At 70.5% G+C, this 57001-nt stretch carries 52 protein-coding genes and 1 pseudogene (1 of these 53 cut by a window edge); 33 read left to right on the top strand and 20 right to left on the bottom strand.

Annotation, left to right across the window (positions count from 1 at the left end):
* Both ACH5AF_RS30575 and ACH5AF_RS30570 read left to right on the top strand, forming a co-directional pair.
* Window positions 1-62, top strand: partial view of an LLM class F420-dependent oxidoreductase gene (locus ACH5AF_RS30575; protein WP_398906137.1) — the 3' end only. The gene continues 988 nt to the left of window position 1, outside the view; 62 of the gene's 1050 nt are visible here — the last part of the coding sequence; the start codon falls outside the window, past its left edge; its stop codon occupies window positions 60-62.
* 211 nt (window positions 63-273) lie between these two features.
* On the top strand, window positions 274-1059 hold the full coding sequence (locus tag ACH5AF_RS30570) for a ferritin-like domain-containing protein (RefSeq protein WP_398906135.1): 786 nt from the start codon (window positions 274-276) through the stop codon (window positions 1057-1059).
* 84 nt (window positions 1060-1143) lie between these two features.
* On the opposite strand, the gene corA is transcribed toward ACH5AF_RS30570, so the two are convergent.
* Window positions 1144-2136: a magnesium/cobalt transporter CorA gene (gene corA / locus ACH5AF_RS30565; RefSeq protein ID WP_398906133.1), complete on the bottom strand. Its 993-nt coding sequence runs from the start codon at window positions 2134-2136 to the stop codon at window positions 1144-1146.
* 63 nt (window positions 2137-2199) lie between these two features.
* Here corA and ACH5AF_RS30560 point away from each other — a divergent pair, with 63 nt between their 5' ends.
* From ACH5AF_RS30560 to mshC, 4 genes are all read left to right on the top strand, one after another.
* Complete coding sequence (locus ACH5AF_RS30560; RefSeq protein ID WP_398906131.1) at window positions 2200-2901, top strand: histidine phosphatase family protein; 702 nt, start codon at window positions 2200-2202, stop codon at window positions 2899-2901.
* Between the two features lie 68 nt (window positions 2902-2969).
* Window positions 2970-3560 carry a DUF3090 domain-containing protein gene (locus ACH5AF_RS30555; RefSeq protein ID WP_215186751.1) on the top strand — a complete coding sequence of 197 codons (591 nt, stop codon included), beginning with the start codon at window positions 2970-2972 and terminating at the stop codon, window positions 3558-3560.
* Entirely contained in the window at window positions 3524-4351 is an 828-nt protein-coding gene (locus ACH5AF_RS30550) for an SCO1664 family protein (protein ID WP_398906129.1), read from the top strand. The genes ACH5AF_RS30555 and ACH5AF_RS30550 overlap by 37 nt, the downstream gene beginning before the upstream one ends.
* 104 nt (window positions 4352-4455) lie before the next feature.
* Window positions 4456-5685, top strand: a complete 1230-nt coding sequence (mshC, locus tag ACH5AF_RS30545) for a cysteine--1-D-myo-inosityl 2-amino-2-deoxy-alpha-D-glucopyranoside ligase (RefSeq protein ID WP_398906127.1) — start codon at window positions 4456-4458, stop codon at window positions 5683-5685.
* Window positions 5686-5825: 140 nt separating this feature from the next.
* On the opposite strand, the gene ACH5AF_RS30540 is transcribed toward mshC, so the two are convergent.
* A complete protein-coding gene (locus ACH5AF_RS30540) occupies window positions 5826-6860 on the bottom strand; it encodes a PAC2 family protein (RefSeq protein ID WP_398906125.1) in 1035 nt (344 codons plus the stop codon).
* Between the two features lie 245 nt (window positions 6861-7105).
* On the opposite strand from ACH5AF_RS30540, the pseudogene ACH5AF_RS30535 reads away from it, so the two are divergent.
* A pseudogene (locus ACH5AF_RS30535) lies at window positions 7106-7292 on the top strand (enolase C-terminal domain-like protein); the annotation flags it as partial.
* A gap of 33 nt (window positions 7293-7325) precedes the next feature.
* On the opposite strand, the gene ACH5AF_RS30530 reads toward ACH5AF_RS30535, so the two are convergent.
* On the bottom strand, window positions 7326-7997 hold the full coding sequence (locus tag ACH5AF_RS30530) for a FadR/GntR family transcriptional regulator (protein WP_398906235.1): 672 nt from the start codon (window positions 7995-7997) through the stop codon (window positions 7326-7328).
* A 165-nt stretch (window positions 7998-8162) separates the two neighbouring features.
* Here ACH5AF_RS30530 and ACH5AF_RS30525 point away from each other — a divergent pair, with 165 nt between their 5' ends.
* Window positions 8163-9533 carry an MFS transporter gene (locus tag ACH5AF_RS30525; protein WP_398906123.1) on the top strand — a complete coding sequence of 457 codons (1371 nt, stop codon included), beginning with the start codon at window positions 8163-8165 and terminating at the stop codon, window positions 9531-9533.
* 210 nt (window positions 9534-9743) lie between these two features.
* Here the strand turns inward: ACH5AF_RS30525 and ACH5AF_RS30520 are convergent, their stop codons facing one another.
* The 4 genes from ACH5AF_RS30520 to ACH5AF_RS30505 all read right to left on the bottom strand — a co-directional run bounded on the left by ACH5AF_RS30520 (window position 9744) and on the right by ACH5AF_RS30505 (window position 14752).
* On the bottom strand, window positions 9744-11369 hold the full coding sequence (locus tag ACH5AF_RS30520) for an FAD-dependent oxidoreductase (RefSeq protein WP_398906233.1): 1626 nt from the start codon (window positions 11367-11369) through the stop codon (window positions 9744-9746).
* 12 nt (window positions 11370-11381) lie between these two features.
* Window positions 11382-12908 (bottom strand): glycerol kinase GlpK, encoded by a 1527-nt coding sequence (glpK, locus tag ACH5AF_RS30515; protein ID WP_398906121.1) that lies wholly within the window; start codon window positions 12906-12908, stop codon window positions 11382-11384.
* 52 nt (window positions 12909-12960) lie between these two features.
* Window positions 12961-13752, bottom strand: coding sequence for an MIP/aquaporin family protein (locus ACH5AF_RS30510; protein ID WP_398906119.1), 792 nt, complete (start codon window positions 13750-13752; stop codon window positions 12961-12963).
* A 232-nt stretch (window positions 13753-13984) separates the two neighbouring features.
* Window positions 13985-14752: an IclR family transcriptional regulator gene (locus tag ACH5AF_RS30505; protein WP_398906117.1), complete on the bottom strand. Its 768-nt coding sequence runs from the start codon at window positions 14750-14752 to the stop codon at window positions 13985-13987.
* Between the two features lie 268 nt (window positions 14753-15020).
* Here ACH5AF_RS30505 and metH point away from each other — a divergent pair, with 268 nt between their 5' ends.
* The 3 genes from metH (at window position 15021) to ACH5AF_RS30490 (ending at window position 21451) form a co-directional block, all read left to right on the top strand.
* The gene (metH, locus tag ACH5AF_RS30500) at window positions 15021-18533 is read left to right on the top strand and encodes a methionine synthase (RefSeq protein ID WP_398906114.1); all 3513 of its coding nucleotides are present in this window, start codon (window positions 15021-15023) and stop codon (window positions 18531-18533) included.
* A 108-nt stretch (window positions 18534-18641) separates the two neighbouring features.
* On the top strand, window positions 18642-19343 hold the full coding sequence (locus ACH5AF_RS30495) for an HAD family hydrolase (RefSeq protein ID WP_398906112.1): 702 nt from the start codon (window positions 18642-18644) through the stop codon (window positions 19341-19343).
* A 506-nt stretch (window positions 19344-19849) separates the two neighbouring features.
* Window positions 19850-21451: an ABC transporter substrate-binding protein gene (locus ACH5AF_RS30490; protein ID WP_398906110.1), complete on the top strand. Its 1602-nt coding sequence runs from the start codon at window positions 19850-19852 to the stop codon at window positions 21449-21451.
* Window positions 21452-21547: 96 nt separating this feature from the next.
* Here the strand turns inward: ACH5AF_RS30490 and ACH5AF_RS30485 are convergent, their stop codons facing one another.
* Window positions 21548-22219 (bottom strand): response regulator, encoded by a 672-nt coding sequence (locus ACH5AF_RS30485; RefSeq protein WP_398906108.1) that lies wholly within the window; start codon window positions 22217-22219, stop codon window positions 21548-21550.
* A gap of 13 nt (window positions 22220-22232) precedes the next feature.
* A complete protein-coding gene (locus tag ACH5AF_RS30480) occupies window positions 22233-23201 on the bottom strand; it encodes a RecB family exonuclease (RefSeq protein ID WP_398906106.1) in 969 nt (322 codons plus the stop codon).
* 120 nt (window positions 23202-23321) lie between these two features.
* Here ACH5AF_RS30480 and ACH5AF_RS30475 point away from each other — a divergent pair, with 120 nt between their 5' ends.
* The 3 genes from ACH5AF_RS30475 to ACH5AF_RS30465 all read left to right on the top strand — a co-directional run bounded on the left by ACH5AF_RS30475 (window position 23322) and on the right by ACH5AF_RS30465 (window position 26742).
* Window positions 23322-24572 carry a site-2 protease family protein gene (locus ACH5AF_RS30475; RefSeq protein ID WP_398906104.1) on the top strand — a complete coding sequence of 417 codons (1251 nt, stop codon included), beginning with the start codon at window positions 23322-23324 and terminating at the stop codon, window positions 24570-24572.
* 461 nt (window positions 24573-25033) lie between these two features.
* A complete protein-coding gene (locus ACH5AF_RS30470; RefSeq protein WP_215182866.1) occupies window positions 25034-25921 on the top strand; it encodes a tRNA (adenine-N1)-methyltransferase in 888 nt (295 codons plus the stop codon).
* Between the two features lie 239 nt (window positions 25922-26160).
* A complete protein-coding gene (locus tag ACH5AF_RS30465) occupies window positions 26161-26742 on the top strand; it encodes a hypothetical protein (protein ID WP_398906102.1) in 582 nt (193 codons plus the stop codon).
* A 33-nt stretch (window positions 26743-26775) separates the two neighbouring features.
* On the opposite strand, the gene ACH5AF_RS30460 is transcribed toward ACH5AF_RS30465, so the two are convergent.
* Window positions 26776-27087: a ferredoxin gene (locus ACH5AF_RS30460; RefSeq protein WP_398906100.1), complete on the bottom strand. Its 312-nt coding sequence runs from the start codon at window positions 27085-27087 to the stop codon at window positions 26776-26778.
* Between the two features lie 263 nt (window positions 27088-27350).
* Here ACH5AF_RS30460 and arc point away from each other — a divergent pair, with 263 nt between their 5' ends.
* From arc to prcA, 5 genes are all read left to right on the top strand, one after another.
* Window positions 27351-29117, top strand: a complete 1767-nt coding sequence (arc, locus tag ACH5AF_RS30455) for a proteasome ATPase (protein WP_398906098.1) — start codon at window positions 27351-27353, stop codon at window positions 29115-29117.
* Between the two features lie 258 nt (window positions 29118-29375).
* A complete protein-coding gene (dop, locus tag ACH5AF_RS30450; protein ID WP_398906097.1) occupies window positions 29376-30887 on the top strand; it encodes a depupylase/deamidase Dop in 1512 nt (503 codons plus the stop codon).
* Between the two features lie 149 nt (window positions 30888-31036).
* The gene (locus tag ACH5AF_RS30445) at window positions 31037-31255 is read left to right on the top strand and encodes a ubiquitin-like protein Pup (RefSeq protein ID WP_100106333.1); all 219 of its coding nucleotides are present in this window, start codon (window positions 31037-31039) and stop codon (window positions 31253-31255) included.
* 146 nt (window positions 31256-31401) lie between these two features.
* Window positions 31402-32247 carry a proteasome subunit beta gene (gene prcB / locus ACH5AF_RS30440; RefSeq protein WP_398906095.1) on the top strand — a complete coding sequence of 282 codons (846 nt, stop codon included), beginning with the start codon at window positions 31402-31404 and terminating at the stop codon, window positions 32245-32247.
* A 39-nt stretch (window positions 32248-32286) separates the two neighbouring features.
* Complete coding sequence (gene prcA, locus ACH5AF_RS30435; protein ID WP_215182876.1) at window positions 32287-33051, top strand: proteasome subunit alpha; 765 nt, start codon at window positions 32287-32289, stop codon at window positions 33049-33051.
* Between the two features lie 86 nt (window positions 33052-33137).
* On the opposite strand, the gene ACH5AF_RS30430 is transcribed toward prcA, so the two are convergent.
* Genes ACH5AF_RS30430 through ACH5AF_RS30420 form a run of 3 tightly spaced genes read right to left on the bottom strand, consistent with a single transcriptional unit; the run spans window position 33138 to window position 35358 of the window.
* Window positions 33138-33815, bottom strand: a complete 678-nt coding sequence (locus ACH5AF_RS30430) for a hypothetical protein (protein WP_398906093.1) — start codon at window positions 33813-33815, stop codon at window positions 33138-33140.
* Between the two features lie 22 nt (window positions 33816-33837).
* On the bottom strand, window positions 33838-34191 hold the full coding sequence (locus tag ACH5AF_RS30425; RefSeq protein WP_398906091.1) for a hypothetical protein: 354 nt from the start codon (window positions 34189-34191) through the stop codon (window positions 33838-33840).
* Window positions 34192-34248: 57 nt separating this feature from the next.
* Window positions 34249-35358 carry a LacI family DNA-binding transcriptional regulator gene (locus tag ACH5AF_RS30420; RefSeq protein ID WP_398906089.1) on the bottom strand — a complete coding sequence of 370 codons (1110 nt, stop codon included), beginning with the start codon at window positions 35356-35358 and terminating at the stop codon, window positions 34249-34251.
* Window positions 35359-35503: 145 nt separating this feature from the next.
* Between ACH5AF_RS30420 and ACH5AF_RS30415 the strand changes: the two genes are divergently transcribed.
* From ACH5AF_RS30415 to ACH5AF_RS30365, 11 genes are all read left to right on the top strand, one after another.
* Entirely contained in the window at window positions 35504-36775 is a 1272-nt protein-coding gene (locus ACH5AF_RS30415; protein ID WP_398906087.1) for an MFS transporter, read from the top strand.
* A 9-nt stretch (window positions 36776-36784) separates the two neighbouring features.
* Window positions 36785-38146, top strand: coding sequence for a Pup--protein ligase (gene pafA, locus ACH5AF_RS30410; protein ID WP_215182884.1), 1362 nt, complete (start codon window positions 36785-36787; stop codon window positions 38144-38146).
* Window positions 38147-38263: 117 nt separating this feature from the next.
* Window positions 38264-39223: an FKBP-type peptidyl-prolyl cis-trans isomerase gene (locus tag ACH5AF_RS30405; protein ID WP_398906084.1), complete on the top strand. Its 960-nt coding sequence runs from the start codon at window positions 38264-38266 to the stop codon at window positions 39221-39223.
* A gap of 46 nt (window positions 39224-39269) precedes the next feature.
* Complete coding sequence (locus ACH5AF_RS30400) at window positions 39270-39644, top strand: FKBP-type peptidyl-prolyl cis-trans isomerase (protein WP_215182888.1); 375 nt, start codon at window positions 39270-39272, stop codon at window positions 39642-39644.
* 160 nt (window positions 39645-39804) lie between these two features.
* Window positions 39805-40761, top strand: a complete 957-nt coding sequence (locus ACH5AF_RS30395) for a helix-turn-helix transcriptional regulator (RefSeq protein WP_398906082.1) — start codon at window positions 39805-39807, stop codon at window positions 40759-40761.
* Window positions 40762-40775: 14 nt separating this feature from the next.
* On the top strand, window positions 40776-41774 hold the full coding sequence (locus tag ACH5AF_RS30390; RefSeq protein ID WP_398906080.1) for a helix-turn-helix transcriptional regulator: 999 nt from the start codon (window positions 40776-40778) through the stop codon (window positions 41772-41774).
* Entirely contained in the window at window positions 41771-42025 is a 255-nt protein-coding gene (locus ACH5AF_RS30385) for a hypothetical protein (RefSeq protein ID WP_398906079.1), read from the top strand. Before ACH5AF_RS30390 ends, ACH5AF_RS30385 begins: the two co-directional genes overlap by 4 nt.
* Window positions 42026-42034: 9 nt before the next feature.
* A complete protein-coding gene (locus ACH5AF_RS30380) occupies window positions 42035-42232 on the top strand; it encodes a hypothetical protein (RefSeq protein ID WP_398906077.1) in 198 nt (65 codons plus the stop codon).
* A 337-nt stretch (window positions 42233-42569) separates the two neighbouring features.
* Entirely contained in the window at window positions 42570-42857 is a 288-nt protein-coding gene (tatA, locus tag ACH5AF_RS30375) for a Sec-independent protein translocase subunit TatA (RefSeq protein WP_215182897.1), read from the top strand.
* A gap of 48 nt (window positions 42858-42905) precedes the next feature.
* Window positions 42906-43859 (top strand): twin-arginine translocase subunit TatC, encoded by a 954-nt coding sequence (gene tatC, locus ACH5AF_RS30370; RefSeq protein ID WP_398906075.1) that lies wholly within the window; start codon window positions 42906-42908, stop codon window positions 43857-43859.
* Window positions 43860-44018: 159 nt separating this feature from the next.
* Window positions 44019-46850: a DEAD/DEAH box helicase gene (locus tag ACH5AF_RS30365; protein ID WP_398906231.1), complete on the top strand. Its 2832-nt coding sequence runs from the start codon at window positions 44019-44021 to the stop codon at window positions 46848-46850.
* A gap of 105 nt (window positions 46851-46955) precedes the next feature.
* Here ACH5AF_RS30365 and ACH5AF_RS30360 read toward each other — a convergent pair whose 3' ends face one another.
* The 4 genes from ACH5AF_RS30360 to ACH5AF_RS30345 form a co-directional block, all read right to left on the bottom strand.
* Window positions 46956-47351 (bottom strand): nuclear transport factor 2 family protein, encoded by a 396-nt coding sequence (locus ACH5AF_RS30360; protein ID WP_398906073.1) that lies wholly within the window; start codon window positions 47349-47351, stop codon window positions 46956-46958.
* A 90-nt stretch (window positions 47352-47441) separates the two neighbouring features.
* Window positions 47442-48404 carry an ADP-ribosylglycohydrolase family protein gene (locus ACH5AF_RS30355; protein WP_398906071.1) on the bottom strand — a complete coding sequence of 321 codons (963 nt, stop codon included), beginning with the start codon at window positions 48402-48404 and terminating at the stop codon, window positions 47442-47444.
* Between the two features lie 205 nt (window positions 48405-48609).
* Window positions 48610-49452, bottom strand: coding sequence for a siderophore-interacting protein (locus tag ACH5AF_RS30350; protein ID WP_398906070.1), 843 nt, complete (start codon window positions 49450-49452; stop codon window positions 48610-48612).
* 94 nt (window positions 49453-49546) lie between these two features.
* Window positions 49547-50452 carry a 5'-3' exonuclease H3TH domain-containing protein gene (locus tag ACH5AF_RS30345; RefSeq protein ID WP_398906229.1) on the bottom strand — a complete coding sequence of 302 codons (906 nt, stop codon included), beginning with the start codon at window positions 50450-50452 and terminating at the stop codon, window positions 49547-49549.
* A gap of 284 nt (window positions 50453-50736) precedes the next feature.
* Here ACH5AF_RS30345 and ACH5AF_RS30340 point away from each other — a divergent pair, with 284 nt between their 5' ends.
* Complete coding sequence (locus ACH5AF_RS30340; protein WP_398906068.1) at window positions 50737-51330, top strand: helix-turn-helix domain-containing protein; 594 nt, start codon at window positions 50737-50739, stop codon at window positions 51328-51330.
* 4 nt (window positions 51331-51334) lie between these two features.
* Window positions 51335-52069, top strand: a complete 735-nt coding sequence (locus tag ACH5AF_RS30335) for a helical backbone metal receptor (protein WP_398906066.1) — start codon at window positions 51335-51337, stop codon at window positions 52067-52069.
* Here the strand turns inward: ACH5AF_RS30335 and ACH5AF_RS30330 are convergent.
* A complete protein-coding gene (locus ACH5AF_RS30330) occupies window positions 52020-53150 on the bottom strand; it encodes a TDT family transporter (protein ID WP_398906065.1) in 1131 nt (376 codons plus the stop codon). The two genes, ACH5AF_RS30335 and ACH5AF_RS30330, sit on opposite strands and share 50 nt — an antisense overlap.
* A 70-nt stretch (window positions 53151-53220) precedes the next feature.
* Between ACH5AF_RS30330 and ACH5AF_RS30325 the strand changes: the two genes are divergently transcribed.
* Complete coding sequence (locus ACH5AF_RS30325) at window positions 53221-54147, top strand: LysR family transcriptional regulator (protein ID WP_398906064.1); 927 nt, start codon at window positions 53221-53223, stop codon at window positions 54145-54147.
* A gap of 246 nt (window positions 54148-54393) precedes the next feature.
* On the opposite strand, the gene ACH5AF_RS30320 is transcribed toward ACH5AF_RS30325, so the two are convergent.
* Window positions 54394-55089 (bottom strand): gamma-glutamyl-gamma-aminobutyrate hydrolase family protein, encoded by a 696-nt coding sequence (locus ACH5AF_RS30320; RefSeq protein ID WP_398906227.1) that lies wholly within the window; start codon window positions 55087-55089, stop codon window positions 54394-54396.
* A gap of 5 nt (window positions 55090-55094) precedes the next feature.
* Window positions 55095-56561: an ethanolamine permease gene (gene eat, locus ACH5AF_RS30315; RefSeq protein WP_398906062.1), complete on the bottom strand. Its 1467-nt coding sequence runs from the start codon at window positions 56559-56561 to the stop codon at window positions 55095-55097.
* Between the last annotated feature and the right edge of the window lie 440 nt (window positions 56562-57001).

Genomic DNA, 57001 nt, shown 5'->3' with positions numbered 1-57001 from the left:
ACGAGCGGATCGCCGCGTTGCGCGCCGGCACTGAGGCCCTGGAGCTGTCCGGCGCCGCCTGACGAGGAGGTCTGCGGCCGTGGTGGGGGCTCGGGGGTCTTCCCCGCCACGGCCGTCACGCGGTACAACGCGCGACCCGCGCGGCGGTTACTCCCTTGGGGCCTCGTGCCGTGTCGTCCGTTCGGACCAGTCGGGTGCGCCACCTGTTGCCACCTCCGGCGTCCCGTCTTTGACTCGTTCTTTGCGGATGCCTGTCACGGAGGTGGCACAGACATGCTCTCGGCCCGGAGTATTTTTCAGGAAATCATCGACAGCGATGACGCCTACCGGCTGTTCTGCTCCATCGCGGCCAGCGGCGAGACCCAGGGCGGCTGGGAGAACGCCCGCATCGCCGCCCTCGTCCCGGAGAGCATGCGCCACCTGACGCCCAAGATCACCCGGCACGGCGCGGACGAGGACAAGCACGGCCGCATCTTCCACGCGCTGCTCAAGAAGCGGCAGCTCGAGCCCGTCCCGGTCCCGCCCGAGACGGACTACACCATGCGCCTGGAGAAGCAGGGCATCGGCCTCGCCCACGACAAGCTGCGTCGCGACGAGCCGCTCACCGATGAGGACATCATCGTCTACCTCTCGCACAGCAGGGTCACCGAGCAGCGAGCCTCCGACCAGATGATCATGCTCCTCAAGCACTTCGCCGACCACCCCGAGGTCGGCAAGGCCATCAGGATGATCTCCGCCGACGAGAACAATCATCTGGCCTACTGCCACGAGGAGTTGCTCCGCCTTGCCGCGGCAGGACACGGACGCCTGATCCAGCGCGTGCTGCGGGAGAGCTCACTCCGTGAGATCAAGGTCTACCGCGACGTCAGCCTGGCGGTGATGCGCCACATGGGCCGGCTCCTGGGGTGGCCGAAGGCCAAGTCCGCGGCGCTCGCCGCAGGCATCCAGGGGATGTACGCCTACGAGCGGCTCGGCGGCTGGCGCCGCATGGTCTCGCTCACGATGCCGGAGCGGCGCGGCGTACTCGACGGTCCGCCCACCCCCGCGCCTGCGATCTGAGGCCCGCCCACCCCCGCGCCTGCCGGGTGAGGACTGAGGTGGGGCGCCCCGCCCGCACCGTCCGACAGGCCGCCGCGCCCGGTCCTACAACCAGCCCCGGTGCTTGAACAGCCGGTGCAGCCCGATGACCGCGGCCGCCATCAGCAGCACGACCGCCGGGTACCCCCACACCCAGTGGAGCTCCGGCATGTGGTCGAAGTTCATTCCGTAGATCCCCGCGACCATCGTCGGGACCGCCGCCATCGCCGCCCACGCGGAGATCTTGCGCATGTCGTCGTTCTGCCGCACTCCCATCTGCGCGAGGTGGGCGGACAGGATGTCCGACAGCAGCCGATCCAACCCCTCCACCTGCTCGTTCGCCCGGGTGAGATGGTCGCTGACGTCCCGGAAGAACGGCTGCGCCTGCTCATGGACGAAGGGCACACCGGCTCCCGCCAGCCGGGCCATCGGTGCCGCCAGCGGACCGGCCGCCCTGCGGAACTCCAGCACCTGGCGCTTGAAGGTGTAGATCCGCGCCGCCGTGTTCTTGGCGTCCTTGCCGCCGGGCGCGAAGACCTCCGCCTCCATCTCCTCCAGGTCCACCTGCAACTCGGCGGCCACGTCGATGTAGTGGTCGACGACCGCGTCGCTGATCGCGTAGAGCACCGCGGTCGGTCCGTGCCGCAGGACGGCGGGCTCCGCCTCCAGCCGTTCGCGTACGGTGCGCAGCGGGGCGCCCTCACCGTGGCGGACCGTGACCACGAACGAGTCCCCTATGAACACCATCAGTTCACCGGTGCTGACGGCATCGCTCTCCGGCTCGTAGACCACCGGCTTCAGCACCACGAACAGTGAGTCGTCGTACACCTCCAGCTTCGGCCGCTGATGTGCTTTGAGCGCGTCCTCCACGGCCAGCGGATGCAGCGAGAACTCGTCGGCGACATGGCCGAACTCGTCCGCGGTCGGCTCGTGCAGACCGATCCACAAAAAGGCGTCGCCGGTGGCCCGCGCCTCGTCCAGGGCGTCGGAGAAGTCCGCCGGACCCTCGGTGCGGCGTCCGTCACGGTAAATGGCGCAGTCCACAATCACGGCGCGCATTCTTCCCTGCCCACGCCCCGGGCACACCCCGGTACGGCGCGGGACGGCCGTAGTCTTGCCGACATGGCCACGCTCATCCTCGTACGCCACGGACGTTCCACCGCCAACACCGCCGGGGTGCTCGCCGGCCGGACGCCCGGCGTCCACCTCGACGAACGCGGCTTCGCCCAGGCCGCCCAGCTGCCGGCCCGCCTCGCCGGGGTACCGCTCGCCGCCGCCGTCTCCAGCCCGCTGGAGCGCTGCCGCGAGACGCTGCAGCCACTGCTCGCCGCGCGGCCCACGCTGACACTGGAGACCGACCCCCGGATCGGCGAGTGCGACTACGGCGACTGGTCCGGCCGCAAACTCGCCGAACTCACCGACGAGCCACTGATGGAGGTCGTGCAGCAGCACCCGTCCGCCGCGGCCTTCCCCGGCGGTGAGTCCATGCGCGCCATGCAGGCCCGCGCTGTCGACGCCGTCCGCGAGTGGAACGCACGCATCGAGCAGGAGCACGGCGAAAGCGCCGTCTACGCGATGTGCTCGCACGGGGACATCATCAAGTCCCTGGTCGCCGACGCCCTCGGCATGCATCTCGACCTCTTCCAGCGGATCCATGTGGAGCCGTGCTCGCTCACCGCGATCCGCTACACCCGAACCCGTCCTTTCCTGCTGCGCCTCGGCGACACAGGGGACTTCGGCTCCCTCGTGCCGCGGGCGAGCGGGGAGGAGGAGAGCGAGGAGAGCGGGCGCGCGGTCGTCGGGGGCGGCGCGGGCGCACCGTGATCGCGTGGAGCAGTAGGGTGGACGGGCCGAAAGACCGATCCGAAGACCGATCCCAAGGGAGACAGGACGTGTCCCGTCAGGTGTTCCTCTACGACCCGCCGGAGCGTTTCGTGGCCGGCACGGTCGGGCTGCCTGGACGCCGTACGTTCTTCCTGCAGGCTTCCGCCGCAGGGCGCGTCACCAGCGTCGCTCTGGAGAAGACCCAGGTCGCCGCGCTGGCCGAGCGGATCGACGAGCTCCTGGACGAGGTGGTGCGCCGCACCGGGGGAAACGCGCCCGTGCCGGCCATGGCCCCTGCGGACGTCGCCGACACCGCGCCGCTCGACATCCCGGTCGAGGAGGAGTTCCGCGTCGGCACGATGGCGCTGGCGTGGGACGGCGAGGAACAGCGCATGATCGTTGAGGCGCAGGCGCTGGTCGAGCTGGACGCGGACTCCGAGGAGGACCTCGCGGAGGCCGAGGAGCGGCTGCTCCAGGACGAGGAGAACGGCCCCCCGATGCTGCGCGTCCGGCTCACCGGTGCCCAGGCCAGGGCGTTCGCCAAGCGTGCGCTGGACGTGGTGAACGCAGGCCGCCCGCCGTGCCCGCTGTGCAGTCTGCCGCTCGATCCGGAAGGACACGTATGCCCGCGCCAGAACGGATACCGACGGGGCGCGTGAGCGCGGGCGACATGCTCACGCTCCTGACGAAGGGTGAGCTCACCATCCGCGGCCAGGTGCGCGAGGCGTCCAACGCGGTGCTCTTCTGCTCCGTGGCGTACGAGGGCGACGAGATCCACTGCGTCTACAAGCCGATCGCCGGCGAGCGCCCGCTGTGGGACTTCCCCGACGGCACCCTCGCCCAGCGCGAAGTGGCGGCGTACGAGCTCTCCGAAGCCACCGGCTGGGGGCTGGTGCCGCCCACCGTGCTCCGTGACGGGCCCTACGGCCAGGGCATGGTCCAGCTGTGGATCGAGGCCGACCCCGAGGCAGCGCTGCTCGCGCTCGTCGAGGACGAGGAGCCGGGCGAGGGCTGGAAGGCGGTCGGCTTCGCCGACGTCGGCGAAGGGCGCACGGCCCTGCTCGTCCACGCCGACGACGAGCGGCTGCGCCGTCTTGCCGTGCTCGACGCGGTGATCAACAACGGTGACCGCAAGGGCGGCCATCTGCTGCCCACGGCCGACGGGGCGCTGTACGCCATCGACCACGGTGTCACGTTCAACGCCGAGGACAAGCTGCGGACGCTCCTGTGGGGCTGGGCGGGGGAGCCGCTGCCCGAGGAGGCGACCCGGGCGCTCGCGTCGGTGGCCGCCGCGCTCGTGGACGGTGCGGCGCTCGCTGCTCGTCTGGCCGAATTGCTCACTCCCGACGAGGTCGCCGCCGTACGGGACCGTGTGGCGGCCCTGCTGACCTCCGGGACCCATCCCGTGCCGTCGGGCGAGTGGCCTGCGATTCCCTGGCCGCCGGTGTAGAAGCCCCGGCAGGCATACCTCGCGTTCGATCGCAAGAGTGCCCAACCGGTCAAGAGCAGTGATCCGGTTCGTATGCGGAACATGCGTCCGGTTAGGCTCGTGGCATGCATGCCTGGCCCGCTTCTGAGGTCCCCGCCCTGCCCGGCAAGGGCCGCGACCTCCGGATCCACGACACCGCGACCGACGGTCTGGTGACCCTTGACCCCGGTCCCGTCGCCCGTATCTACGTCTGCGGCATCACGCCGTACGACGCGACCCACCTGGGTCACGCGGCGACCTACAACGCGTTCGACCTTGTGCAGCGCGTGTGGCTCGACACCAAGCGGCAGGTTCACTACGTCCAGAACGTGACGGACGTCGACGATCCGCTGCTCGAGCGCGCGATCCGCGACGGGCACGACTGGACCGAGCTCGCCGAGCGCGAAACGGCGCTGTTCCGCGAGGACATGACCGCGCTGCGGATGCTCCCCCCGCAGCACTACATCGGTGCCGTCGAGGCGATACCGGGCATCGTTCCGCTGGTGGAACGGCTCAGGGACGCCGGCGCCGCCTATGAACTCGAAGGCGACATCTACTTCTCCGTGGAGGCGGACCCGCACTTCGGCGAGGTCTCCCGCCTCGACGCCGAGGCGATGCGCCTGCTGTCCGCGGAGCGCGGTGGCGACCCGGACCGCCCGGGCAAGAAGAACCCCCTCGACCCGATGCTGTGGATGGCCGCCCGCGAGGGCGAGCCCAGCTGGGACGGCGCCAGTCTCGGTCTCGGCAGGCCCGGCTGGCACATCGAGTGCGTGGCCATCGCCCTGGACCACCTCGGCATGGGCTTCGACGTGCAGGGCGGCGGCTCCGACCTCGCCTTCCCGCACCACGAGATGGGCGCCTCACACGCGCAGGTGCTCACCGGCGAGCACCCCTTCGCCAAGGCCTACGTCCATGCGGGCATGGTCGCCCTCCACGGCGAGAAGATGTCCAAATCCAAGGGCAACCTCGTCTTCGTCTCCGCGCTGCGCCGTGACGGCGTCGATCCCGCCGCGATCCGGCTCGCCCTGCTCTCGCGCCACTACCGGGCCGACTGGGAGTGGACGGACAGCGTGCTGCGGGACGCGGTCGAGCGGCTCGGGCGCTGGCGCGCGGCCGTCTCGCGGCCCGACGGCCCGTCCGCGGACACCCTGGTCGAGGAGATCCGCGAGGCGCTCGCGAACGACCTCGACGCCCCCGCCGCGCTGGCCGCGGTGGACCGCTGGGCCGCACGCCAGCAGTCCGAGGGCGGCACGGACGAAGGCGCTCCCGGGCTGGCGTCCCGCGCTGTCGACGCTCTGCTGGGCGTCGCGCTGTAGGGCCCCTCGGCCGGGCGGCCCGGCTCCACCGGCTAACGGTGGACGACACCGAAGTACGACGGCTGTCGACCGGGCCGAGCGGCGCAACGCACGGCGGGGTGGCACCGGCCCGGTGCCACCCCGCCGTGCGTGTCCCTCGCTCAGTCCTCGGACGACCCCGTCGCCTCGCCGCCGTCGTCCTCACGGTCCGCCTCCGGCGGCTCGGCACCGGGCTCCGCAGGGCCCGGCTCCGAGCGGGGCGGCGCCGGTGGGCGGGTACGCCCGCTGGAGGTGTCGCGCAGGTACGAGCTGCCCTCGCCCCCGTCGGTGGCGTGGCCGGAGCCGGAGCCAGGGCCGCCGTCGCGCCGCCGGAGATAGCGCTCGAACTCACGGGCGATGGCCTCGCCGGACGCCTCGGGCAGCTCGGCGGTGTCCCGCGCCTCCTCCAGCGTCTGCACGTACTCGGCCACCTCGCTGTCCTCGGCGGCCAGTTGGTCCACGCCCAACTGCCAGGCCCGTGCGTCCTCGGGGAGTTCGCCCAGGGGGATGCGCAGGTCGATCAGGTCCTCCAGGCGGTTCAGCAGCGCCAGCGTGGCCTTGGGATTGGGCGGCTGGGACACGTAGTGCGGGACCGCGGCCCACAGGCTCACCGCCGGGACCCCGGCGTGGGTGCACGCCTCCTGGAGGATGCCCACGATGCCGGTCGGACCTTCGTAGCGCGTCTCCTCCAGGTCCATCGTCCGCGCCAGCTCCGGGTCGGAAGTGATGCCGCTGACAGGGACCGGCCGCGTGTGCGGGGTGTCACCGAGCAGCGCGCCGAGGATCACGACCATCTCGACGCCGAGCTCGTGGGCGAAGCCCAGGATCTCGTTGCAGAACGAACGCCAGCGCATGGACGGTTCGATGCCCCGGACCAGGACCAGGTCGCGCGGCTTGTCGCCACCGATGCGGACCACGGAGAGCCGGGTGGTGGGCCAGGTGATCTTCCGTACACCGCTGTCCAGCCACACCGTGGGCCGGTTGACCTGGAAGTCGTAGTAGTCCTCGGCGTCGAGCGCCGCGAACACCTCGCCCTTCCATTCCCGGTCCAGGTGAGCGACCGCGGTGGAGGCGGCGTCGCCGGCGTCGTTCCAGCCCTCGAACGCGGCCACCATGACCGGGTCGATCAGCTCGGGTACCCCCTCGAGCTCGATCACCCAGGCCTCCTTCCGAAGTTCCCTTTAGTACGTCCCAACCTTACGGCTTACCGGGTGCCCGGCCGCAGCCCCCTTGCACGCCCGGGTGAACTTCTCGGCAAGGGGCACATGCCAAGCATGCGAACGGCTGGACCGCTCATTCATCCGAGCTGTACGCGGAAAATCCTGCACCGACGTCGGGCTGTGTCGTCATGGCGGCGCCATGCATCCGATGTCCAGGAGAGGTCCGATGTTCTCGCATGGGGCACCGGATCAAGGAGCCGACCAGCCCGGACGACGAGCTCGGCCACGCCGCCGTACGCGGGCCGGCCCGGCAAGGTCGCCACCGGCGAACACGTCCCCAGCCGTGTCGTCTTCGATCAGCTCGTGCAGGCCGGGGCCGTCGACCCCGTGCAGGTCGACGCGGCCCGCGTCGCGGGCGTCAACGAGAACACAGGGGGGCCGGCCCCCGGCCGGAGAAGCGCGCTACAGCGTCGACCGCAGCCGCTGCTCCACGCTCGCCACATGCACCGTCGCCCACGACCGCGCCGCCTCCGCGTCGCGGTCCCGCAGGGCCGACAGGATCGCCCGGTGTTCGTGGAGCGTGCGGCTCACCGCGTCCTTCTGGGTCAGGCCGCGCCAGATGCGGGCAAGGGTCGCGGGGCCGGCCAGGCCGTCCAGCAGGGAGTACAGCACCGAGTTCCCCGAGGACTTGGCGATGCCGCGGTGGAACTCCAGGTCCGCCGCGGCCAGTTCCTCCACCGGCGGTTGCGGCCCCAGCGCGTCCAACTGATCGACCAGGGCGCCCAGTTCGGCCTCGCCGATCCGCGCCGCCGCCATCGCCGTGGCCGCCGGCTCCAGAATGCGCCGCACCGCGAGGAACTCCAGCACCGTGTCGTCCTGGTGGAAGTCGGCGACGAAGGTCAGTGGCTCCAGGAGCAGTTGCGGGTCGAGGCTCGTCACATAGGTGCCATCGCCCTGTCGCACGTCGAGGATGCGGAGCAGGGAGAGCGCCCGCACCGCCTCGCGCAGTGAGTTCCGCGACAGGCCCAGCTCCGCGGCCAGCTCGCTCTCCTTGGGGAGCCGGTCGCCCGGGCGCAGCGCACCGGAGACGATCATCCCCTTGATCTTCTGGATGGCCTCGTCGGTGACCGCCACGGCGACCTCCATACATCCGATGCATAGACCGATCATGCCGCCTGCAACCATCCTTGGACACGGTCTTCTCCCGCCCGGTCCGCCGGTCGGCAGGGCCGTTGCCAGAAGCTGACGAAGTCCACTGCCTCCCTGCCCCGCGCCTCACCCTCGGGGGAAGGAAACCTCATGACGACTGTGGCCGCCGCGCCTGCCCCCTCCTCCTCGACAGCCGCGCGGCTGGAGCGACTTCCTCACTCGCGCTGGCACGTCAAAGTCCGGTTCCTGATCGGAGCCGTCACGTTCTTCGAGGCGTTCGACCAACTGCTGGCCGCCTCCGCCCTCCCCGCCCTGAGGAGCGAGTGGCACCTGACGACGGGGCAGGCCACCGTCGCGCTGACCGCGTCCTCGGTCGGCATGCTCCTCGGCGCGCTCGTGGCCGGCTGGCTCGGCGACCGGATCGGGCGGGTGCGCACGGTCGCCCTCGGAGTCGCCGTGACGGGTCTCGCCTCACTGGCCGTCGCCTTCACCGGCGGCGTCGAGACCTTCTCGCTGTTCCGCTTCGTCCAGGGCATCGGCATCGGCGGCGTCGTCCCCGTGGCCGCCACGTACATCAACGAGATCGCACGCTCCGACAGGCGCGGCCGGTTCGTGCTCCTGTACGAGGTCGTCTTCCCGGCCGGCCTGGCGACGGCCACCCTCGTCGCCGTGTGGGTGGTGCCCCATCTCGGCTGGCGCGCGATGTTCGTCATCGGCACCATGCCCGTCCTGTTCGCCGCACTGCTGCCGCGGTACGTGGCCGAGTCCCCGCGCTGGCTGCTCGCCCGGGGCCGTGTGGAGGAGGCGGAGGAGGCCATGGCTCGCATCGAGGCCGAGGTCGTTCAGGCCACGCGGGAGCCGCTGCCCGCCCCGGTGCTCGCCGTGCGGGCCGAGGAGACCTCGCAGGGGCGCCTTCGTGAACTCTTCGCGGGCCGCTACCTGCGCCGGACGGCGGTCGTCTCCGTGCTCTGGTTCGTCGCGTACTACGTCAACCACGGCATCTCCACCTGGCTGCCGTCCCTCTACACCCAGAAATTCGGCCTCGATCTGTCCACCGCGCTCGGCTACACCCTGCTGAGCAACGTCACCGGACTGCTCGGCACGCTCCTCGTCGCGCTGGTGGTCGACCGGACGGGGCGCAGACCGGCCCTCGTCGCCGGGCTGGGCGGCAGCATGGTCGTCCTCGGGAGGCTGGCCCTGGCCGGCGGCGGCTCCGGCTCCCAGGTCGCGCTCTTCGCGTCGGGCACGACCTTCTTCCTGTACGCGGTCAACACCGGGCTCTACCTGTACTCGCCCGAGCTCTACCCGACCCGCAACCGTGCCAAGGGCGCCGCGTTCGGCGGTCTGTGGAACCGCCTCGGGGTCATCCTCGGCCCGGTCACCGTGGGAGCGGTCCTTGCCGCGGGCGGCAGCCTGAGCCTGATCTTCGGGCACTTCGCCGCTGTTGCGGCGGTGGGGGCGGTCGTCGCCCTGCTCGCCGTCGAGACCAAGGGCAGAACGCTGGAGGAACTCAACTCCTGACAGCGGCAGGGGCGGGGGCCCGGCCGTGGGGGCCCCCCACAAATTGCCGGGGGGGGAAGATTTGGCCGAACCGGCGCGCGCCGTCCGCCGCGGGCGGGGGGCCCCCGGGCCCCCGGGCCACCCCCGGGCCACACGGGTGTCTAAAAAAACCGCGCCCCGGGGGGGGGGGGGCCCCCCCCGGGGGCCCCCCCCCCCACATGTGCCGTGTGGCTACTTCTTGCCGAGCACGTCCTCGACCCTTCCGCGGATCTCGTCCGTCGCGAGTCCCCGGATCGTCAGCGTCGTACGGCGGCGCAGCACGTCGTCCGCCGTCTCGGCCCACTCGTGGTCGCGCGCGTACACGACCTGCGCCCAGATCTCCGGGGCGTCCGGGTGGATGCGCTCGGCCAGCGCCGGGTCCTCGCTCGCCATACGGGCTATGTCGAACGACAGCGAGCCGTAGTGCGTGGCGAGGTGGCGGGCGGTGTCGGCCGCCATGCGCGGGCCGGGCGTACCGCCGTCCACCAGGAGACGGTGCGCCACGGCGTTCGGGTTGGCGATACCGGGCAGCGGCAGCTTCTTCGGCAGCTGTGCGATCGGCTCCATGTCCTCCGCGAGCGGCCGTCCCGGCAGCTCGGCCAGCTTGTTCATCACCGTGCGGCCGATGTGGCGGAAGGTCGTCCACTTGCCGCCGGCCACCGACAGCATGCCGCCGCTGCCCTCGGTGACGACGGTCTCCCGCTTGGCCTTGGAGGTGTCGCCGGGACCGCCGGGCAGGACGCGCAGACCGGCGAAGGAGTACGTGATCAGATCGCGCGACAGCTGCTGGTCGCGGATCGAGAACGCGGCCTCGTCCAGGATCTGGGTGATGTCCTTCTCGTTGACCGCGACGTCCGCCGGGTCGCCCTCGAACTCCTCGTCCGTCGTACCGAGCAGCAGCATGTCCTCCCAGGGCAGGGCGAACGTGATGCGGTACTTGTCGATCGGAGTGGCGAGCGCGGCCTTCCACGGGGAGGTGCGCTTGAGAACCAGGTGCGCGCCCTTCGACAGACGGATGGAGGGAGCCGCGTTCGGGTCCTCCATCCGGCGCAGGTGGTCGACCCACGGACCGGTCGCGTTGAGTACCAGGCGGGCGTCGACGCCGAACTCGGTGCCGTTGGTACGGTCCTTGAGCTCCGCGCCGGTGACCCGGCCGCGGGTGAAGCGCAGCCCGGTGACCTCGGCGTGGTTGATGACGGTCGCCCCGGCCTCGACGGCCGCACGGACCGTCATCAGCGCCATGCGCGCGTCGTTCATCTGGTCGTCGCCGTAGACCGCGACGGCCTTGAGATTGTCGGTGCGCAGCTCGGGCACGTCGGCCGCGGCCTTCGCCGGGCTGAGCAGGTGGCCGACGCCGTCACCGAACGCGGAGAGCGCGGAGTAGGCGAAGACGCCGGCCCCGAGCTTGGCGGCACCGTGCGGGCCGCCCTTGTAGACGGGCAGGTAGAAGGTGAGCGGGTTCGCCAGGTGCGGCGCCACCTGGCGGGAGACCGCACGCCGCTCGAAGTGGTTCTCCGCGACCAGCTTCACCGCGCCGGTCTGCAGGTAGCGCAGACCGCCGTGGAGCAGCTTGGACGAGGCGGAGGAGGTGGCGCCGGCGAAGTCGCCGGCGTCCACCAGAGCCACCCGCAGCCCGGACTGCGCCGCATGCCAGGCGGTGGAGATGCCCAGGATGCCGCCGCCGATCACCAGGAGGTCGTACGTCGCCGTGGAGAGCTGCTCCCGGGTCTCGGCGCGGCTCGCTGCCTTGAAGGAGGACACCGTCGAGCCGGAGGCCGGGTGCGTCCCGTGGTCAGGGACGCTCTGCAGGGTGGTCATCATTGCTCCTCGTCAGTTTTCCTCGTCGAGCCAGCCCATGGTCCGCTCCACGGCCTTGAGCCAGCTCTTGTACTCGCTGTCACGCTTGTCAGCGTCCATGCGGGGGGTCCACTCGGCGGCCCTGCGCCAGTTGGCGCGCAGCGCGTCGGTGTCCGGCCAGAAGCCGACGGCCAGGCCGGCGGCGTAGGCGGCGCCGAGGCAGGTCGTCTCGGCGACCATCGGGCGCACCACGGGGGCGTCCAGGAAGTCCGAGAGGGTCTGCATCAGCAGGTTGTTGGAGGTCATGCCGCCGTCGACCTTGAGCGCGGTGAGCTCGACGCCGGAGTCCTTCGTCATGGCGTCGGTGATCTCACGGGTCTGCCAGGCGGTGGCCTCGAGAACGGCGCGCGCGATGTGCGCCTTGGTGACGTACCGGGTCAGGCCGGCGATCACACCGCGGGCGTCGGAGCGCCAGTACGGGGCGAACAGACCGGAGAAGGCCGGCACGAAGTAGGCGCCGCCGTTGTCCTCGACCGAGGAGGCGAGGGTCTCGATCTCGGCGGCGGAGTTGATCAGGCCCATCTGGTCGCGCATCCACTGCACCAGCGAACCGGTGACGGCGATCGAACCCTCCAGGGCGTACACCGCCTCCTGGTCGCCGATGCGGTATCCGACGGTGGTCAGCAGGCCGTTGTAGGAGTTGACGGGCTCGTTACCGGTGTTCATCAGCATGAAGGTGCCGGTGCCGTACGTGGACTTGGCCTCGCCCTGCGAGAAGCAGGTCTGGCCGAACAGGGCCGCCTGCTGGTCGCCCAGCGCGGAGGCGACCGGGATGCCGTCCAGTGCGCCGCCCTTGGCGAGGCCGTAGACCTCGGCGGAGGAGCGGATCTCCGGCAGGATCGCCGCCGGCACCTCCATGGACTGAAGGATCTTCTCGTCCCACTCCATGGTGTGCAGGTTCATCAGCATGGTGCGGGAGGCGTTGGTGACGTCGGTGACGTGCACACCGCCGTCGACTCCACCCGTCAGGTTCCAGATGACCCAGGAGTCCATGGTGCCGAAGAGGATCTCGCCGCGCTCGGCGCGCTCCCGCAGCCCCTCGACGTTGTCGAGCAGCCAGCGGGCTTTCGGTCCGGCGAAGTACGAGGCCAGCGGCAGGCCGGTCTCACGGCGGAAGCGGTCCTGGCCCACGTTGCGGCCGAGGTCCTTGCACAGGGCGTCGGTGCGGGTGTCCTGCCAGACGATGGCGTTGTGGACGGGCTCGCCGGTGTTCTTGTCCCACAGCAGCGTCGTCTCGCGCTGGTTGGTGATGCCGATGGCCTTGACGTCGGCGGAGGTGATGCCGGCCTTGTCGATGGCTCCGGCCACGACCTCCTGGACGTTGGCCCAGATCTCGGCGGCGTCGTGCTCCACCCAGCCCGGCTTCGGGAAGATCTGCTCGTGCTCCTTCTGGTCGACGGAGACGATGCGCCCGTCCTTGTCGAAGACGATGCAGCGGCTGGAGGTGGTGCCCTGGTCGATGGCCGCGATGAACGGGCCGGTGGTGTGTGCGTCGGTCACGGTGTGCTCCTGCTCAGGTCTCGGGGAATACGGCTCGTGCTGCTGATCCGGCTCACGCGAACGCGATGTTGTAGATACCCGCGGCGATTGCCGCACCGATCAGGGGACCGGCGACGGGGATCCAGGCGTAGCCCCAGTCGGAGCCGCCCTTGTTCGGGAGCGGGAGCAGGGCGTGCACGATGCGCGGGCCCAGGTCGCGGGCGGGGTTGATGGCGTAGCCGGTGGGGCCGCCGAGCGAGAGACCGATACCGACGACCGCGAGGGCGACGATCAGTCCGCCGATCGGGCCGAGGCCCTCGCCGCTGTTGTTGAGGCCCTGGGTGAGCACGGCCAGGACCAGCACGACCGTGCCGATGATCTCGGTGGCGAGGTTCTGCCAGACGCTGCGGACCTCGGGGCCGGTGGAGAAGACGCCGAGGACCGGGCCGGCCTTGGCGGCGCTCCCGTCGTGCGGCCCCTCGATGGCCTTCTCGGCCGGGTCGCCCACGATCTCGGGGTCGGTCAGGTGCGCCTGGAACTGGCCGTAGTAGGCGATCCAGACCAGCGCGGCACCGATCATGGCGCCGAGCAGTTGTCCGGCTATGTAGACCGGGACGTTGCCCCAGTCGTTGTCCTTGATCGCGATGCCGAGGGTGACGGCCGGGTTGAGGTGGGCGCCGGACAGGGCACCCGTCATGTAGACCGCGGTCATGACCGCGAATCCCCACCCGAAGGTGATGGCCAGCCAGCCGGCGTTCTGCGCCTTCGAGCGCTTGAGTACGACGGCGGCGACAACGCCGCCACCGAGCAGGATGAGTACGGCGGTACCGATGATCTCGCCGATGAAGATGTCGGAGTTGGACACCCGCGACTCCTTTGTCCTTCGTCCAGGGGAAGGCGAACCCCGGGTCCCTCCGGTGGTCCGCGCCCTCAGGTGAGGGCGTTTTCCGGCCTGGCGTTGTCACACTCTAGCGTTTATTGCCGTTTGGTGTTCGACAATGCCGACCGGTGAACGGCAGTTTTGTCCCCCGTTAACACGACGTCAAGAGCTGGGTTGGCCGAAAACCGGATCGTTATCCGATGATGTGCGCAGGCGCTCAGAAGCGTCCGGCGCCGAGGTCGCGCGAAACGGCGCGGGCGCACTCCCGCACCGCGGCCACCAGCTCGGACCGCAGCTCCCCGGGGCCGTCGCAGACCCGCTCCACGGCGCCCGTGATGGCCACCGCGCCGACGGGGATGCGCCGCCGGTCGTGGATGGGGGCGGCCACCGCGGCCACGCCCTCCCACGTCTCCTCCACGTCGGCCGCCCAGCCGCGGGCCCTGGTGTGATCCAGTACGGTCTCGAAGGCGTCGAGCGCGGTCACCGTCTGGGGGGTGAACGCCTTGCGCTCGACCTCGATCGCCTCGGTGTGCGCCACGGGGTCGTAGGCCGCGAGCACCTTGCCCAGAGCCGTGGAGTGCAGCGGCTGCATGGCCCCGACCTCCAGTACCTGGCGGCTGTCGTCGGGCCGGAAGACATGGTGGACGATGAGGACGCCGTGCTTGTGCAGTACGCCAAGATGCACGCTCTCGCCGCTGGAGCGCGCGAGGTCGTCGGTCCAGACGAGGGCGCGGGCCCGTAGTTCGTGCACGTCCAGGTAGCTGTTGCCGAGCCGCAGCAGCTCCGCCCCCAGCTGGTAGCGGCCGGAGGCGGTGTCCTGCTCCACGAAGCCCTCGGCCTGGAGCGTGCGCAGTATCCCGTGGGCCGTCCCCTTGGCGAGGTCCAGTGAGGAAGCGATGTCCGACAGTCCCAGCCGGCGCTCGCCGCCCGCGAGCAGCCGCAGCATCGCCGCGGCGCGCTCCAGGGACTGAATGTTCTTCGCCATCGGATCGGCCCTTCTTCAACTGCGGCTCGACGAGTAGGTTCGGCAAGCGGGGTTCGACAATGCTGAACACTATCGGTCCATGCCGACCTTGGTCATCGCAGAGTGAGTATCCTCCCACCGAGCTACCGACGGAAACCCGGATGGTGCGGTTTCGTCCGCGTCGTGGGACACCTCCACGCCGGAAGGGGCGCGCGGCTACTCTGGCTGCGTGCGTCGTCCACCCGAGGACGCAAAGCCGACAGCCGTCGCATCCCAGGGAGCACAATCCATGGCCTCGTCGCCGACCCCTTCCGCTGACAGCCGGACCCGAATCGACGCACTGCGTGAAGCGCTCGCCACCCGGGTGGTGGTGGCGGACGGTGCGATGGGCACGATGCTTCAGGCGCAGGACCCGAGTCTTGAGGACTTCGAGAACCTCGAGGGCTGCAATGAGGTCCTCAACGTCACGCGGCCCGACATCGTCCGCTCGGTCCACGAGGCCTACTTCGAGGTGGGTGTCGACTGCGTCGAGACGAACACGTTCGGTGCGAACCTCGCGGCGCTGGGGGAGTACGACATTCCCGGGCGTGTCTTCGAGCTGTCGGAGGCGGGCGCCCGCCTCGCCCGTGAGGTCGCGGACGAGTTCACGGCCTCGACCGGGCAGCAGCGCTGGGTGCTGGGTTCCATGGGCCCGGGTACCAAACTGCCGACGCTGGGCCACGCCCCTTATACGGCGCTGCGCGACGCGTACCAGCAGAACGCCGAGGGCATGATCGCCGGCGGTGCCGACGCCCTGCTCGTCGAGACGACCCAGGACCTGCTCCAGACCAAGGCCGCGATCCTCGGTGCCCGCCGCGCGCTGGACGCCACCGGCACCAGCCTGCCTCTGATCTGCTCCGTGACGGTCGAGACGACCGGCACGATGCTGCTCGGCTCGGAGATCGGCGCGGCGCTGACCGCGCTGGAGCCGCTGGGCATCGACATGATCGGTCTGAACTGTGCGACCGGTCCGGCCGAGATGAGCGAGCACCTGCGCTACCTCGCCCGCCACTCCCGCGTCCCGCTGTCCTGCATGCCGAACGCCGGCCTGCCGGTCCTCGGCAAGGACGGGGCCCATTACCCGTTGACCGCGCCCGAGCTCGCCGACGCCCAGGAGACGTTCGTCCGCGAGTACGGCCTGTCGCTGGTCGGCGGCTGCTGCGGTACGACGCCGGAGCATCTGCGCCAGGTTGTGGAGCGGGTGCGCGGCATGGAGCCCGGGGCCCGTGATCCGCGCCCGGAGCCGGGTGCCGCGTCGCTGTACCAGACGGTGCCGTTCCGGCAGGACACCGCGTACATGGCGATCGGCGAGCGGACGAACGCGAACGGCTCGAAGAAGTTCCGTGAGGCGATGCTGGAGGGCCGCTGGGACGACTGTGTGGAGATGGCCCGCGACCAGATCCGCGAGGGCGCCCACATGCTCGACCTGTGTGTCGACTACGTCGGCCGGGACGGCGTGGCGGACATGGAGGAGCTGGCGGGCCGGTTCGCCACTGCGTCGACGCTGCCGATCGTGCTGGACTCCACCGAGGTCGACGTCCTCCGGGCGGGCCTGGAGAAGCTGGGCGGGCGCGCCGTCATCAACTCGGTGAACTACGAGGACGGTGACGGTCCCGAGTCGCGTTTCGCGAAGGTGACGCGCCTGGCCCAGGAGCACGGTGCCGCGCTGATCGCGCTGACGATCGACGAGGAGGGCCAGGCCCGCAGCGTCGAGCACAAGGTGGCCGTCGCCGAGCGGATCATCGCCGACCTGACCGGCAATTGGGGCATCCATGAGTCGGACATCCTCATCGACACGCTGACCTTCACGATCTGCACGGGCCAGGAGGAGTCCCGCAAGGACGGCATCAACACCATCGGGGCCATCAGGGAACTGAAGAGGCGTCATCCCGAGGTGCAGACCACGCTCGGTCTGTCGAACATCTCCTTCGGTCTCAACCCGGCCGCCCGCATCCTGCTCAACTCCGTCTTCCTCGACGAGTGCGTGAAGGCGGGTCTGGACTCGGCGATCGTGCACGCCTCCAAGATCCTGCCGATCGCCCGCTTCGACGAGGAGCAGGTGACCACGGCGCTCGACCTGATCTACGACCGGCGCAGTGAGGGCTATGACCCGCTGCAGAAGCTGATGGCGCTGTTCGAGGGCGTCAACACCAAGTCGATGAAGGCCGGAAAGGCGGAGGAGCTGCTCGCCCTGCCGCTGGAGATGCGCCTCAAGCGGCGCATCATCGACGGTGAGAAGAACGGCCTTGAGGCGGACCTGGACGAGGCGCTGCGCGACCGGCCCGCTCTGGACATCGTCAACGACACGCTGCTGGACGGCATGAAGGTCGTCGGTGAACTCTTCGGGTCCGGCCAGATGCAGCTGCCCTTCGTGCTGCAGTCGGCCGAGGTGATGAAGACCGCGGTGGCCCACCTGGAACCGCACATGGAGAAGACCGACGACGAGGGCAAGGGCACCATCGTCCTGGCCACGGTGCGCGGCGACGTGCACGACATCGGCAAGAACCTGGTCGACATCATCCTGTCCAACAACGGCTACAACGTGGTCAATCTGGGCATCAAGCAGCCCGTCTCCGCGATCCTGGAGGCGGCGGAGGAGTACAGGGCCGATGTCATCGGCATGTCCGGCCTGCTCGTCAAGTCCACAGTGATCATGAAGGAGAACCTGGAGGAGCTCAACCAGCGCAAGATGGCCGCCGACTACCCCGTCATCCTCGGCGGTGCGGCCCTCACCCGGGCGTATGTCGAGCAGGATCTCCACGAGATCTACGAAGGCGAGGTCCGCTACGCCCGCGACGCCTTCGAGGGCCTGCGCCTGATGGACGCTCTCATCGCCGTCAAGCGCGGCGTGCCCGGCGCCGTCCTGCCTGAGCTCAAGCAGCGCCGCGTGCGTGCCACGACATCCGCGGTGGTGGAGGAGCCCGCCGCGGAAGGCGCGGTCCGCTCCGACGTGGCCACGGACAACCGGGTGCCCGAGCCGCCGTTCTGGGGCACTCGCGTCGTCAAGGGCATCCAGCTCAAGGAGTACGCCTCCTGGCTCGACGAAGGCGCACTCTTCAAGGGCCAGTGGGGCCTCAAGCAGGCCCGCACCGGCGACGGGCCCTCCTACGAGGAGCTCGTGGAGAGCGAGGGACGGCCGCGGCTGCGCGGGTGGCTGGACCAGCTGCACACGCAGAACCTGTTGGAGGCGGCCGTCGTCTACGGCTACTTCCCCTGCGTGTCCAAGGGCGACGACCTGATCCTGCTGAACGAGGACGGCTCCGAGCGGACCCGTTTCTCCTTCCCGCGCCAGCGCCGCGGCCGCAGGCTGTGCCTCGCGGACTTCTTCCGCCCGGAGGAGTCTGGCGAGACCGATGTCGTCGGCCTCCAGGTGGTCACCGTCGGCTCCCGGATCGGCGAGGAGACCGCCAAGCTCTTCGAGGCCGACTCCTACCGCGACTACCTCGAACTGCACGGGTTGTCCGTTCAGCTGGCCGAAGCCCTCGCCGAGTACTGGCACGCCCGCGTCCGCGCCGAGCTCGGTTTCGGAGGTGAGGACCCCGCGGACGTCGAGGACATGTTCGCCCTGAAGTACCGCGGCGCCCGGTTCTCCCTCGGCTACGGCGCCTGCCCCGATCTGGAGGACCGCGCCAAGATCGCGGAGCTGCTGCGGCCCGAGCGGATCGGCGTACAGCTGTCCGAAGAGTTCCAGCTGCACCCGGAGCAGTCCACGGACGCCATCGTCATTCACCACCCCGAGGCAAAGTATTTCAACGCACGCTGATCGGACGAGTCGTACACTGGTCGGTCCAGTGCAGGCCGGTCACCAGTTCTTGCGGGAGAGCCGCGGGGAGAGGTGGCCGGCCTTCTCGTCCCTTCCGGAGGTGTGCCGATGACCAGCACGGTCCCCGCGTCCATGACCCGTACGGCCGATGGGGCGGCGCTCCAGGCCGTCTTCCTCGACATGGACGGCACCCTCGTCGACACGGAGGGCTTCTGGTGGGACGCCGAGGTGGAGGTCTTCGCCGACCTCGGGCACCAGCTGGACGAGACGTGGCGCGACATCGTGGTCGGCGGGCCCATGACCCGCAGCGCCGGGTACCTGATCGAGGCCACGGGCGCCGACATCAGCCTCGCCGAACTGACCGTGCTGCTCAACGACAGGTTCGAGGACAGGATCGCCCGCGGCGTGCCGATGATGCCCGGAGCGGAGCGGCTGCTGGCCGAGCTCGCCGCGCACAACGTGCCCACGGCGCTGGTCTCCGCCTCCCACCGCCGCATCATCGACCGCATCCTCGCCTCGCTCGGCCCCCAGTACTTCGCCCTGTCGGTCGCCGGTGACGAGGTGCCGCGCACCAAGCCGCACCCCGACCCCTACCTGCTGGCCGCGCAGGGGCTCGGTGCCGACCCGATGAGATGCGCGGTCGTCGAGGACACGGCGACCGGAGTGGCCGCCGCCGAGGCGGCCGGCTGCCGGGTCGTCGCCGTGCCTTCGGTGGCGCCGATCCCGCCGGCCGCGGGCAGACTCGTCGTTCGGTCACTCGAAGAAGTCGACCTGCTTTTCCTGCGCACCCTCATCACATCACCGCACTGATACGCATACGGTCCGTGTTTCTCGAAAGGACGAAACACAGAGCAGTCGCCCGTGCTTTTTCGGTGACCATTGGTATTACCGGTCAGTAATCGACAGAGCGTTCCCCTGCGTGACGTTGGTCACTGTGCGTGCTGGTTTCCGCTGAGCCGGCCGGCGCCTGATGTCCCCTTCGACCGGGACCGGGCGCCGCGGCCTGTCCGCTTTGCCTCGGGAGGGCATGAATCTTCCGCGTCACGACCGCCTGCGCGCAGACGTTCATGATCACTCAGCGATTACACCCCAACTCGGTCCGGTTCACGCTTTGCTGGCGTCGCCGACTAATCTCGTCGCGAGAACTTCGTCGCCTCACCCTCGTGTCCCGCCGGCCACCAAGCCGTCGGAGACACCAGGACCGATCGCTCTGTATCCCCGGCCCGATCGAGCCGCCCCGACCGGGCGGAAGTGGCGGAGTGACCTCCACAGATCGCTGTATCCCAGTGCCGGATGGATGAGGGAGTACGTCCACGATGAACGTCAAGACTTTGGTGCCGCTGGCCGCGATCGGCCTGCTCGCGCCTGTGCTCGTCGCCTGCGGCAGTACGGACGGCGGGTCGGGCGGCGGTGACGCCATTGTCGTGGGCACCACGGACCAGTTCGAAGCCAACGCCGACGCTCCCGCCCCGCTCGACCCGGCCTACGCCTACGACACCGGCGCGTGGAACGTCCTGCGCCAGACCTTCCAGACGCTGATGCACCCGCCGCGCGGCGGCGGCGAGCCCGTCCCGGACGCCGCCGAGTCCTGCACCTTCACGGACAACGCGAGCGAGAGCTACCGCTGCAAGCTGCGCAGTGGCCTGCGGTTCGCCGACGGCACCCCGGTGACCGCCGAGGACGTCAAGTTCTCCATCCAGCGCGTGCTCGACATCGACGCCGACAACGGCACCGCCGCCCTTCTGTCGAACATCGACACCATCGAGACCAAGGGCGACGACGAGGTCATCTTCCACCTCGCCACGCCCGACGCCACCTTCCCGTACAAGCTCTCGACGCCGGTCGCCGCGATCGTCAGCCCCAAGCAGTACGACGGGAAGAAGCTCCGCGAGGGCTTCCAGGTCGACGGCAGCGGCCCGTACACCGCCAGGGCCGAGACGGACGGGGACCACGTCTCCAAGATCGTCTTCACCAAGAACCCCCACTACCAAGGCGACATCAAGGTCCGCAACGACAAGGTCGAACTGCGGTCGTTCGCCGACGCCGACGCCATGGGCAAGGCGCTCGAGTCCGGTGACATCGACCTGATGACACGTGCCATGTCCCCCGAGCAGATCGAGGAGCTGTCGGTCAGCCCCAAGGAGGGCATCACGCTCACCGAGGTCCCCGGCCTGGAGATCCGCTACCTCGCCTTCAACACCGAAGACCCGTCGGTGAAGAACAAGGCCGTGCGCCAGGCCATGGCGGCCGTCATCGACCGCGGCCAGATCGCCGGCAAGGTCTACGGCTCCACCGCCGAGCCGCTCTACTCGCTGATCCCGACGAGCATCGCCGCCCACACCAATTCGTTCTACAACAAGTACGGCGAGCCGAGCCGCAAGAAGGCCGCGGCCATCCTGAGCGACGCGGGCATCGAAACCCCCGTCAAGCTGGAGTTGAACTACACCACCGACAAGTACGGTGACGGCACGGCCAAGGAGTTCGAGGCACTCCGCGATCAGCTGAACGCCGGCAAGCTCTTCGATGTCACCGTCAAGGGCACCGAGTGGTCCAAGTTCCGCCCGGCGCAGAAGCGCGGCGACTACGCCGTGTACGGCCTCGGCTGGTTCCCCGACTTCCCGGACCCGGACAACTACACTGCTCCGTTCCTCGACGAGGGCAACTTCCTCAACTCTCCCTACGTGAGCGAAGAGGCGCGCAAACTCATCCCGCAGTCGCGCCGTGAGGCGGACCGCACCGCGGCCTCGCCCGCCTTCAAGCGGATCCAGGAGATCGTCGCCAACGACGTGCCGGTGCTGCCGCTGTGGCAGGGCAAGCAGTACGTCGCCGCACGGGACGACATCACGGGCGTCGAGTGGGCGCTCAACACCAGCTCCGATCTTCAGTTGTGGGAGCTGGCCCGCGGCAGCGACGTCTGATCCGGAGCACCCGCACAGACACGGACGGCCGGTGTCCGGCAGTGGCGAAAGCCTCCGCCGGACACCGGCCGTCCCCATGAAGCCGGCTGCCCGCGCTCACTGGGCGCCGGGGCGCACCAGACCGCTCTCGTACGCGTACACCGCGGCCTGGACGCGGTCGCGCAGGCCCAACTTGGTGAGCACATGGCCGACATGCGTCTTCACGGTCGTCTCGCTGACGAAGAGATCCGCGGCGATCTCCGCGTTCGACAGCCCGCGCGCGACCAGTTTGAGCACCTCGACCTCGCGATCGGTCAGGCTGTTGAGCGTGTCCGGAACGGGGTCGTCCCCGGAGGGGAGGTGATCGGCGTACTTGTCGAGGAGCCTTCGGGTGATGCTCGGCGCCAGCATCGCCTCGCCCGCCGCGACCACCCGGATCGCCTGCACCAGCTCATTGGCCGGGGCGTCCTTCAACAGGAAGCCGCTGGCCCCGGCGCGCAGCGCCTCCACCACGTACTCGTCGAGGTCGAAGGTCGTCAGCACCAGCACCTTCGCCGGGCCGTCCCGCCCCGGGCCCGTGATCTGCCGGGTCGCCTCGACACCGTCCATCCGGGGCATCCGGATGTCCATCAGCACCACATCGGGCTGCAACGCCCGCACCTGATCGAGGGCCTGGAGGCCGTCCCCGGCCTCACCCACCACCGCGATGTCCTGCTCCGCCTCGAGAATCATCCGGAAACCGGTGCGCAGCAGCGGTTGGTCGTCGACCAGTAGGACGCGGATCGCCACGGGTACTCCTTCTTTAGACCGGGCCCATTCTGCCCTGACCATCCTCGACCGACGCGGCCGGGGAAACGCTCAGTGGATAAACCGGGGGAGTGCCGCCGAACTCGGGACAGAACGCCTGGTGGTCGCACCAGCCGCACAGCTTGGTCGGCCGCGGCCGCCAGTCACCGGACCGCGTCGCCTGCCGGATCGCGTCCCACAGGGCGAGCAGTTTGCGCTCCATCCGCGCCAGGTCGTCCATCACCGGGTCGTAGGTCAGCACGTCGCCGCTGCCGAGGTACACCAGCTGGAGGCGGCGGGGGAGCACGTTCTTCAGCCGCCAGATCACCAGCGCGTAGAACTTCATCTGGAACAGCGCGCCTTCGCTGTACTCCGGGCGGGGCGCCTTGCCCGTCTTGTAGTCGACGATGCGCACCTCGCCCGTCGGTGCGATGTCCACCCGGTCGATCACCCCGCGCAGCCGCAGCCCCGACTCCAGCTCCGTCTCCACGAACATCTCCCGCTCGGCGGGCTCGAGCCGGGTCGGGTCCTCCAGCGAGAACCACCGCTCCACCAACTGCTCCGCCTCGCCGAGCCAGCGTGCCAGCCGCTCGCCGCCGGTGTCCTCGGCGAACAGCTCGCCCAACTCCGGCCTGCTCTCCAGCAGCCTGGTCCACTGGCCGGGAATCATCGCCTTGGCCCGCGGCGCCGTGCGCCGGATGGCCGGATCGTCGAAGAGCCGCTCCAGCACCGCATGCACCAGCGTGCCGCGGGTCGCCGCCTCGCTCGGCTTCTCCGGCAGTCTGTCGATCACCCGGAACCGGTACAGCAAGGGGCACTGCATGAAGTCACTTGCCCGGGAGGGCGACAGAGACATCGGCTCCGCGGCCGGTCTCGGCTCCACGGCAGCGGTCGCCACGCCGTCCGCTTCGGGTGCGGACACCGGCTCCGGGGCAGCGGCGGGAGCCCCGACGACGGGCGCGACGGGCTGCTGGCTCATACTCATGACTCAGACCCTACGGCCCGCCGCTGACAGCGAGCGGCATACCATCGACGACAGGAGCTCGCCCATGCATGATCGAGCGAGCGAGACCTCTGCGAAGAGCCTTGGCGACGAAGGGACCCCGTGAACGAGGACGACACGAGCGGCGAGCGCGAGCGGCCACGGTCGGATGCGGGCAAGGGCGGGCCGGACGGTGGCGGGAAGCGCGGCTCGGGAGGACCGGGCGGCGGGATTCTCATGGGCCGCCCCTTCGGCGTGCCCGTCTACGTCGCCCCCAGCTGGTTCGTCGTCGCGGCCCTGATCACCTGGGTCTTCGGCGGCCAACTCGACCGCGTCCTGCCCGAACTGGGCGGCGCCCGGTACCTGGTGTCGCTGTTCTTCGCCGTCGCGTTCTACGCCTCCGTCCTCGTCCACGAGCTCGCCCACACCCTCGCCGCGCTCCGGTTCAAACTGCCGGTGCGGCGCATCCAGCTCCAGTTCTTCGGCGGCGTCTCCGAGATCGAGAAGGAGACCGAGACACCCGGCCGGGAGTTCGTCCTCGCCTTCGTCGGCCCGCTGCTCTCCCTCGTCCTGGCCGGTCTGTTCTACCTGGGCATGGCGGCCGTCGAGCCCGGCACCGTGCCCGGAGTGCTGCTCGCCGGACTGATGATCTCCAACCTGATCGTCGCCGCATTCAACCTGCTGCCCGGACTGCCCCTCGACGGCGGCCGCATGCTGCGCGCCGTCGTCTGGAAGATCAGCGGCAAGCCCATGACCGGCACCATCGCCGCAGCCTGGGTCGGCCGCGCGCTCGCCGTCGCCGTCCTCATCGGCCTTCCGCTGCTCACCCACACCGGCGCCCTCGGCAACGCGACCGAGGACATCGGCGGCATGGAGACCGTCACCGACGCGCTGCTCGCGGCGATCCTCGCGGCCATCATCTGGACCGGCGCCGGCAACAGCCTGCGCATGGCCCGGCTCCGCGAGCACCTGCCCGAGCTCGCGGCCCGCGCGCTCACCCGCCGCGCCGTCCCCGTCGAGACCGACACCCCGCTCTCGGAGGCCCTGCGCCGCGCGAACGAGGCCGGGGCCCGCGCCCTCGTCGTCGTCGACGGCCACGGAGAGCCCACGGCGCTGGTCCGCGAGGCGGCCATCGTCGGCGTCGCGGAGCACCGCCGCCCCTGGGTCGCGGTGAGCGCCCTGGCGCAGGAGCTGACCGAGGACATGAAGGTCCCCGCCGAGCTCGCCGGGGAGGCCCTGCTCGACAGGCTCCGTGCCGCGCCCGCGACGGAGTACCTGGTCGTGGAGGAGACCGGCGAGATCTACGGCGTCCTGTCCACGGCTGACGTCGAACGTGCGTTCGTCGCGGCGATGGCTCGGCCGTCTTCCTCGTAAGGCTCGGTTCTCCCCCTGGCTTCGCCGTGGGAACCCCCACCGGGGCGCTTTCAGCGGGTGTCGACGGTCGATCGTGCCCGGTCCTTCGTTCCTCAGGACCTCCGCGCTCCCCCCAGCTGCCGCTGGGTGGTGCCCTCCCTCCCTTTCGACACCCGCGCGCCCCTTCGGCTCACTCGCCACGTGGTGGGCACGGTCGGTGGAGCGGCCGACGAATCCGTAGCCCCTCCTGGGCCGGGGCGTGCCCGCTGTGAAGCCGGACCCCACAGGCCGCCGACGGCGCCCGCCGTCGGCACGGCATGCCCGGATCCGGACGTCCGTCAGGGGACCCCGTCGCCCCCGCCCGCGGTCGGCACGGTCCGGGTGTGGTCGCGATGGGCCGGCGGAGCCGACGGTCCTCCTGGCCCGCCCCCACCGGCCGGAGCGTGGTCCGGGGCGTGGCCTGGGCCCGGTAGGCTGGTCACATGTCCGAACCGACCGGTGCCGCCCGCCGTCGCGGGCCCTTCAAGGTCGGGGACCAGGTCCAGCTCACCGACCCCAAGGGACGCCACTACACGTTCACGCTCGAGGCCGGGAAGAACTTCCACACCCACAAGGGTTCCTTCCCCCACGACGAGCTGATCGGCGCTCCCGAGGGCAGTGTTGTCCGTACCACGGGAAACGTCGCCTACCTCGCGCTGCGCCCCCTGCTCCCCGACTACGTCCTGTCCATGCCCCGCGGCGCCGCCGTGGTCTATCCCAAGGACGCGGGGCAGATCCTGGCCTTCGCCGACATCTTCCCCGGCGCACGCGTCGTGGAGGCCGGCGTCGGCTCGGGCTCGCTGAGCAGCTTCCTCCTGCGCGCCATCGGCGACCACGGCATGCTCCACTCCTACGAGCGCCGCGCGGACTTCGCCGAGATCGCACAGGCCAACGTGGAGCGCTACTTCGGCGGCCCGCACCCCGCCTGGCAGCTCACCGTCGGCGACCTCCAGGACAACCTGACCGACTCCGACGTCGACCGCGTCATCCTGGACATGCTCGCCCCCTGGGAGTGCCTGGAGGCCGTCTCCAAGGCGCTCGTCCCAGGCGGCATCCTGTGCTGCTACGTCGCGACGACCACCCAGCTCGCGCGCACCGTCGAGTCCATCAGGGAGATCGGCTGCTTCGCCGAGCCACAGCCCTGGGAGTCGATGATCAGGAACTGGCACGTCGAGGGACTGGCCGTGCGCCCTGACCACCGGATGATCGGACACACCGGCTTCCTCGTCACCGCCCGCCGTCTCGCCGACGGTGTGGAGCCCCCGATGCGCCGCCGCCGCCCCGCCAAGGGAGCCTACGGCGAGGACTACGAGGGGCCGAACAAGGGCTGACGCCCGCGCAGCCGCTCGCCCGAGTCCGTCCGGCCTGCCGCCCACGCAACGCACCGCCGCCGCCGCCGAGTTCCCGTGCCCCGCACGGAACTGGGCGGCGGCGCTGTCCTCCTGACCCGGCGTCGGGCCCGGCCTTTCTTTACCCGAGGCTTACGGACCCCGCTGTTCCGGTCCCGTGTGACGTATGGCACGATGCTGGCCACCCCCACCAGCACTGGCCTTCGGAGGAGACTCCCCGCGTGCAGAACTCCGCAGCCGTTCCGGACCTCGCGCACACTCACGCCCGCCCGGTGCACTGGCTGGCCACCGCGACGGCGATGGCCGCGGTCGTGGCCGCCGCCGGCTTCGTCCAGCCCGACGCCGCGACTGCGTCGCAGAAGGGTTCGGAGCCGCAAACGGCGACGGCCGCGGCGCCCGTGCCCGCACCCGACCCGGCGGACGTCCGGTTGCCACTGGAATGCGGCGCCGTCGGCAGTGTCGTCACCAAGCGGGCCACGGGCGACCTCGACGGCGACGGCAGTCCGGAAACGGTCGTCGCCGCCCGGTGCGACGCCGGGTCGGGCACCCCGCCGAGCGGCGTGTACGTCCTCGCGGCGGGCCGCGGCACCGCGGCACGCGTCGTGGCGACCCTTGTTCAGCCCGCAGAGAAACTGAGTGCCGGCGCGCTCGCCGTGCGTGACGGCGCGATCACCGCCAGCCTGCTCGGCTACTCGTCACCGCAGGTGCCCAGCTGCTGCCCCGATGAGCAGGAGAGGGTCGAATGGCGGTGGCGTGGCGGGAAGTTCGTGCGCGCTGCCCTGCCGGAAGTGCGCGGTATGTGACCGTTCATTCCGCAGCGCGCAGTAGGTGACCGCTCACTGGGCGTCGGGGCCGTAGATCTCCACCCTGTCCGAAACCCGACGTACGTGGATGCAGTCGCCCGGGCACTCCTTGGCCGAATCCACCACATCGGTCAGCAGCGGCAGCGGAACGGGCGTTGTGGCGCCCGGGGCCTGGAGCAGTTCGTCGTCCGCGGACTTCACATAGGCCAGCCCGTCGATGTCGAGCTCGAAGACCTCGGGAGCGTACTGCGCACAGATTCCGTCGCCGGTGCAGAGGTCCTGGTCGATCCAGACCTCGAGCGCATCTGCGGCACCTGCGGTGGGAACCTCGTGCTGCACGGTCATATCTCCTGCCGTTTCCTTCGTCGGGCGCAGCAAGTGAAGCAAGTCGCGCCAGCCCTGACGGGTGTTGAACGCTTCGACGATACAACCGACCGCTTTCCGATGTTGCGGGGTGGGTATCTGCTGGGTATTCCCCTGGCACGAGGGAGAGCGCAAGGGTGAAGATCGGACACACCCCTTCCGTCTTTGTGATCTAGGGGTTTCAATCACCACCCACACAGGTAGGGTCAGGAAGCGTCCAGCTCCCCTTGGAGGAGGTGAGGACCGTGGCAGCCCACGACGACGACATCAACCGCGGCATCCGGCCGGGGCGGGGGTCTGAAGACCCAGCCGGCCAGGTTGCCTATCTCGAGCAGGAAATCGCCGTCCTGCGCCGCAAGCTCGCCGACTCTCCGCGCCATACGAGGATTCTCGAAGAGCGGATCGTCGAGCTGCAGACCAACCTGGCCGGCGTGTCCGCACAGAACGAGCGGCTCGCCAACACGCTCCGTGAGGCCCGCGACCAGATCGTGGCCCTCAAGGAGGAGGTCGACCGGCTCGCGCAGCCGCCGGCCGGCTTCGGTGTCTTCCTGCAGGCGAACGAGGACGGCACGTGCGACATCTTCACCGGGGGCCGCAAGCTCCGGGTGAACGTGAGCCCCAGCGTCGAGCTCGACGAGCTCCGGCGCGGCCAGGAGGTCATGCTCAACGAGGCGCTCAATGTGGTCGAGGCCATGGAGTTCGAGCGCGCCGGGGACATCGTCACCCTCAAGGAGATCCTCGAGGACGGCGAGCGCGCCCTGGTGATCGGGCACACCGACGAGGAACGGGTGGTGCGGCTCGCGGACACGCTGCTGGACATCACCATCCGGGCAGGCGACGCGCTGCTGCTCGAGCCGCGCTCCGGCTACGTCTACGAAGTGATCCCGAAGAGCGAGGTCGAGGATCTCGTCCTCGAAGAGGTTCCGGACGTCGATTACACCAAGATCGGCGGACTGGGCAACCAGATCGAGATGATCCGCGACGCGGTTGAGCTGCCGTACCTCTACCCCGACCTCTTCAAGGAGCACGAACTGCGGCCGCCGAAGGGCATCCTGCTCTACGGCCCGCCGGGCTGCGGCAAGACGCTCATCGCCAAGGCCGTCGCCAACTCCCTTGCCAAGAAGGTCGCCGAGGTGACCGGGCAGCCTGCGGGGAAGAGCTACTTCCTCAACATCAAGGGCCCCGAGCTCCTCAACAAGTACGTGGGTGAGACCGAGCGGCACATCCGCCTCGTCTTCCAGCGTGCCCGGGAGAAGGCGAGCGAGGGCACCCCCGTCATCGTCTTCTTCGACGAGATGGAGTCCCTCTTCCGCACCCGTGGCTCGGGTGTCAGCTCGGACGTGGAGAACACCATCGTCCCGCAGCTGCTCGCCGAGATCGACGGTGTGGAGGGGCTGGAGAACGTCATCGTCATCGGCGCCTCCAACCGTGAGGACATGATCGACCCCGCGATCCTGCGGCCCGGCCGGCTCGACGTCAAGATCAAGATCGAGCGTCCGGACGCGGAGGCCGCCAAGGACATCTTCGCCAAGTACCTCACCCCCTCGCTCCCGCTGCACGCAGACGACCTCGGCGAGCACAGCGGATCGAAGGAGGCCGCGGCACACGCCATGATCCAGTCGGTCGTGGAGCAGATGTACGCGGAGTCCGAGGAGAACCGCTTCCTTGAGGTCACGTACGCCAACGGCGACAAGGAAGTCCTCTACTTCAAGGACTTCAACTCCGGCGCGATGATCCAGAACATTGTCGACCGGGCCAAGAAAATGGCCATCAAGGCCTTCCTCGACCACAACCAGAAGGGCATCCGCGTCTCCCACCTCCTCCAGGCTTGCGTGGACGAGTTCAAGGAGAACGAGGACCTGCCCAACACCACCAACCCGGACGACTGGGCCCGGATCTCCGGAAAGAAGGGCGAGCGGATCGTCTTCATCCGCACCCTTGTCACCGGAAAGCAGGGCGCCGACACCGGCCGGTCCATCGACACGGTGGCGAACACCGGTCAGTACCTGTAAGCAGGCGCACCGGCTGCGGATGCCACGGTCCCCCCGCGTCAGCAGGGGGGCGGCATCCGCAGCCCGATGCTTTCCGGACAGGTGACGCCACACCGGAGCAATGACCAAATTGATCTCCCCACCCACGCGGCGGCGTTCTAGGCTCGTCGGTACCGCCGCATTGCGGAGTGCGGGGACGGGCACCGCACGCGTACCGGAGAGCCAGCGGTATCTGAGCGCCGCTCCCAGCGGGGAGCGCCGCCGGGCAAGGAGGGCCGCATGACCGTACGGCGAGTAATGGGCATCGAGACGGAGTACGGCATCTCCGTCCCGGGCCACCCGAACGCCAATGCCATGCTCACCTCGTCCCAGATCGTCAATGCGTACGCGGCGGCGATGCACCGGGCGCGCCGCGCCCGCTGGGACTTCGAGGAGGAGAATCCGCTGCGGGACGCCCGCGGCTTCGACCTCGCCCGCGAGGCCGCCGACTCCAGCCAGCTCACCGACGAGGACATCGGTCTGGCCAACGTGATCCTCACCAACGGCGCCCGGCTCTACGTCGACCATGCTCACCCCGAGTACAGCTCGCCCGAGGTCACCAACCCGCGCGACGCCGTGCTCTGGGACAAGGCCGGTGAACGGATCATGGCCGAGGCCGCCGAGCGGGCTGCCCAGCTGCCCGGCGCGCAGCCGATCCACCTGTACAAGAACAACACCGACAACAAGGGCGCGTCCTACGGCACGCACGAGAACTACCTGATGAAGCGGGAGACCCCGTTCTCGGACATCGTGCGCCATCTGACGCCCTTCTTCGTCTCCCGGCAGGTCGTCACGGGCGCGGGCCGGGTGGGAATCGGCCAGGACGGCCGTGAGCACGGGTTCCAGATCAGCCAGCGCGCGGACTATTTCGAGGTCGAGGTCGGCCTTGAGACCACCCTCAAGCGGCCGATCATCAACACCCGCGATGAACCGCACTCCGACGCCGAGAAGTACCGCCGGCTGCATGTGATCATCGGCGACGCGAACCTGTCGGAGATCTCCACCTACCTCAAGCTGGGCACCACGGCCCTCGTCCTGTCGATGATCGAGGACGGGTTCATCGCGGTCGACCTCGCGGTCGAGCAGCCCGTGCGCACCCTGCACCAGGTCTCGCACGACCCGAGTCTCCAGCATTTGGTCACTCTGCGTAGCGGCCGGACGCTCACCGCAGTCCAATTGCAGATGGAGTACTTCGAGCTCGCCCGCAAGTACGTCGAGGAGCGCTTCGGCGCCGACGCCGACGAGCAGACCAAGGACGTCCTCACTCGCTGGGAGGACACGCTCAACCGCCTGGAGAACGACCCCATGAGCCTGTCCGGCGAGCTGGACTGGATCGCCAAGCGGGAGCTCATGGAGGGCTACCGGCGCCGTGACAGCGTGGACTGGGACGCGCCCCGCCTCCACCTCGTGGACCTGCAGTACGCGGACGTCCGTCCCGACAAGGGTCTGTACAACCGCCTGGCGGCCCGAGGGAAGATGAAGCGCCTCCTGGACGAGCAGGCGGTCCAACGGGCCGAGGCGAGCCCTCCAGAAGACACCAGGGCCTATTTCCGCGGCCGCTGCCTGGAGCAGTACGCGGACGACGTGGCCGCGGCGTCCTGGGACTCGGTCATCTTCGATCTGCCCGGTCGTGACTCTCTGCAACGAGTGCCCACGCTGGAACCTCTGCGCGGGACGCGCAACCATGTCAAGGAGCTCCTGGACCGGTGCCGCACGGCCGAAGAGCTGGTCCGCGTGCTGTCCGGGCACTGATTCGCGGCTGAAAGGCCTCCCGTCCGGGAATCATCGAGGTGGTCCCCGGACGTTGAGCGAAAGTACGGGGCCGATGTCGGACCCGGCTTGTAGGGTCTGATCTTGACCGAACGAACTCACGTCAGGGCAAACCGAGCGGGGTGAGGGACATGGCGACCAAGGACACCGGCGGCGGGCAGCAGAAGGCCACGCGTTCCACGGAGGAGGTCGAGGAGCAGGCGCAGGAAGCGCAGGCGGCCGAAGACCTCAAGGAGCGCCAGGAGAAGCTGTCGGACGACGTCGACTCCGTACTGGACGAGATCGACGACGTCCTCGAGGAGAACGCGGAGGACTTCGTGCGGTCCTTCGTGCAAAAGGGCGGCCAGTAGCTGCCGTTGTCCGTCCCGGTCCCGTCGGCGAAAGCCGAGGGGACCGGGACGGATGACCGGCCACGGCGCGGGTAAGGTCCGTGCACAGTTCGAAAGATCGGCCCGCGCGCGAAGAGGCGGGCCGCCGCCTACCCGGAAGGAAACGCGTGGAAGCCAACCCTCGTAGCACCGGGCGTCTGCCGGCAGCCTTCCTGACGCCGGGCTCCTCGTCCTTCATGGACTTCCTGGGCGAGCACTCCCCGGACCTGCTCCCCGGCAACCGCTCGCTGCCGCCCGTGCAGGGAGCCTTCGAGGCGCCGCACGGCACGACCATCGTCGCGACGACGTTCTCCGGCGGCGTCGTGCTCGCCGGTGACCGCCGCGCCACCATGGGCAACATGATCGCGCAGCGCGACATGCAGAAGGTCTTCCCGGCCGACGAGTACTCGGCCGTGGGCATCGCCGGCACCGCGGGTCTCGCCGTGGAGATGGTCAAGCTGTTCCAGCTGGAGCTGGAGCACTTCGAGAAGGTGGAGGGCGTCCAGCTCTCCCTGGAGGGCAAGGCGAACCGCCTCTCCACGATGATCCGCAGCAACCTCGGCATGGCCATGCAGGGCCTCGCCGTCGTGCCGCTCTTCGCCGGTTACGACATCGACCGCGACAGGGGCCGCATCTTCTCGTACGACGTCACGGGCGGCCGTTCCGAGGAACAGGGGTACGCGGCCACCGGCTCCGGCTCGATCTTCGCGCGCGGTGCCATGAAGAAGCTCTACCGCGAGGACCAGACCGAGCAGCAGGCCACCACGCTGGTCGTCCAGGCGCTGTACGACGCAGCCGACGACGACTCGGCGACCGGCGGCCCGGACGTGGCCCGGCGGATCTACCCCATCGTCACGGTCATCACGGACGAGGGTTTCCGCAGGCTCACCGAGGCGGAGACCTCCGAGATCGCCCGTTCGATCCTCGAAGGCCGCCTCGCCCACCCCGACGGCCCGCGCGCCGCGCTGCTCTGACCCATGTACTCGCCTTTGACAGAAAGGGACGGATAGCCGGTGTCGACGCCGTTCTACGTCTCGCCCCAGCAGGCCATGGCCGACCGTGCGGAGTACGCCCGCAAGGGCATCGCCCGTGGTCGCAGCCTCGTCGTGATGCAGTACGCCGACGGCATCGTCTTCGTCGGCGAGAACCCGTCCCGTGCGCTGCACAAGTTCAGTGAGATCTATGACCGCATCGGCTTCGCCGCGGCCGGCAAGTACAACGAGTACGAAAACCTCCGCATCGGCGGCGTCCGCTACGCGGACCTGCGCGGATACACCTACGACCGCGACGACGTGACGGCCCGCGGCCTGGCCAACGTCTACGCGCAGACGCTGGGCACCATCTTCTCCAGCGCCGGTGAGAAGCCGTACGAGGTGGAGCTGGTCGTCGCCGAGGTGGGCGCGTCCCCGGAGGGCGACCAGATCTACCGCCTTCCGCACGACGGCTCGATCGTGGACGAGCACGGCTCGGTCGCGGTCGGCGGCAACGCGGAGCAGATCAGCAGCTTCCTCGACCAGCGCCACCGCGACGGGATGTCGCTGGCCGAGGCGCTGAAGCTCGCGGTCCAGGCCCTGTCGAGCCAGGCCAACGGCACCGACCGCGAGATCCCGGCCGAGCGCCTGGAGGTCGCCGTCCTGGACCGTACGAGGCCGCAGGCGCGGAAGTTCAAGCGGATCGTCGGCCGGCAGCTGTCGCGGTTGCTGGAGGCCGAGGAGGCCGCCACGGCGCCCACGGACGCCCCTTCGGACATCGAGGAGACGGAAGAGGGCGAGGAGTAGCCCGCCCCGCCCCTGACGCCCGTGCCCCGGGCCGCCCGTGCGGTCCGGGGCACGGCCGCGCCCGGGGCCGGAGGGGCCTTATGGCGTCATGCACGGCCTGCGGAGCGCACGGTGGGCGGGAGTGCCCAGTGGTGGAGTTCGTCGCCGTGACGGGTCAGCCAGGTGCCGTCGCCGAGCGCGGTGACGGCCGTGCCGACCCGGCGGGGATAGCGCAGCCTGCCCAATGGCGCGAGGGTACGCGCGTCGCACAGCCAGTGGCGGGTGGCGGGCGGCCTGCACCGGGCGAAGATCCGGCCCGTGACCAGGACATGGGCGGCGTCGATCAGGCAGGCCGCGGTGAACTCGTCGTTCTCGGGGTCCGCGACGAGCGCGGACAGGTCGAACAGCGCGGTCTGCTCGTCGCTCGCGGCGTCGTGCGCTGCTAGCTCGTCACGGTCGTCGTTGACGGCGATGTGTTCGGCGCGCCGCAGGGTGAGGGCCCGGCTGGTGCCGGGCAGGAAGCCGACGACCTCGTGCATGCCGACCCCGCCGCGGATGTGGAGCCCGTCATGGCGGGGTTCGACCCACCAGGTCGTCCAGCTCGCCCATGCCGTCCAGCAGGACAGCGCCAGCAGGTGGCCGTCGGGGTGCCAGGCGCCGGTCATGTCGGAGGCGATCGAGCCGACGGGCCGCTCGGCGAGGACGGCGCCGGTGGCGGTGTTCAGGAGCATCAGCGTGTCCCGGACGTACACGCGCTCCTCGGTGTCCGGCTTGAGCGTCGGCACGACGGCGCAGACCAGGCGGCCGTCAGGGCTGACGACCGGAGCACCTGGTGGCCGCGGGTCGCGTGAGCCGTGGTGCCAGACGGGGTGGGGGGAGCGCCCAGCGGGTGTGCCCGTCGGAGCCGACCGCCCGGATCCTGGCGCTCTCGGCCGCGACGACCGACCCGTCGGGCAGCGGGGTGGCACGGCACGGGCAGGGCAGCGCCAGGGAGTGCAGCAGCGACGGTCCGCCCGCGAGGAACGCCGTGCGGTCGTGCAGCTCCAGCCGGTCCTCGTGCCGGACGCCGAGCCGCCCGCCGGACGCGGGGTGCACCGAGCCCAGGGTTCGTACGCCGCCGAGCAGCGTCGCGTCTATCGGGCGCTGGGCCGCACTGGTCATGATCGCGATCGTTCCACGGCCCGTCGCGGCGCCTCAAGCGCGGACGCCGCGAATCGGTCAGGCGGACGGCCGGCCGTCCGCGGCCGGTCGCGCCGCGCCGTCGGCGGACGCCGCGCCGCTGTGCGCCGGGGGCGCCGAGGAGCCGCGTACGGCCAGTTCGACCGGGAGGACGTCCTGTTCGGGCGGCCGGTCGTCCAGCACCGCGAGCAGCGCCGACATGCCCCGTTCGCCGATCCGCTCGGCCGGGAGGCGCACCGTGGTGAGTTCCGGTTCGACGGCGGTGGCCAGGGCGAGGTCGTCGAAGCCGGTGACGGAGACGTCCTCGGGGACGCGCAGCCCGAGCCGGCGCACGGCCTTGCAGGCGCCCGCGGCCAGGATGTCGTCGTCGCAGACCAGCGCGGTCGGCCGCGGGCCGGACGTGGTGAGCGCCCGCTCGGCCGCCGCACGGCCGGACGCCACGTCGAGCGGGGCGGCAACCGTGGTCAGCTCCGCGTCCGGGACGCCCGCCAGCGCGGAGTGCAACGCCCGGGCGCGTACGTCGAAGGTCCAGGAGGCGACGGCGGAGGCGAGATGGACGAAGCGGCGATGTCCCAGCCCGAGCAGATGGTCCGTCACCTGCCGCATGCCGTCGGCGATGTCCAGGTTGACGTGGGCGGCGACACCGGCGTCCGCCGGGTCGCTGTCCAGCATCACGAGCGGCAGGTCGCTGCCGCGGATCGCGGCGAGCGTCCCGGAGGCCATCGAAGAGGCGATGACGCCGTCGAGAGCGGCGCGGGCGGAGGCGAACGGATCCTTCGCCGGACCGATGCCCTCGGGGGACGGGTAGAGCACGACGCCGAAGCCGTGGCGGGCGGCGACGGTGGCCGCACCGGTGTAGACGCGGGCGAAGAACTCGTTCGTGAGAGCCGGCACCACGAGCAGGGCCGTCCTGGTGCGCCCGAGACGCAGATTGCGGGCAGCGAGGTTGGGCCGGTAGCCGATCTCCCGGGCGGCGTCGCGCACCGAAGCGGCGGTGCGCTCGGAGACACGACCGCGCCATTTGTCGCCCAGGACGAGGGAGACCGTGGCCTGCGAGACCCCGGCAACGCGGGCGACGTCCTTGCTGGTGGGGCGGGTGGAACCCGCTTCCGCCGGGACGGGACGGCCCTCGGGGGTCTGGTGTGCCATGCCGTGCCGTCCTCGGCCGCGCCTGACTGTTCGTCGACAACGCCCGGGGCGGCGGCTCGGTGGACCCGCGGACTGTCGACATGGTACGTATGGAGGACCACGTTATACGTAAAACCTCGGCAGGCCGGGGGAGAGGGGTTGCCGGATGGCCGCCGGATACGCAGACATCCTCAGAGCGCCGCATGCCGCACGGCTGCTGAGCGGCACTCTGGTGGGCCGGCTGCCCAACGCCACCGCGCACATCGCGATCGTCCTGTTCACCCGCGCGGAAGGCGGCAGCTACACCCTCGCCGGCGCCCTCGCCGCCGTGTACGGAGCCGCGACCGCCGTGGGACAGCCCCTGCTCGGCCGCGCCGTCGACCTGTACGGACAGCCGAAGGTCCAGTTCCCCTCCGCCGTCGTCTCGGGGCTCGGCATGCTGCTGCTGGCCGTCGCCGGAACGGGCTCGCTGCCTCTCGCGTACGCCGCGGTGACCGTAGCGGGCCTGTTCACCCCGCCGCTGGAAGGCGGGCTGCGTGCCCTGTGGCCGAGCGTGCTGGGCCATGAGGAGCGCGTCCACCGCGCGTACGCCATGGACGCGGTCGCACAGGAGATCATGTTCACCGTCGGACCCCTGCTGGTCACCGTCCTCGTCTCCGTCTGGTCCCCCGCCGCCGCGCTCCTCGTCATCAACGCGATAGGCGTCATCGGCGCCCTGTCCGTGGTCATGTCCCAGCCCTCCCGCGCCTGGCGCTCGGCACCCCGGGAGGCCCACTGGCTCGGCGCGCTGCGCTCCCCGGGGCTGCTCGCCCTGCTGGGCGCGTTCTTCTTCGTGGGGCTCGCGCTCGGATCCATCACCGTCGCCGGTGTCGCCTACGCGGACGACCACGGCCGCGAGGCGGTCTACGGCTGGCTGATGGCGGCCCTCGGTCTCGGCGCACTCGTCGGCGGCACCGTGTACGGCGCACGGCAGTGGGCGGGAGCGCCCGAGACCAGGCTGCGCGCCATCATCGCGCTGCTCGCCCTCGGTTATCTGCCGCTGGTGCTCACCCCCGGTGTCGTCGCGATGACAGCGCTGTCCGCGCTCGCGGGCGTCTTCCTCGCACCCGCCATCGCCTGCGCGTTCATCGTCGTCGACCGGCACGCCCCGCGCGGCACGGTCACCGAGGCGTTCTCCTGGCTGGTGACCACCTTCGGTGTCGGCGCGGCCGTCGGCACCGCCGTCGCCGGACCCGCCGTCGAGATCGGTGGCACCGCGTGGAGCTTCGCCGTGGCCGGTGCCGGGGGATTCGCCGCCCTGCTCGTTCTGACGGCCACTCAGCGCGTGCTCGCCGTCGCCGGCCGTACCGGCGATATTGCGGGCCCGGACGCGGACTCATCGGAAAATGATCGAAACGGGGCCGTCCAACCCGGTTTCAGCTCAGGCCGTGAGGCGTAATGTTCAGACATGGACCGCCGCATTTTCGGGCTGGAGAACGAGTACGGCGTCACGTGCACGTTCAGGGGACAGCGCCGACTGTCACCTGACGAAGTGGCGCGCTACCTCTTCCGCCGTGTCGTGTCATGGGGCCGCAGCAGCAATGTCTTTCTGCGGAACGGTGCCCGCCTGTACCTCGACGTGGGCTCGCATCCGGAATACGCAACGCCGGAATGCGACAACGTGACCGAACTGGTCACGCACGACAAGGCCGGCGAGCGCATTCTGGAAGGCCTGCTCGTCGACGCCGAACGCCGCCTGCACGAGGAGGGAATCGCGGGCGACGTCTATCTCTTCAAGAACAACACCGACTCGGCGGGAAACTCCTACGGCTGCCACGAGAACTATCTCGTCGCCCGGCACGGCGAGTTCTCCCGGCTCGCCGACATCCTCATTCCCTTCCTCGTGACGAGGCAGCTGCTCTGCGGCGCGGGTAAAGTGCTGCAGACGCCGCGCGGCGCGGTCTACTGCGTCAGCCAGCGCGCCGAGCACATCTGGGAGGGCGTCAGCTCCGCCACCACCCGCTCCCGCCCGATCATCAACACCCGCGACGAACCGCACGCGGACGCCGAGCGCTACCGCCGACTCCATGTCATCGTCGGCGACTCGAACATGTCCGAGACGACCATGCTCCTCAAGGTCGGCGCCACCGACCTCGTACTGCGCATGATCGAGGCGGGCACCGTCATGCGCGACCTCACCCTGGAGAACCCGATCCGGGCCATCCGCGAGGTCAGCCACGACATCACCGGCCAGCGCAAGGTGCGCCTCGCCTCAGGCCGCGAGGCCTCCGCCCTCGAGGTCCAGCGCGAGTACTACGAGAAGGCCGTCGACTTCGTCGACCGCCGGGGCATCCGCACCGGCACGGTCGCCCAGGTCCTCGAGCTGTGGGGCCGCACGCTGGACGCCATCGAGACCGAGGACCTCGACCGCATCGGCACCGAGATCGACTGGGTCATGAAGTACAAGCTGCTGGAGCGTTACCGCGCCAAGCACAACATGACCATGTCGCATCCGCGGGTCGCGCAGATAGACCTCGCGTACCACGACATCCACCGCAGGCGCGGGCTGTACTACCTCCTGGAGCGCAAGGGCCAGGCCGCCCGGATCTGCAACGACCTGAAGATCTTCGAGGGCAAATCGGTGCCCCCGCAGACCACCAGGGCGCGACTGCGCGGCGACTTCATCCGCCGTGCGCAGGAACAGCGGCGGGACTTCACCGTCGACTGGGTGCACCTCAAGCTCAACGACCAGGCGCAGCGGACCGTGCTCTGCAAGGACCCGTTCCGCTCGGTCGACGACCGCGTGGAGAAACTCATCGCCGGCATGTAGCACGCGGTAGCACGAAGAATCGGAACGTCACTCGGGCCCCGTACGTTTCTCGTACGGGGCCCTTGACACGCCCTAGAGTGTCCGCAACTACTGAGCCGTAAGAGATCTGAGGAACACGTGCGCCGACTTGCCGGCCTTCTCGTCGTGCCCCTGCTGCTGTTGTCGACAGCGGCCTGCGGCAGCGAAGACAAGGACTCCGATTCCGCTTCCGCTTCCAACTCTGCCGTCTCGATGACGAACGGGCTGCCCACGATCACCGCAGGCAAGAAGTTCGGTGAGAAGCCGACCCTGGCCAAGGGCGAGGGTGAGCCGCCCAAGGAGCTGAAGGTCAACGTCATCAGTGAGGGCGACGGTCCGGCCCTGAAGAAGGGCGACCTGGCCAAGGTCGACTACCTCGGCCAGCTGTGGGACGGCGACAAGCCGTTCGACAACAGCTTCGACCGCGGTGAGCCGTTCGCGGTCACGATCGGTGGCGGCGGTGTCATCGAGGGCTGGCAGAAGGCGCTGGACGGCCAGAAGGTCGGCAGCCGGATCGAGGTCGCCATCCCGCCGGAGCTCGGCTACGGCGCGCAGGGCCAGGGGGAGATCCCGGCCAACGCCACGCTGGCCTTCGTGATGGACGTCGTCAAGGGCACCACCCTGCCGAGCGCTGCCAAGGGCAGCGAGGTCGCCCAGGACAACATCGACCTGCCGAAGGTCGGCACCAACACCGACGGCAAGGCGCCGTCCATCACGGTGCCCAAGAAGGACGCGCCGACCAAGCTCGTGTCGAACTACATCATCGAGGGCACCGGCCCGGCGGTGAAGGCGAGCGACACGCTGGCCGTGCAGTACAAGGGCGTCCTGTGGAAGGGCGGCAAGGAGTTCGACAGCAGCTACGCCCGGGGCGGCGCGCCGGTCAACTTCCCGCTGGCACAGGTGATTCCGGGCTGGCAGAAGGGTCTGGAGGGCAAGAAGGCGGGCAGCCGTGTCCTGCTCGTCGTGCCCCCGGACCTGGCCTACGGCGACCAGGAGCAGCAGGGCATCCCCGCCAAGTCGACGCTGGTCTTCTCCGTGGACATCCTGGCTGTTCTGTAAGACTGTCCCGGTTGACTCGCACGAAAGAACGCAAGGAGCGACATCCGTGAGCATCGAGAAGCCCGAGATCGACTTCCCGGGCGGCGAGCCGCCGGCCGACCTTGAGATCAAGGACATCTGGGAGGGCGACGGCCCGGAGGCCAAGGCGGGCGACACCGTCTCCGTCCACTACGTGGGCGTGGCCTTCTCCACGGGCGAGGAGTTCGACGCCTCGTGGAACCGCGGCACCCCGCTGCAGTTCCAGCTCGGCGCCGGCCAGGTCATCCAGGGCTGGGACAAGGGCGTGCAGGGCATGAAGGTCGGTGGCCGGCGCCAGCTGACCATCCCCGCGCACCTGGCCTACGGCGACCGCGGTGCCGGTGGCGGCCGTATCGCCCCCGGCGAGACGCTGATCTTCGTCTGCGACCTGGTCTCCGCCTGACGGAGTGTCGCGGAGCGCTGCACAGCGTGACGAGGGCCCGTGCCTCCCCTGGACGCCGTCCAGGGGCTGAGAGGCACGGGCCCTCGCTTTTGTCCCGACACCCCGGGGCGGTACGGTCGACGGGCGTAAGGGACTTCGAGAAAAGAGGTGAAGGGCGTCGATGGCCATTGCCAAGGCCGAGCGGCTGATGAATCTCGCGCTGTGTCTGCTCGGGACCCGGCGCCCGCTCAGCAAGCGGGAGCTGCGCGGGTCCATCGAGGCGTACCTGGAGGCCGGCTCCGACGACTCCTTCAACCGGATGTTCGAGCGCGACAAGGACGATCTGCGTGAACTCGGCTTGGTCATCGAGACGGTGGAGTCCCTCGACGGCGACATCGGCTACCTCGCCCGCCGCGACAGCAACCGTCTCCCGCCGATCACCCTCGACGCCGAGGAGGCCGCCGCCCTGGGCCTGGCCGCCAAGGTGTGGCAGCAGGCCCGCCTCGCCGGCGCCGCCAGCGGCGCCCTGCAGAAGCTGCGCGCCGCCGGCATGCCCGAGACCGAGGACGCCTACGAGGCGCACCACAGCGCCCTCGAACCCCGCATCCCCGTCCACGAGTCCGCCTTCGAGCCGCTGATGCTGGCCTGCCGCGACCGCCGCCCCGTCGTCTTCGACTACCGCAAGGCGAACTCCGCGCACCCCGAGCAGCGGCATGTCGAGCCCTGGGCGCTGGAATGCTGGCGCGGTCACTGGTACCTGGCCGGATACGACCGCGGGCGCGGGGCGGAGCGCGTCTTCCGGCTGTCCCGTATCACCGGCAAGGTCCGCTCGCGCGCGGGCTCGTTCACGGTGCCGGTGCCCGATGTCGTCACCGTGCGGGAGACCGTGGAGAGCTGGGCGGGGGAGACCGCGACCCGCTCCGCCCTGATCCGGCTGCGCTCGGGCTGCGGCTACCCGCTGCGTTCACGGGCCACGGCCGTACGGGAACTCGTCGGCGGCTGGGACGAGTTGGATATTCCGTACGGGCACGGACTGGACGCCTGGCTCGTCGAGTTCGGCCCGGACGTCGTCGTGCTGGAGCCCGCCGACCTGCGGGCCGACGTGGTCGACCGGCTGCGTGCCGTGGCCAAGGGCTGAGGGAGATGCGGACCATGGCAGCCAACGCCATCGACCAGACCCGGCGCATGCTGTCGCTGGTGACGTATCTGCGCGAGCGCCCCGGCGCGCGTATCGCGGACGTCGCCCGCGCCTTCGGCATCACCGAGGACGAGCTCATCTCCGACCTCGACGTCCTGCCCATGTGCGGGACCAGCTTCCGCGGCGGCGACCTGCTGGACATCGACACCGACGGCGAGCGCATCTGGTGGCGCAACCCGGACGCCTCCGGCGAGTCCACTGCCGAGCCGCTGCGTCTCGCCGCCGACGAGGCGACGGCGCTGCTGGTGGCGGCCAGGGCCGTCGCGACCCTGCCCGGCCTGCGCGAGGGAGACCGGGACGCTCTGCTGCGGGCCACGGCGAAGCTGGAGGCCGCCGCGGGCGAGGCCGCCGGAGCCAGCTCCCGGCTGTCGGTGACGTTCGAGTCCGAGGGCGGTGTCTTCGCCGACGTCGACCGGGCCATCTCCGAGCGCCGCCGTCTGTGGTTGCGCTACTACTCACCCGCGCGCGACGAGCTCACCGAGCGCGAGGTCGACCCCATCCGCCTCTTCGCCGTCGGCCACACCTACATGGAGGCCTGGTGCCGGCTCTCCGAGGCGCGCCGCACCTTCCGCCTCGACCGGGTCGCGGAGATCCGGCTGCTCGACGCCCCGGCCGCCCCGCCCGAGATCGAACTGCGCGACCTCTCCGAAGGACTGGTGCAGCCCTCCGCCGGCGACCCCGAGGTGATCGTCGAGGTGGGCCCCGGCGGACGCTGGGTCGCCGAGTACTACCCGCACGACAGCGCGGAGGAGCTACCCGACGGCGGGCTGCGCATCACCCTGCGCACCCCGGCCCCCGCTTCCCTGCGCAGGCTCGCGCTGCGCCTGGGCCGCGACGGGCGCATCGTCTCGCCGCCGGAGCTCGCCACCAGCGCGCGGACGGCGGCGCAGGACGCGCTCGCCGCCTACGACGGCGAGGACGCCGGACGGGACGAAGGAGTACGCATTCCATGACGGTGATCCCCCAGATCCCCGCCCCCGTCGGGCCGGTGCTCTTCAAGGCGGCCTGCCCCGACTGCCGGGCGCGCTTCGAGCTGACCGCGGGGGCGCTGCGTCTGGCGATCGGCGGCAGCCGCCGGACCACCTTCTACTCGTTCACCTGCCCCGAGTGCGGCTCGGCCGTCCGCAAGCCGGCCGGGGAGCGCATCGTGGAGCTGCTGACCGGCGGCGGCGTGCGCACCCTGCGCCTGCACACCACCGCGTAGGCTCCTCGCATGTTCTGGCCCATGCTCGCCGTCGCCCTCGGTTTCCTCGGTATCGCCGTCCTCGGCGTCCTCGGCATCAAGGTCTTCATCGAGGCCCAGCGCCTGGGCCGCGAGGTCGCCCGCACCGCTCAGCGCATCGACCGGGCGGCCGAGGACCTGGAGCGGGCGGCGACGTCCCTGGCGCGGACCGGGAAGACGCTGCCCTGAGCGCGTCCCCGGAGCGGACCGGGAAGACGCTGCCCTGAGCGCGTCCCCGGAGCGGACCGGGAAGAAGAGGCTTCTCCGGCCCGCCGGACGGTGATCGACGGTCGCGTGAGGCGGCCGGCGGAGGTCACGACGCACCCTGCTGCGGCGCTGATCCTGGCGGTACGCTGCTGATGGCGGCACCGGAGATGAGGCGCCGACCGCTGACGGGTGTACGCACAGGGATTGCCGTGCGTTTACCCGCCCGAGTTACGATCGCTGCCGGTCGTTTCGGACGTCGGTCCGGCGCGAGCCGCAGCCTAGAGCCCCAAGCCGCCTCGGTGAGAAGGTAGACACAGTTATGTTCCGACAGATCGGCCCCACCGAGATCATCATCATCGCGCTTCTCATCCTCCTTCTGTTCGGGGCCAAGAAGCTCCCCGACATGGCGCGTTCGCTGGGCAAGTCCGCCCGCATCCTCAAGAGCGAGGCCAAGGCGATGAAGTCCGAGGGCCAGCCGACGGCGGCGCCCGCGGAGCCGAAGGACCCGGCACAGGGCCAGGCGGCGCCCCGCACCATCCAGGCCGCGCCCGGCGATGTGACCAGCGCTCGCCCTGTGACCGAGCCCACCGACACCCCCCAGCGCTGATCGAAGGCCACACCGACCGTGGCCTGCCGCACGAGATGAGGACGTGGGTTGCTCAAGTCTGCCCGCTCGAAACAGAAGGAGAAGGACCCCGAGGGGCGGATGCCACTCGCGGACCATCTGCGTGAGCTCCGAAACAGGCTCGCCAAGGCCATGCTGGCGATCGTCATCGCCTCGGCCGTCGCGGTGGTCTACAGCCAGGAGTTGATGGACTTCCTCACCTCGCCCGTGCCGGAGTGCGGGAAGGACGGCCCGAAGAAGGGCGGGGTGTGCGCCACCATCGTCTACACCGACCTGCTGTCGCCGTTCACGACGACGGTCAAGGTGGTTCTGATGGCCGGCATCGTCGCCTCGTGCCCGATCTGGCTCTACCAGCTGTGGGCCTTCGTCGCACCGGGTCTGCACAGGAGCGAGAAGAAGTACAGCTACTACTTCGCCGCCGCCGCGGCGCCGCTGTTCGCCCTGGGCGTGTACTTCGCGTACCTGATCATGCCGGTGAGCATGAAGGTCCTGCTCTCCATCACCCCGGCCCCGGCGGAGAACCTGCTGAGCGTCGACAAGATCCTGGACTTCACCGTCCGGATGGTGCTGATCTTCGGCTTCTCCTTCGAGTTGCCGCTCCTGCTGATCATGCTGAACCTGACCGGCATGGTGACCGGCCGGCGGATGCTCGGCTGGTGGCGGGGCGCCGTCATGGGCATTTTCGTCTTCGGCGCGATCGCCACCCCCTCCACCGACCCGCTCGGCATGGTGGCGCTGTCCGGGCCGATCATCCTGCTCTACTTCCTCGCCGTCGGCTTCTCGCTGCTCAACGACCGCCGCAGGCGCCGTAACGACCCGGATGCCGAGCTCGACGACGACGAGGCCTCCGAGCTCGACCTGACGCCCTCGGACCTCGGGGAGGTCGAGGCCGTCTCCGCCTTCAGGGCGCTGCCCGAGCAGGCCACCGGCGACGTCGACGGTGGCCGGTCGAACCGGCTCAACGGATACGACGACATCACCTGACGCACGGTCGCCGACACGTTTGGTGAGGGGCCGAAGAGGAATCTTCGGCCCCTTCTTCGTGTGCAAGCGCCGCCCGTCGAGGGTAAGCGCACGAGTCGGTGCGGCCGTCACATAAAGATCCGCTCACTGTCAGAGGGGGCGGGTAGGCTCATGAGCAAGATGACCGAGGATCTCTCTCCCGCCGAGCGCTATGCCGCCGCACGCGTCCGCGCTGCTGAGGAGGCCACCGCACTGGCCCCCTTCCGCGCGTTGTACGACTTCGACCTCGATCCGTTCCAGATCGAGGCATGCCAGGCTCTGGAGGCGGGCAAGGGCGTGCTCGTCGCCGCGCCCACCGGCTCGGGCAAGACCATCGTGGGCGAGTTCGCCGTCCACCTGGCCCTCGCGCAGGGCCGCAAGTGCTTCTACACCACGCCCATCAAGGCGCTGTCCAACCAGAAGTACACGGACCTGGTCAGGCGGTACGGCGCGGCGAAGGTCGGCCTCCTGACCGGGGACAACAGTGTTAACTCCGAGGCGCCCGTGGTCGTGATGACCACCGAGGTGCTGAGGAACATGCTGTACGCGGGCTCCCAGTCGCTCATAGGCCTCGGCTACGTGGTCATGGACGAGGTGCACTACCTCTCCGACCGCTTCCGTGGTGCCGTGTGGGAGGAAGTGATCATTCACCTCCCCGAGTCGGTCACGCTCGTGTCACTGTCCGCGACCGTGTCGAATGCGGAGGAGTTCGGCGACTGGCTGGACACCGTGCGCGGTGACACCGAGGTGATCGTCTCCGAGGAGCGGCCCGTCCCGCTGTGGCAGCACGTCATGGCAGGCCGCCGGATGTACGACCTCTTCGAAGAGGGCACAGACCATGGTGGTCGAGGCCGGACCCGGCGCGAGGTCAACCCCGACCTGGTGCGGCTGGCCCGCATGGAGAACCAGCGCACGTACAACCCGCGCGACCGGCGCCGGGGAAAGATGGTGCGCGAGGCCGACCGGGAGCGCGAGCGGCGCCAGCGCAGCCGTATCTGGACCCCGGGCAGGCCCGAGGTCATCGACCGGCTGGACGCCGAAGGACTGCTGCCCGCCATCACGTTCATCTTCAGCCGTGCGGCCTGTGAGGCCGCCGTGCAGCAGTGCCTCTACGCCGGCCTCAGGCTCAACGACGACGAGGCACGCGCCAAGGTGCGCGAGATCGTGGAGGAGCGCACCGCCGCCATCCCCACCGAGGACCTGCACGTCCTCGGCTACTACGAGTGGCTGGAAGGGCTGGAGCGCGGCATCGCCGCCCACCACGCGGGCATGCTGCCGACCTTCAAGGAGGTCGTGGAGGAGCTCTTCGTCCGGGGCCTGGTCAAGGCCGTGTTCGCCACCGAGACGCTGGCGCTCGGCATCAACATGCCCGCCCGCTCCGTGGTGTTGGAGAAGCTCGTCAAGTGGAACGGCGAGCAGCACGCGGACATCACCCCCGGTGAGTACACGCAGTTGACCGGCCGGGCAGGCCGCCGCGGCATCGACGTGGAGGGGCACGCCGTCGTCCTGTGGCAGCGGGCCATGGACCCGGAGGCGCTCGCCGGACTGGCCGGCACCCGCACCTATCCGCTGCGCTCCAGCTTCAAACCGTCGTACAACATGGCGGTCAATCTTGTGCACCAGTTCGGCCGGCACCGCTCGCGCGAGCTGCTGGAGACATCGTTCGCGCAGTTCCAGGCGGACCGCTCCGTCGTCGGCGTCTCGCGCCAGGTCCAGCGCAACGAGGAGGGCCTGCAGGGGTACCTGGAGGGCATGACCTGCCACCTCGGCGACTTCGAGGAGTACGCGCAGCTGCGCCGCGAGTTGAAGGACCGTGAGACGGAGCTGGCCAAGCAGGGCACCGCACAGCGCAGGGCCGCCGCGGCCGCCTCGCTGGAGAAGCTCAAGCCCGGAGACGTCATCCACGTCCCGACCGGCAAGTTCGCCGGTCTGGCACTGGTGCTGGACCCGGGGCTGCCCGCCGGCCGGACCAACGGCCACCGCGGCGGCTTCGAGTACCACGACGGACCGCGCCCGCTGGTGCTCACCGCGGAGCGCCAGGTCAAACGGCTGGCGTCCATAGATTTCCCGGTGCCCGTAGAGGCGTTGGAGCGGATGCGCATCCCGAGGTCGTTCAACGCCCGCTCCCCGCAGTCCCGGCGCGATCTGGCCTCCGCTCTGCGCACCAAGGCCGGTCACATCGTGCCCGACCGGCGCCGCAAGGAGCGGTCGCCCGCGTCGGACGACCGTCAGATAGCCCGTCTGCGCGCCGAGTTGCGCGCGCACCCCTGCCACGGCTGCGACGACCGCGAGGACCACGCCCGCTGGGCCGAGCGCTATCACCGCCTGAAGCGCGACACCCGTCAGCTGGAGCGCCGGATCGAGGGCCGCACCAACACGATCGCGCGGACCTTCGACCGGATCGTCGCCCTGCTGACCGAGATGGACTACCTGCGGGGCAACGAGGTCACGGAGCACGGCCAGCGCCTCGCCCGGCTCTACGGGGAGCTGGACCTGCTGGCGAGCGAATGCCTGCGCGACCGGGTGTGGGAAGGGCTCAACCCGGCCGAACTGGCCGCGTGCGTCTCGGCCTTGGTCTACGAGGCACGGCAGGCCGACGACGCCGTGGCGCCCAAGGTGCCCACGGGGCGTGCGAAGACCGCGCTGGCCGAAATGGTCCGCATCTGGGGTCGGCTGGACGCCCTGGAGGAGGAGTTCAAGATCAACCAGGCGGAAGGGGTCGGGCAGCGCGAGCCGGACCTCGGTTTCGCCTGGGCCGCGTACCAGTGGGCCTCGGACAAGGGGCTCGACGAGGTGCTGCGCGAGGCGGAGATGCCCGCGGGCGACTTCGTGCGCTGGTGCAAGCAGGTCATCGATGTGCTCGGCCAGATCGCGGCGGCGGCGCCCCGCGAGGACAGCACCGTCGCGAAGAACGCCCGCAAGGCGGTCGACGCGCTGCTGAGGGGCGTCGTGGCCTACAGCTCCGTCGGGTGAGACCGGACGCCGCGCCGCCTCCGCCCGGTCGGGCAGAGGCGGCGCGGTCACGTCTGCGTCCGATGTGACGCGGAACGGCCCCGGCCGGGGCGGTCGCGCCGCCGGTCAGCTCCAGAAGGAGTTCATCTCGTCGATGTCCTCGGTGCACTCGTCCATGTCGGTGACCTTGCCGCCGACGATCGTGAAGAACAGGCCTTGGCGAATCTCGATACCACGGTCGCCGCGGTCCGCCCTGGTCGTGTGGAAGGACATCACGTGCCCGCGCCCGTCGGCGAGCACGGCCTCCAGCTGAACCTGCATCGTTCCGCCGGTCTCCTCGCCCATGCGGCGGAACACGTCGAGAATGGCGTCGCGTCCCTTGTGATGGCCGGAAAGCGGGTTGTCGCCGGGCACGTGGTAGACGGCGTCGGCCGTCATGAGGGAGCTCAATGTCTCCATGTCGCCTTCGGTGAACGCTACGTAACCCCGGCGGACCAGGGCGCAATCGGGGTGCTCGGACATTCGGATACACGCCTTTCGTCCCGATGGATTCCCTTTCGTTCCATCATCCGTCGGGCCCGAAAAGCTGTCCACGGACCGTGGATCGGCAGCTCACGGCTGCGGCGAAGGGCCCGCTGCGGCCAGCGCGCACGCCAGCTCGGTGAGGTCGGCCGACCGCAGCACCCGGTCCCCGAAGCCCGGAAGCGGTACGTGCAGCGCCTGCGTCCAGCGCTCGGGCACGGCGTCGATTCCGTAGACGGCCCCGGCCAGTGCGCCGGTCACCGCCGCAACCGTGTCGGTGTCGCCGCCGAGATCGATCGCGGCGGTCAGCGATGCCTCGAACGAGGGCGTCGTGCGCAGGGCCCACAGCGCCGAGCCGAGGCATGGCCACACCGCGCCGTTGAACTCCGTTGCCTCCTGCGGGTGCCAGTGGGGGGCCAGCACCGTGGCCCATCGGGCGCGGTGACCGGGGTGCACCTGAGCGAGCGCGTCGGGCACCGCGGCCAGGGGGTCCATGCCGTCCAGGGCCACGCGGATCAACTCGTGCAGCACGGCGGTGCCCTCCCAGGCGGCACGGTCCCCGTGGGTGAGCGCCGCGAGCTCGCGTGCGGCGGCCATGGTCGCCGCACGGCCCGCGCGGGCGAAGAAGACCGCGGACGTCGAGGCCCGCATCAGCGAACCGTTGCCCGCGGCCCGCCCCGTCATCTGGAAGTGCAGCGCCGCCGCGGTGTCCCACGGGTCGCCGCTGGTGAGGACCTGCTCCGTCTGGAGCCCGATGTCCTTGGGGTCGCCCGCGGCCCAGGTCCGGAACCGTGCGAAGAGGTCCGCCCCGTCGACTCGGCCGTGCTTCAGCAGCGACTCCCCGACGAGCACGGCCATGTGTGTGTCGTCCGTCGCCTCGCCCGGGTCCCATCCGCCACCCCCGCACATCTCGCCCGGGCCCTCCCCGAAGTGCGAGCGGAAGACGCCTCGTTCACCGAACTCGAAGGGCGCGCCCAGGGCGTCGCCTACGGCCGAGCCGACGACGGCGCCGACGGCGCGGTCCACACGTGTGGGGGCGGGGGTCTGCTCCATCGCGCCAGCATAGGAGGGCAGTTCTCCAGACACGCCGCCTTGTCACCGGTCATGCCACGAGCCTCTTGCCGTGCCAGGTCACCATGGCGAGATGGCGGCGTACGTCCCCGAGGAGACCAGGACCAGCCGAAGCCGGACCGGCTCCCGCCGAGGCAGTGGGCACCCGGACGTGGCCTGGCCCGACCTGCGTCACCCACTCCCGTATCTACGCCGACGGCTCCTGCTCCCGTTCCACCTGCTCGTTCCATTCGCGCTTGATCGCGCGCCATGCCTCGTCCGACTTGCCCAGGCGCCAGTAGCCCGAGATCGACAACTGCTCGCGCGGCAGCCCGCGTTCCACGCGCAGCAGGCGGCGCAGTTCCTTCACGCAGCCCGCCTCGCCGTGGACGAACGCGCAGACCTCGCCCGCCGGGAAGTCGAGCGCCGCCACCGCGGTCACCAGCGCCTCTCCCTGCGGGCGGTCGCCGCGGTGCAGCCATGTGATCTCCACACCGTCGGGCGTGAGGACCTTCTGCTCCTCCTCCGGACCGGCCACCTCCACGAAGGCGTGCACCACCGCACCGGCCGGCATCTGCTCCAGCGTCGCGGCGATCGCCGGGAGCGCGCTCTCGTCGCCCGCCAGCAGATGCCAGTCAGCCGTGGGCGCGGGGGCATAACCACCGCCCGGGCCCAGGAAGCGCACCGTCTCACCGACGTGGGCGCGCGCCGCCCACGGTCCGGCGAGGCCCTCGTCGCCATGGACGACGAAGTCGATCGTCAGCTCGCCGTGCACGGCGTCCCAGTGCCGCACCGTGTACGTACGGTTCGAGGGCCACTGCTCGCGGGGGAACTCCTCGCGGATCCGCTCCATGTCGAACGGCTCCGGGTAGCGCACGCCCGGCACCGGGAAGAGCAACTTCACATACTGGTCGGTGGACTCGCCGATCCCGAACGAGTCCGACGCGTCGAGGCCGAGCACCACGCGCACCATGTGCGGCGTGAGTCGCTCGGTGCGCACGACCTTCGCCTCGTGGACCTTCGGTGCCTTGCGGGCCGGTCGCTCTGCCACGGTGCTCTCCCTGGAGCTTGGAACCTGAAACCTTGGTGCTTAGGCTTGCCTAAGCTAACACCTTCAGGTGCCGAGGACCGTGGGCAGGGACCCCTCAGCGCTCCAGCGCCGCCAGCAGCCGCACCACCGCTCCGCCGAGCCCCCAGCGCCCCGCCAGCTCCTTCAGCGCGCCCGGGTCGCGCGGCGCGCTCGGCAGGGAGGCGTCGAACACGGGCAGCGGCACATCGGACGCGACCTTGACGACCTTCGGCGCCACGGCGAGATACGGCCTGGCCTCGTCCAGGCGCTTGCGCTGAGAGGGAGTCAGCTTCGACGTACGGTCGTCGATCGCCGCCATGATCCCGGCCAGGTCGCCGTACGCGTCGAGCAGCTTCGCCGCCGTCTTCTCGCCGATGCCCGGCACCCCCGGCAGCCCGTCACTCGGATCGCCGCGCAGCGTCGCGAGGTCGGCATAGCCGGGACCGTCCACGCCGTACTTCTCGCGCAGCCACGCCTCGTCCGTCACCTGCAGCGTCCCGACGCCCTTCAGCGGATAGAGCACCCGCCGCTCGCGCGCGTCGTCGATCAGCTGGAACAGGTCCCGGTCGCCGGTGACGATGTCGACCGGGCCGGTGGCCCGCGCGGTCAGGGTGCCGATCACGTCGTCCGCCTCGTAACCCTCGGCGCCGACGCGTGCGATACCGACGGCGGCGAGCACCTCCTGGATCACCGGCACCTGCGGATCGAGGGTGTCCGGAGTCTCCTCGACGTCCGGGCCCTGCTCCTGCTCCTCGGCCACGCGGTGCGCCTTGTACGACGGGATGAGGTCCACCCGCCACTGCGGCCGCCAGTCGTCGTCCCAGCAGGCGACCAGGTCGTCGGGGCGGTGGTCCTGCACGAGGCGTGCGATGAAGTCCAGCAGCCCGCGCACCGCGTTGACCGGGGTGCCGTCGGGAGCCCGGACCGAGTCGGGGACCCCGTAATAGGCGCGGAAGTACAGGGAGGCGGTGTCGAGGAGCATCAGGCGTCGGGTCACACCGACGATGATGCCGCACCCCAACGACAGCGACCGCCGCACCCGTGAGGCCCCCCGTCTCATGACGCGGGTCACCTCGCGTTGGCCGGTGGGGCCTGCGTTGCCGCGCCGCGAAGGGGTCCCCGCCGAGCCGGCCACCGTCGGCCCTGGCGCCGACCCACGCCTTTCGGCCGTGACCGGTGTGATCCCGCTACTCCAGCGCTCGACGAGTACGAAGGGGCGGATGCTGCGTAAGGTGATACAGGACCCAGGGGAGGGGAGCCCGACCAATGGATGCGAAGGACGCGAAGGACACCAAGGAGAGGGAAGAGCCTCTCCGGGTGGGCGCGGCCGTGCGCAAACGGCGGCGGGCCCTGCGTCTCACCCTGGCCGCTGTCGCGGGCCGCAGCGGCCTGTCCGTGCCTTTCCTCAGCCAGATCGAGAACGAGCGCGCCCGCCCCAGCCTCCGTTCCCTCCAGCGCGTCGCCGACGCCCTCGACACCACGGCCGAGACGCTGCTGGCCGCCTCCGATTCGGCGCGCACCATCGACCTCATGCGCGCCGGTGACAGCGCCCACCCCGGTACCCCACCGGCCGGAGTCCGCTCCCTGGTCCGCGGCCGCCACCAGTTGCACGCCACGGAGTACAGCGGTGAGCGGGAGACCGAGGGCGAGTTCCAGCACCGCAACGACGAGCTGCTGTACGTGGCGGAGGGCGCCGTCGAGGTGGAGGCCGAAGGCCGTGCCCACCGGCTCGGCCGGGGCGACTCGCTCTTCCTCTCCGGCGGCGTACGGCACCGCTGGCGGGCCACCACCGCCGACACCCGCATCCTGGTCGTCGCGGTCTCGGACCACATCGCGGCGCACAACGACCCGCGGGGCTGACCTCGTGCGCGTGGTCTCGCTCGTTCCCTCGCTGACCGAGGCCGTCGCCGCGACCGCGCCCGGACTGCTGGTCGGCGCCACCGACTGGTGCAGCCACCCCGCCGGGCTGGACGTCGTGCGCGTCGGCGGCACCAAGAACCCCGACGTGGCGGCCGTCGCGGCACTGCGGCCCGACCTCGTGATAGCCAACGAGGAGGAGAACCGGGAACCCGATCTCGCGGCCCTGCGGGCGGCGGGCTTCGATGTGATGGTCACCGAGGTGCGCGGCCTGGACCAGGCGCTGAGCGAGCTGGAACGGGTCCTCGTCGAGGGCTGCGGGCTCGCGCGGCCGCGCTGGCTCGACGACGCCCGCGCGGCCTGGTCGGCGGTCGTGCCCCTCGCCGCGGCCCGCGCCTTCGTTCCGATCTGGCGCAGGCCCTGGATGGTCCTCGGCCGCGACACCTTCGCAGGCGACCTGCTCGCCCGGCTCGGGGTCGTCAACGTCTACGGCGGACACGCCGAGCGCTATCCGCGGATCGCGCTCGACGCGCTGCGGGAGACCGGCGCGGACCTGGTCGTCCTGCCCGACGAGCCGTACGCCTTCGGCCCGGACGACGGCCCCGAATCCTTTGCCGGCCTGCCCGCCGCTCTCGTCGACGGTCGGGCGCTGACCTGGTACGGGCCGTCCCTCGTCGACGCGCCGCGGGTGCTCATCGCCGCGCTGTCAGCAGCTCTCCGCGCAGCACCCCACGGACGGTGAGGGCGCCGGCCGCCACCCAGGCCGCGGCGAGGAGGGCGTACAGGCCGATCGCCAGCCACTCGTACGCCACCAGGCCCGTGTGCCCCGCCAGCGTCTGCGCCCCCGTCACACAGGTCCCGACCGGGAAGGTGAAGGCCCACCAGCTCATCGTGAACGGCAGCCCGGCACGGGCGGCGCGCACCACCATCGCACCGGCGAGCGTCAGCCACAGCAGCGCGAAACCCATCACCGGCACGCCGTAGACGACGGCGAGCGCGCCGAGGCCGTGCGCGTACGGCGCGTCGATCGCGACGGGGGCCACGTCCGCCAGCTTGTTGACCGCGGTCGTCGACTGGCCGAGCGGGCCGAGGACGAGGAACAGGGCCGGCGTCAGCGCGAGGGGCAGGGGGCCGTGGTGCACGAGCCGGGCGAAGACGACGGGCAGGATCAGCAGGGTCGCCAGCAGGCTGATCCCGAACATCGCGTAGCTCGCCAGCAGCAGCGCCTCCCGTGACTGGCCGGCGGGCAGATGCGGCACCAGCAGTGGGCCGAACGACGCGGAGACCATCGGCGCGACTACCGGCAGCAGCCACACGGGCGAGGCGGTGCCCGGGGTCACCCGGTGGCGTACGACCATCAGGTACGGCACCGCCACGGCCACCACCAGTCCCACCGCCGTGCCCGCCGCGAACAGGACTCCTGCGACGATCACGGCCACGTGGGCGCCGATCACGTCCCGTCCCGCGCTCAGCGCGCCCACGCCGACCGCGAGCAGCGCCATCGACAGGCAGCCGTAGAACGGTGCGACGGCCGGGTCCAGCAGATGGGCGCGCGCCCGGTCGCGGTGGTGGATCCAGTGCGCGGCACGGGCCGCGAGCAGCACCCACAGGAGCACGGCGGACAGGGTCCACACCGCGGCACAGGCGGTGTGCAGTCCCGGCACACGCACCGGCAGCGCGTCGCCCGCCGTGCCGACGATCGCGGTCCCCATCACCGCGGCGTACCAGTTCGGGCCGAGGTCCCGTACGGACGGCAGCCTGACCGCGAGAGAACGGCGGGGTGCGCCGAAGAGGAGGCTGCGGGCCTGGGCGACGGTGACCATGACGTCACCTTCGCGGCCGCGAGAAGCCCCCGCCAGACACCTTGCCCCTATCACCCCATAAGCTGGTCTTATGAGTGACGAGGAACGTGTGCCGCTCGCCCATCGCGTGCCCGACCTGGGGGCGCTCGAACTCCTGCTCGCCGTCGCCCGGCACGGGAGCTTGGGGCGGGCCGCTCGAGAGCTCGGCATCACCCAGCCCGCGGCCAGCAGCCGTGTCCGTTCCATGGAGCGCCAGCTGGGCGTGGCTCTCGTAGACCGGTCCCCGCGCGGATCCAAGCTCACCGCGGCAGGGGCGCTCGTCACCGACTGGGCGCGGCGGGTCGTGGAGGCGGCCGAAGCGTTCGACGCCGGGGCACAGGCGCTGCGCGGTCGTCGTGACTCCCGGCTGAGAGTGGCCGCCAGCATGACGATCGCCGAATACCTCCTGCCGGGCTGGCTGATCGCCCTGCGCGCCGATCGCCCCGGCACGGCCGTCTCGCTGCTCGCCGGGAACTCGGCGGCGGTCGCGGACCGGTTGCTCACGGGGGAGGCGGACCTGGGCTTCGTGGAGGGCCTGGCCGTCCCGGAAGGGCTGGACGGGGCGGTCATCGGCCACGACCGCCTGTTCGTGGTCGCCGCCCCCGCCCACGCGTGGGCGCGCCGCCGCCGGGCGCCGCTCACTCCCGCCGAGCTGGCCGCGTCCCCGCTCGTCCTGCGCGAACGCGGCTCCGGTACACGACAGGTGCTCGACTCCGCGCTGTCCCGCTACGGCGGCCTGGCCGACCCGCTGCTGGAGCTGGCCTCGACGACTGCGGTGAAGGCGGCGGCGGTCAGCGGGGCGGGTCCGGCGGTCCTGAGCGAACTGGCGGTGACCGAGGAACTGGCGTCGCACCGCCTGGTCCGCATCCCGGTGGAGGGCGTCCGCCTGGACCGCGACCTCCGCGCGGTCTGGCCCCACGGCCAACGCCCGGCCGGCCCGGCCCGCGATCTGCTGTCGTTGACGCGAGCGTCGCGGTAGGGGCGGGGCGGGTCCGCTGCGCTGGGCCGTTTCCCCACCCTCCTTCCCGTGACCGGGCTTCGCCCGCACCCGTACGCCCGGACCGGTACCCGCGCTTCGCGCGGTGATTCGGGGCGCCGCCCTTACGCCCGGCGGGGCTGATTTCAGCCCGTCCGGCGACCCCGGACACCGCGCAAAGCGCGGTACGGGGTCCGGGGCTTGCCCCGGTTTCGGGAAGGGGCGGGTAGGCGAACGGTCCGCGCAGCGTTACCCCGCCGCCCCCACCAGCCCCGCCATCACCCGCACGTCCGTGCCCATCTCCGGGTGCCACTGGACACCCAGCACCCACGCCTCCCCCGGCCTCTCCACGGCCTCCACCGTGCCGTCCTCCGCGTACGCGCACGGGACGAGGCCCTCGCCGAGACGGTCCACCGCCTGGTGGTGGTACGTCGGGACCGACGACTCCTCCGGCACGATCTCCGCGTACAGCGTTCCGGGCACCGGCTTCACCGCGTGCTCGCCGAACACGCCCACCGCACCTCCCGACCCGGTGTGGTCGTCCAGGTGCTGGGCCAGCGTCCCGCCGAGTGCCACGTTCAGCAGTTGCATGCCGCGGCAGATGCCCAGCAGTGGCGTCCCGGCCGCCAGCGCCGCCCGGATCAGGGCCAGTTCCCACGCGTCGCGCTCGGGGGCCGGGGGGCCGGTGCGGGGCGAGCGATCGGCGCCGTACCGCTCCGGGGCGACATCCGGGCCGCCCGCGACGACCAGGCCGTCGAGGCGGGCGACGACCGATCCCGCGACCGCCGGGTCGTCCGGGGGCAACATCGCGGCGAGGCCGCCGGCAGCCTGGACCAGCCGTGGATAGGCGGCCGGCAGCAGCGCGGCGGGCAGGTCCCACACCCCCCACCGCGCGGACGCCTCCAGGTAGGTGCTGACGCCGATGAGCGGCTTGGACACGTGCACGTCGTTCACTTCCGTTCGAGTTCCGCCTCGGCCGCCGCCAGCGCGGCGAACTCCTCCTCGGGTGCCCGCGCCACCAGCCGATGCCGACTGTAGAAGGCGAAGTACGCAAGAGCCACGGCGTAGACGGCGAGCGCCGTGAAGGCAGCATCCTTGTCCACCAGGAACGTCGCGACCAGCGCGGACAGCGCCAGCACGAACGCGACGGACGAGGTGACGACACCGCCGGGGGTCCGGTAGGGGCGCGGGAGTCCGGGCTCGCGACGGCGCAGCACGATGTGCGACAGCGCCATCAGCGCGTAGCTGATCGTCGCGCCGAAGACCGCGATGTTCAGCATCCGCGCGCCGTTCCCCGTCCCCGCCGCCAGCGCGAAGCCGATAGCGCCCGGGATCAGCAGCCCCAGGTAGGGGGACTTGCGCCGGCTGGTCAGCGACAGAAAGCGCGGCAGATATCCGGCCCGGGACAGGGCGAAGAGCTGCCGGGAGCCCGCGTAGATCAGCGAGAAGAAGGAGGCGACGAGACCGGCGAGGCCGGCGTAGTTGACGAAGCGGCTGAGCGGCGTCGGGTCGCCGTCCCCCTGGAGCGCCACGACCAGCGGGTTCCCGGCCTCCTGGATGGCCGCCGAGCCGCGCGCGCCGGTCGAGGCGAAGAACGTCACCACCGCGAGCAGGACCAGGATGGCCATGGAGATCGCCAGCGCCCGCGGCATCGAGCGCACCGGGTCCTTGGCCTCCTCCGCCGCGAGGGGCACACCCTCGACGCCGAGGAAGAACCACATGCCGAACGGGAACGCGGCCCAGATGCCGAGCAGACCGAAGGGCAGCCAGGAGTTCGCGCCGAAGGCCTCCTTGTCGACGGGGATGTCGTTCAGACCGCCCGCGTGGAAGTCCGTGAACGCGCCGACGGCGAAGATCAGCAGCGCGGCGACGGCGATGGCCGTCACCACCAGGCTGAAGCGCAGCGCCTCTCCGACGCCCCACAGGTGGATGCCGATGAAGATCGCGAAGCAGGCGAGATAGACCGGCCAGCCGGACTCCAGGCCGAACAGGCCGAGGGATTCGACGTAGTCGCCGATGAAGATCGAGATCGCGGCGGGCGCGAGGATGTACTCGATGAGGATCGCCGTGCCGGTGAGGAAACCGCCCCAGGTGCCGAGGGCGCGCCGGGCGAACCCGTAACCGCCGCCCGCCGTCGGCAGGATCGCGGACAGCTCGGCGAGCGCGAAGACCAGGCAGGCGTACATCGCGCCCATCAGCAGGGTGGCGACGGCCAGTCCGCCGAAGCCGCCCTTCGACAGGCCGATGTTCCAGCCGGAGAAGTCGCCGGAGACGACGTACGCGACGCCGAGACCGGTCAGGAGCAGCCAGCCGGCGCTGCCCCTGCGCAAGGCGCGGCGGTTCAGATAGGCGTCCCCCACGGGCTCGGCCGGGGAGGACGCGGGGGACGGGGTGCGCGAGGTGGTGCCTTCAGCCATGGGTCGCTCCTGGCTCAGGTGCTCAGGTCAAAGGTTTGTGCGGACACCTTTGCGGCACTGGGGCGGCAGCGCAAGCCCTCTGTGCAAAGCCGGGGGTCACGGATCGGCCCTGCCGTCGGGCAAACCGGGGTCGCCTGCCGGCCCGCCGGTACGCAACCGTGGGTCGCGTGCCGGCCCGCCGTCGCGCAATACGGAGACGCCTACCGGCACCGCCGCCGCGCTCGACGGCCTTGCGGACCGGACGTACGTCGCTCCCGGTCGCCGTCCCCCTAGATGATCGATTCCAAGGGATCGGCTGCGCGCATGAGGTGAGGGAGCCCAACGTCAGTGTGTGAAGACAGAGTGGGACTCCCTCGCCACCGCACTCTATGTGAAGACCGACGACCTGCTGAAGGACTCACCGCATCTCGCGCCGTGGCGGCCGGCGGTGGGGATTACCC

The organism is Streptomyces sp. NPDC018833 (assembly GCF_044390825.1).
GTDB lineage: Bacteria > Actinomycetota > Actinomycetes > Streptomycetales > Streptomycetaceae > Streptomyces.
This window is presented reverse-complemented; position numbering and strand designations above follow the sequence as displayed.

Excerpts from the sequence above, each read along its gene's own strand:
- ACH5AF_RS30570 (WP_398906135.1), top strand. The coding sequence starts at position 274 with ATGCTCTCGGCCCGGAGTATTTTTCAGGAAATCATCGACAGCGATGAC.
- corA (WP_398906133.1), bottom strand. The coding sequence starts at position 2,136 with ATGCGCGCCGTGATTGTGGACTGCGCCATTTACCGTGACGGACGCCGC.
- ACH5AF_RS30560 (WP_398906131.1), top strand. The coding sequence starts at position 2,200 with ATGGCCACGCTCATCCTCGTACGCCACGGACGTTCCACCGCCAACACC.
- ACH5AF_RS30550 (WP_398906129.1), top strand. The coding sequence starts at position 3,524 with ATGCCCGCGCCAGAACGGATACCGACGGGGCGCGTGAGCGCGGGCGAC.
- mshC (WP_398906127.1), top strand. The coding sequence starts at position 4,456 with ATGCATGCCTGGCCCGCTTCTGAGGTCCCCGCCCTGCCCGGCAAGGGC.
- ACH5AF_RS30525 (WP_398906123.1), top strand. The coding sequence starts at position 8,163 with ATGACGACTGTGGCCGCCGCGCCTGCCCCCTCCTCCTCGACAGCCGCG.
- ACH5AF_RS30520 (WP_398906233.1), bottom strand. The coding sequence starts at position 11,369 with ATGACCACCCTGCAGAGCGTCCCTGACCACGGGACGCACCCGGCCTCC.
- ACH5AF_RS30505 (WP_398906117.1), bottom strand. The coding sequence starts at position 14,752 with ATGGCGAAGAACATTCAGTCCCTGGAGCGCGCCGCGGCGATGCTGCGG.
- metH (WP_398906114.1), top strand. The coding sequence starts at position 15,021 with ATGGCCTCGTCGCCGACCCCTTCCGCTGACAGCCGGACCCGAATCGAC.
- ACH5AF_RS30495 (WP_398906112.1), top strand. The coding sequence starts at position 18,642 with ATGACCAGCACGGTCCCCGCGTCCATGACCCGTACGGCCGATGGGGCG.
- ACH5AF_RS30490 (WP_398906110.1), top strand. The coding sequence starts at position 19,850 with ATGAACGTCAAGACTTTGGTGCCGCTGGCCGCGATCGGCCTGCTCGCG.
- ACH5AF_RS30480 (WP_398906106.1), bottom strand. The coding sequence starts at position 23,201 with ATGAGTATGAGCCAGCAGCCCGTCGCGCCCGTCGTCGGGGCTCCCGCC.
- ACH5AF_RS30470 (WP_215182866.1), top strand. The coding sequence starts at position 25,034 with ATGTCCGAACCGACCGGTGCCGCCCGCCGTCGCGGGCCCTTCAAGGTC.
- ACH5AF_RS30460 (WP_398906100.1), bottom strand. The coding sequence starts at position 27,087 with ATGACCGTGCAGCACGAGGTTCCCACCGCAGGTGCCGCAGATGCGCTC.
- dop (WP_398906097.1), top strand. The coding sequence starts at position 29,376 with ATGACCGTACGGCGAGTAATGGGCATCGAGACGGAGTACGGCATCTCC.
- ACH5AF_RS30445 (WP_100106333.1), top strand. The coding sequence starts at position 31,037 with ATGGCGACCAAGGACACCGGCGGCGGGCAGCAGAAGGCCACGCGTTCC.
- ACH5AF_RS30425 (WP_398906091.1), bottom strand. The coding sequence starts at position 34,191 with ATGACCAGTGCGGCCCAGCGCCCGATAGACGCGACGCTGCTCGGCGGC.
- ACH5AF_RS30420 (WP_398906089.1), bottom strand. The coding sequence starts at position 35,358 with ATGGCACACCAGACCCCCGAGGGCCGTCCCGTCCCGGCGGAAGCGGGT.
- ACH5AF_RS30415 (WP_398906087.1), top strand. The coding sequence starts at position 35,504 with ATGGCCGCCGGATACGCAGACATCCTCAGAGCGCCGCATGCCGCACGG.
- pafA (WP_215182884.1), top strand. The coding sequence starts at position 36,785 with ATGGACCGCCGCATTTTCGGGCTGGAGAACGAGTACGGCGTCACGTGC.
- ACH5AF_RS30395 (WP_398906082.1), top strand. The coding sequence starts at position 39,805 with ATGGCCATTGCCAAGGCCGAGCGGCTGATGAATCTCGCGCTGTGTCTG.
- ACH5AF_RS30390 (WP_398906080.1), top strand. The coding sequence starts at position 40,776 with ATGGCAGCCAACGCCATCGACCAGACCCGGCGCATGCTGTCGCTGGTG.
- ACH5AF_RS30385 (WP_398906079.1), top strand. The coding sequence starts at position 41,771 with ATGACGGTGATCCCCCAGATCCCCGCCCCCGTCGGGCCGGTGCTCTTC.
- ACH5AF_RS30380 (WP_398906077.1), top strand. The coding sequence starts at position 42,035 with ATGTTCTGGCCCATGCTCGCCGTCGCCCTCGGTTTCCTCGGTATCGCC.
- tatA (WP_215182897.1), top strand. The coding sequence starts at position 42,570 with ATGTTCCGACAGATCGGCCCCACCGAGATCATCATCATCGCGCTTCTC.
- ACH5AF_RS30365 (WP_398906231.1), top strand. The coding sequence starts at position 44,019 with ATGACCGAGGATCTCTCTCCCGCCGAGCGCTATGCCGCCGCACGCGTC.
- ACH5AF_RS30360 (WP_398906073.1), bottom strand. The coding sequence starts at position 47,351 with ATGTCCGAGCACCCCGATTGCGCCCTGGTCCGCCGGGGTTACGTAGCG.
- ACH5AF_RS30355 (WP_398906071.1), bottom strand. The coding sequence starts at position 48,404 with ATGGAGCAGACCCCCGCCCCCACACGTGTGGACCGCGCCGTCGGCGCC.
- ACH5AF_RS30345 (WP_398906229.1), bottom strand. The coding sequence starts at position 50,452 with ATGCTCCTCGACACCGCCTCCCTGTACTTCCGCGCCTATTACGGGGTC.
- ACH5AF_RS30340 (WP_398906068.1), top strand. The coding sequence starts at position 50,737 with ATGGATGCGAAGGACGCGAAGGACACCAAGGAGAGGGAAGAGCCTCTC.
- ACH5AF_RS30330 (WP_398906065.1), bottom strand. The coding sequence starts at position 53,150 with ATGGTCACCGTCGCCCAGGCCCGCAGCCTCCTCTTCGGCGCACCCCGC.
- ACH5AF_RS30325 (WP_398906064.1), top strand. The coding sequence starts at position 53,221 with ATGAGTGACGAGGAACGTGTGCCGCTCGCCCATCGCGTGCCCGACCTG.
- eat (WP_398906062.1), bottom strand. The coding sequence starts at position 56,561 with ATGGCTGAAGGCACCACCTCGCGCACCCCGTCCCCCGCGTCCTCCCCG.